Here is a 56,191-nt window from a genome sequence, read left to right on the forward strand (position 1 = left end):
GCGCTCGGGCCGTCAAGTCCAGACCGTTCCGCTACACCGTTCGATACTTGACTCGGAACCTTAACTGAACGGCATTACGGCCAGGCCGGGGTTTTTTTATGGATTTCGGCCGCCGATGCAATGGCGGCGATCGGTGCGGGCCATGCCCGCCAGCCACTCGCTCAGCGTGCGCCGAACCCGAACCAGCCGTTGCTCGCCGCGAGGCGGCGCGGGCGGTTGACGCGGCGCTGCGGGCCGAGCGTGCGGCGCAGCGCGAGCGCGCGCAGCGACGACGGCTTCTGCAGCAGCGAGCGCAGGCCGGCGCGGCGCGCGAACGTCTGCGCGCTCATCATCGAGAAAAACGCGTGGAACCACGCACGGATGCCGTCCAACCGGCTGTGCGTGGGCGTACGCTCGGCCAGCGCCTGCGTGCGTGCGCGGTGATGGCGCAGCGAGCGGGCGGGAGCGGACGGCACGACACGCTTCGCAGCGCGGTTGAAACGGGAAGTCAGACGGAATGGCATGTGAACGATGCTTCGCTTGTATGGATGGCGCCCTGAAGAGCGCACTGGTATGAACGGCCTCGGATGGCACAACGGATCTTATCGGATCCCGCTGCGCGCCGCCCCCGCCAGAATTGACAGGCCGCGTCAGGCTACAGGGGTTTCGTGACGGGCAAAAGTCGCGATAAACCCTTGTGCCGCAACGCGTGTGCCGCATACCGCCTGTCGCTGAGGCAGGTGCCGCGTCGCACAGTTCCCTTGACCCGGATCAAAGCCGCGATTGGCATGCCCCTGCGCACGACAATGGTGCTGTTCGCGGTATCCGGCGCCGATTTACAATCGTCACATTCACACAATAAACGTCTGGCATCCCATGTCGTCTCCATTGCAGTCGGAATCGATCCGCGCGCAAGTCGCGGAATTGCGCGAGCGCGGCTTCGTCGTCGCGCGCGGCCTCGTCGGCGAGGCGCAGTGCGCGGCGCTCAGGCAGATCGCGCAGCGCCAGTTGCGGGAGGCCGCCGAGCCGATCGAGTTCGAGGCCGACCTGCGCTACCCGGGCGCGCCCGAATCGAAGCATGCGCCGGGCGGGCATACGGTGCGGCGGCTGCTCGACGCGTATTCGCGCGATCCGGCGTTTGCCGAGCGCGCGGTCGCCCCTGAAATCGGCGCGTGGATGCGCGAGTATTTCGGTGAAGAGCCCGTGCTGTCGCGCGCGCATCACAACTGCATGATGACGAAGCACCCGGCGTACGGCAGCCTGACCGGCTGGCATCGCGATTTCCGCTACTGGGCGTTCGAGCGTCCCGACATGGTGTCGGTGTGGCTCGCCCTCGGGCCTGAAACCAACGAGAACGGCGCGTTGTGGCTCGTGCCCGGTTCGCATACGGCCGAATTCGGGCCGGAAGCGTTCGACGACGCGAAGTTCTTCCGCGGCGATCTGCCGGAAAACCGCAGGATGATCGACGCGGCCACGTGTCCGTCGCTGGGGACGGGCGACGTCGTGTTCTTTCACTGCAACACGCTGCATTCGGCCGGGCAGAACCGTTCCGACCAGGTGAAGTTCTCGCTCGTGTACACGTATCACGGCGCAAGCAACCGGCCGGTGCCCGGCACACGCTCGGCGTCGAAGCCGGAAGTGCAGTTCTAGGTCGGGATCTGCGCGGCAGGGTGTTGCCGCCTCCGGTCACGCGATGCGCCGCATCGCGGGCGAATGAAGCAACGGGCGGCGTGGCCGCCCGTTTCGTTTGGTGCCCGCGCGCGCGAGGCGGGGCGTGCGGGCGTCGCGATGCGCAGCGATCAGCGCTTGCTGCCCGGCATCGCGAGGCCGATCAGGCCGGCGAACGATGCGACGGCGCCGCCGACGATCAGCAGAATCGTCTTCGTCGCGGGCGAGCCGGTGAAGAAGCGCGACACGTTGTCGTTGATCGAATGGAACGACTGGCCGCCGAAATACAGCAGCACGATGCCGCCGACGAGCAGTGCAACCGAGATGACCCGGGACATACCAACCTCGCTGAAACGGTGATTCGAGACGCCGCAGTGTAGGCGACGGCCGCGGTCGCGTCCATCGCCGTGCCGCCGTGCGCGATCCGGCCGCTTTCGCTACCATAGTCGTCGTATGACTCCTTCGCCGCCGGCGCGCCACGTGCGCGGCCGGCGCGCGTCCCTTCCCCCGATGTCCTGACGGAACAGACTCATGGCCTACGAAGCAGCTTCCGAACGTTATGCCGACATGCAATACCGCACCTGCGGCAAATCCGGGCTCAAACTGCCCGCCCTGTCGCTGGGTCTGTGGCACAACTTCGGCGACTCGACGCCGATCTCGACGCAGCGCGAGATCCTGCGCACCGCGTTCGACCTCGGCATCAACCACTTCGACCTCGCGAACAACTACGGGCCGCCGTACGGCAGCGCCGAAATCAATTTCGGCCGGCTGCTGAAAGAGGATTTCCGGCCGTATCGCGACGAGCTGCTGATCTCGACGAAGGCCGGCTGGGACATGTGGCCGGGGCCGTACGGCAGCGGCGGCGGATCGCGCAAGTACGTGCTCGCGAGTCTCGACCAGAGCCTGCAGCGGATGGGGCTCGACTACGTCGACATCTTCTATTCGCACCGATTCGACGCGCACACGCCGCTCGAGGAAACGGCGGGCGCACTCGCGTCGGCCGTGCAGCAGGGCAAGGCGCTCTACATCGGCATCTCGTCGTATTCGGCCGCGAAGACGCGCGAGATGGCCGAGCTGCTCGCGCAATACAAGGTGCCGCTGCTGATTCACCAGCCTTCGTACAACATGCTGAACCGCTGGATCGAGCGCGACCTGCTCGGCACGCTCGACGACGTCGGCGCGGGCAGCATCGCGTTCACGCCGCTCGCGCAGGGCTTGCTGACGTCGAAGTACCTGAATGGCGTGCCGGCCGACGCGCGCGTGAACAAGCCGGGCGGCGGCTCGCTGAAGCAGGAACACCTGAGCGCGGACAACCTCGAGCATGTGCGCAAGCTCAACACGATCGCCGAACGGCGCGGGCAGAGCCTTGCGCAGATGGCCCTGGCATGGGTGCTGCGTCACGGTCGCGTGACGTCCGCGCTGATCGGCGCGAGCCGCGCGGAGCAGGTGCGCGAGAACGTCGGTGCGTTGAAGAACCTCGAATTCTCGGCGGAGGAGCTCGCGGAGATCGATCGTTACGCGACGGAAGGCGGCATCAATCTGTGGGAAAAGCCGTCCACCGATCAGGCGATCTGATCGGGAGTCGATACGGCATGCGAAACATCGCGTGCCGTGCCGCCGGCTCGCGGACCGTACGTCGCGTCGCTGCGATGCAGCGACGCACGTCGCGCACTGGCGGCGCGCTAGATCAGCGCAGGCAGGCCTTCAACGAGCAGCACCGCGACACCGACGCCGAGAATGACGCCGAGTACGCGCAGCAGGTTGTGACGGAATTGGGTCGCGCACGGCACCGCGCCGAGAAATAGCGCTCCGGCCAGCGCCATCGGAATCAACAGGATGAAGTCGCCGATCGTGAAATAGGTCGTCATGCGTGTCTCCAGTGTCGACCGAAGTGGGCGTTTCGGTGCTTGCCTGGGCTCCATCCTCGCGGGATGTCGGCCGAAGTCGGCATGCGTACGCTCACCCCGGTCCCATGCCGGGCGTTTCTAGTATGGGTCCGGCCCGTTACGTGCAGGCCGTCCATTCGAGTATAGGCAACCGGCGGCGTTTTTCGCTATCCGAACCATTAAAAATCAGCGGAAAACCCCGAGAAGCACGCGTTTTTCGTGCAAGCAAGACGAACGCCTTGCACGCATCTTTCCCGTTCCTTTCGATTTTCGCGGAATCGTCGTATGTGTCCGATGCGGGCCGCCGCCCCCGCAGGCGCGGCGGCCCGCCCCGCTCACGCGCGCTCGGGGTGCGGGCGGCCGGCCGGCGCGCGGAACACGAGCGCGAGCCCGGCGACGATCGCGCCCATGCCGGCGAGCGCGAGCGGCTCGGGCCGGTTGCCGAGCCACACGGCATCCATCAGCGTGGTGACGACGGGCACGAGATAGAACAGGCTCGTCACGTTCACGAGATCGCCGCGCTGCATCAATCGGTAGAACAGCAGTTGCGCGATCACCGAAATCACGATGCCGAGCCACAGCAGCGGCACGACGAACGCCCAGCTCGCGTCGAACGACACCGGCCGGAACGGCGCGATCGCGATGCACAGCGCGAGGCCGATCGCATTCTGCAGCGGCAGCACGTCGGCGGGCGCCGCGCGGACGCGCTTTTGCAGCAGCGAGCCGACGGTCAGCGCGACGAGCGCCGTGAGCGCGCACGCGATGCCGGCAGCCGACAGGCCGCCCTTCCCGCCGCTCATGTCGCTCACGCCACGCCCGACGACGAGCGCGAGGCCGGCGAGCGACAGTGCGAGCCCCGCGATGCGCACCGGCTGCCAGCGACGCTCGACGATCGCGAGCGTGAGGATCGGCTGCACGCCGAGGATCGTCGCGAGCACGCCGGGCGCGATGCCGCGCTCGAGCGCGAGCAGGTAGAAGATCGAATAGCCGCCCATCATCAGCAAGCCGGTCAGCACAGCCATGCGCCGCTCGCCGCGCGGCGGCAGCCAGTGCTTGCGCACGAAGGCCAGCGCGAGCAGCACGAGCGATGCGAGCGCGAAACGGGCAGTGAGAAAGACGAACGCGGATGCGTGACGCAGACCGAGTTCAGCGAAGATCGCCCCGCTGCTCCACAGCAGCACGAAGAGCGACGTCGCGCCATGCGCGGCGAGCGCGCGTTTGAACGAAACCATGTGAATCCACCTGTCGAACGGATCGAAACGTTCCATCCGCGCGCGCAGCAACATGCCGTGCGTCGCGACGCACGCACCTGCAGCCAACGAGGCGAATGGAAGACGAAAACGGAAGCCGGCCGGTCAGCCGACGCGTGCCGCCGGCGGGGGCGGCGCAGCGCTGACGGGCGGCGGTGCGACAGGAGGGGGAAGGACCGACGGATGCGCGCACGCCTGCGGCCGCGAGTCGAACTGCGGCCGGGATTGGGCAAGGGCGGACGTGAGCGGAGGCATCGTGTCGGAATGCGAGTGAACGCGAACGAAAGCCTAAGGTACCGCAAGACAACCGCCGAACGCAACGCCTTGTCGGCAGCTGCATATCGCGAGCGACATGTTGCGTCGATACGGGCCGACACCGGTGCGCCGGCCGCTGCGCACGCCAGCATGCGCAAACGGGTGAAAAGCGGTCGGCATGCGGTGCGCGCGACGCGAAGTCGGCGCCGATCGCGGCGCGTGTGCCGATGATCCCGCGCGGCAGAAGCGAAGCGGTACGCATGTGGCGTCAATCCGTGCGCGCGGCGCTGCCGGGCGGTTTCGGCGGGCGGTCACATTCGACAGGGTATGATGGGGGTAACCGGGCGGATCAGTACGCGCCCGGCGCAGTGGTGGATTGGAGACATTCGACGAATTCGCGGCACTTCGCGTGCTTCTTCTTCTTTTCGTGCTTCGATAAACCGTGAACAATGGGATCACGCGCAACGCTCCGCCGAGAGCGGCGCGGATCGTGCATTTGCCGGCTCGCCAGCGGGCCGGGTTTCAAGATTCAAGAGTGGGGAACCATCATGCATATCGGGTCGATCGTCTGCACTACCCATATCGCGGTGCCGAAAGGCGCGCGCGGCATCGTCCAGCGCATCCTGGGCGACATGGCCATGGTGACCTGGTACGCGGGCGTGCCGGGTGAGTCGAAAGAACTCAACACCGAGCCGTTCTTTCTCGAGGATCTGATCGACACCGGCGAATCCGTCCTGCCGGCCGGCGCGGCGCTTCACTAGGGCCTGTTCGCGCTTGTAACGGGCTGGCGAACGCACCTTTGCGCCCGTCCCCCAAGGGGACTTCCTTCGGGCGCGTGCAAGAAGAGAGGAGGCGCAATAGCCGTCGCTATTGCAACGACGAACGACGCCGCCATGCGGGCGGAAGGGCGCGTTCTCCCGTTTGGAGAAATTCATCCATGGGGCCGGCGCAAGTCCGTTATCAGCGTGAACATGCCCTGGCGCATCGCACCGGACGCTCGTCTTTCGGTCCGGCTGACGGCACAATGCGGGGCATGACAGACGCCACTTCCGCTCCCGCTTCTCCCGCCAGCCCGCCGTTCGCCGGCCTCACGCCCGAATGCGTGCTCGACGCGCTCGACAGCGTGCTGATGCCGGCCGGCCTGCGCACCGACGGGCGCCTGCTCGCCCTCAACAGCTACGAAAACCGCGTCTACCAGGTCGGTATCGAAGACGGCCCGCCGGTCGTCGCGAAGTTCTATCGCCCGGCGCGCTGGTCGGACGACGCGATTCTCGAAGAACATGCGTTCGTCGCCGAACTCGCCGCGCGCGAGATTCCGGCGGTGCCCGCGCGATCGTTCGACGGCCGCACGCTGCACGCGTTCGACGGTTTCCGCTTCTCGATCTTCGAGCGGCGCGGCGGCCGCGCACCCGATCTCGACCGCAGCGACACGCTCGAATGGCTCGGCCGCTTCATCGGCCGCATTCATGCGGTCGGCGCGACGCAGCCGTACGTCGCGCGTCCCGTGCTCGACATCGATACGTTCGGCTACGAGCCGCGCGACTATCTGCTCGCGCACGATTTCATTCCGGACGACGTAAGACCGGCGTACGCGAGCGCGGTCGCGCTCGCGCTCGAAGGCGTCGAGGCCGCGTTCGAGCGCGCCGGAGCGGTTCGCCTGCTGCGCACGCACGGCGACTGTCATCCGAGCAACGTGCTGTGGACCGATGCCGGCCCGCATTTCGTCGACTTCGACGACAGCCGGATGGCGCCGGCCGTCCAGGATCTGTGGCTGCTGCTGCCGGGCGATCGCGAAGGCGCGTCGCGCGCGCTGGCGGACCTGCTCGCCGGCTACGAGGATTTCTGCGAATTCGAGCCGCGCGAGCTGCATCTGGTCGAAGCGCTGCGCACGCTGCGGCTGATCCACTATGCGGCGTGGCTCGCGCGGCGCTGGGACGATCCCGCGTTTCCGGCCGCCTTCCCGTGGTTCAACACGCATCGTTACTGGGAAGCGCGCGTGCTCGAATTGCGCGAGCAAATCGGTGCGATGCAGGAAGGGCCGCTCTGGCCGGTGTGACGGCTGCGTGCGCGGCGTGGCGTGGTGCCGCGCGTCAGGCTCGCAAGGGCCGCGACGCGACGCGTGCGGCCCGGCCGGCTCAGAATTTCAGCATCAGCTTGATCAGCGCGGCGAAGCGTTTGCCGTACGGCGGCGCGAGCAGGTTGCGTGCGTTCAGCCGCGCTTGCGTGAGCACCGGCTTCATCTTCGAGAACGTCACGAAGCCGTCGTAGCCGTGATACGCGCCCATGCCGCTCGCCCCGACGCCGCCGAACGGCAAGCTGCCGCACGCGATGTGCATCAGCGTTTCGTTGATCGATACGCCGCCCGAGACCGTTTCGCGCATCACGCGGTCGATCGTGCCGCGATCCTCGTCGAACAGGTACAGCGCGAGCGGACGCGGGCGCGCATTGACGTACGCGATCGCCTCGTCGAGCCGCTCGTATGGCACGAGCGGCAGCAGCGGCCCGAAGATCTCCTCCTGCATCAGCGACGACGCGGCCGGCGCCTGCGTGACCGCGCACGGCACGAAGCGGCGCGACACGGGATCGGACTGCGCGTCGGACAGCGGATGCAATTGCGCGCCGGCTGCCTGCGCGTCGCTCGCGAGTTGCTGCAGGCGTGCGTAGTGACGCGGCGACACGATCGTCGTGTAGTCGCCGTTGGCCGCGAGGTCCGGATACAGCTTCGCGAAGCGGGTCCGCGCGCGTTCGATGAACGCGCCTTCCATCCCGCGCGGCAGCAGCACGTAGTCGGGCGCGATGCAGGTCTGGCCGGCGTTCAGCGTCTTGCCGGCGACGATCGCGTCGACGGCCGCGTCGAAGCGCGCATTCGGACCGACGATCGCCGGCGACTTGCCGCCGAGCTCGAGCGTGACGGGCGTGAGGTTGTCGGCGGCCGCGCGCATCACGTGGCGGCCGACGTGCGTCGAGCCGGTGAACAGCAGGTGATCGAACGGCAGCGCGCTGAACGCGGCGCCGACCTCCGCGTCGCCGTTCACGACCGCGACGTGGTCGCGCGCGAAGGTCTTGCCGACGAGCTGCTCGAACAGCGCCGACGTGCGCGGCGTCAGTTCGGACATCTTGACGATCGCGCGGTTGCCGGCGGCGAGCGCGCAGATCAGCGGGCCCGCCGCGAGCAGCACCGGGTAGTTCCACGGCACGACGATGCCGACCACGCCGAGCGGTTGCGGGATCACCTTCGCGCGCGCCGGGCGCAGCCACTTGTTCATCGGCTTGCGGATCGGCTTCATCCAGCGCTTGCCGTGCTTCAGCGCGTCGTCGATCTCTTCCTTCGCCATCCAGATTTCCGACAGGAGCACTTCCTGTTTCGCGCGATGGCCGAAATCGGCGCTGATCGCGTCGGCGAGCGCGTCCGCGTGGTCGATCAGCATCGTGCGCAGCGCGCGCAGGTGCTGTGCACGCGTGTCCCATGCCGGGTACGGTGCGCGCAGGTACGCCGCGCGCTGGTCGTGCAGCAGCGACGTCAGCGCATCGACCGACGGCAGTGCTTGCGGGGCCAGTTCGGGCAGGTCGTTCTTCATGTCGTCTCCTCCAGTTGGGCCAGGCCGATCGGCCGGCCGTCACGCCGCACGCGCACGCTCGGCGAGCGCGGCGACGCGGATCGGGTGATGCGTGTCGCGCGGCACGGGGCCGGATGCGACGGGTGCTCGAAAACCGGTGGCGGCACGCGGTGGGCGTCGTATCCGCGCGACGGTGCGCGCGCCCGAAAATCGTGCCGCACGGCCTGCGCGCGCGACTCGATACGGTGACGAGCGGGCACGCGATACCTTCTCGCGATCGTCTGCCCGCGCACCGCAACCGGGTAGCGCGACGCGTATGCGACCGCGCGCCGCCGTGCATCGTGCAGCGGCGCCGACTCACCGTCCAAACGGTCGACGACGACACGCGCCGTTCGATTTCGACCGACCGCACGCATGATGCCGAGCATCGTCGCGCGGGCCGTCGTTTGAAATGAAATGCGGGCCGCGCGCGCGACCTCGCGATCACCCGGTCGACACGCGGCCTGCAGAATCCGGCGCTGCATCGTCGTTCCTCCCGTTTCGCGACGAATCGGCTTCTCGTGGCCGGTGCATCGCGCGAAGCGTATCGGTACATCTTAAATTTAGTTCACGCGGGCGTTTAGAGGAATCGCTCTTGAATCCGCGCGCCGCGCACGCGACGGCCATTCCTACAATGCCCGAACACAAGAGGAGACGCGGTCGCGCGGCGGTGCCGGGCGCCTTCCATGACACGACGGAGACGTGACATGCAATACGACTACATCATCGTCGGCGGCGGTTCGGGCGGCTCGAGCCTCGCCGGCCGTCTCGCCGATGCCTGCCCCGATGCGACGATCGCGCTGATCGAGGCCGGCTCGCATACGGAGCGCAACCCGCTCGTCAACATGCCGGTCGGCATCGCGGCGCTGGTGCCGTTCAAGCTCGGCACCAACTACGGCTACGAGACGGTGCCGCAGCCGGGCCTCGGCGGGCGGCGCGGGTATCAGCCGCGCGGGCGCGGGATGGGCGGCTCGAGCGCGATCAACGCGATGATCTACACGCGCGGCCACCCGGGCGACTACGACGAGTGGGCGCAGCTCGGCGCGACCGGCTGGGGCTGGCAGGACGTGCTGCCGTATTTCCGCCGCGCGGAAGGCAACGAGCGCGGCGCCGACGCGTGGCACGGCGCGGACGGCCCGCTGTCGGTGTCGGATCTGCGCTTTCGCAATCCGTTCTCCGAACGATTCATCCAGGCCGCGCACGCGGCCGGCTATCCGCTGAACGACGACTTCAACGGCGCGACGCAGGAAGGCGTCGGCTTCTATCAGGTCACGCATCGCGACGGCTCGCGCTGCAGCGTGGCGCGCGCGTACATCTACGGCCGCAACCGGCCGAACCTGCACGTGATCACCGATGCGACGGCGCTGCGCGTCGGGTTCGACGGCAAGCGCGCGGTCGGCGTCGTCGTGTCGCGCAACGGGCGGATCGAGACGCTCGGCGCGCGCGCGGAAGTGATCCTGTCGGCCGGCGCGTTCAATTCGCCGCAACTGCTGATGTGTTCGGGGATCGGCCCGGCGGAGCAATTGCGCCGGCACGGGATCGCGGTCGTGCAGGATGCGCCGGACGTCGGCACGAACCTGATCGACCACATCGACTTCATCATCAACACGCGCGTGAATTCGTCGGAGCTGGTCGGCGTGTGCCTGCGCGGCATCGCGAAGATGACGCCGGCGCTCGCGCGCTATTTCTCGAGCCGCACGGGGATGATGACGAGCAACGTCGCGGAGGCCGGCGGCTTCATCAAGAGCGATCCGTCGCTCGAGCGTCCCGACCTGCAACTGCATTTCTGCACGGCGCTCGTCGACGATCACAACCGCAAGATGCACTGGGGTTTCGGCTATTCGCTGCACGTGTGCGCATTGCGGCCGTTCAGCCGCGGCACGGTCGCGCTCGCGAGCGGCGATGCGCGCGACGCGCCGCTGATCGATCCGCGCTTCTTCAGCGATTCGCGCGATCTCGACCTGCTGGTGCGCGGCGCGCAGGCGATGCGGCGCATCCTGTCGCAGGCGCCGCTCGCGTCGCAGGGCGGGCGCGAGCTGTACACGCGGCCGGACCAGAGCGAAGCGGAACTGCGCGCGACGATCGTCGCGCATGCGGACACGATCTATCACCCGGTCGGCACCTGCCGGATGGGCGCCGATGCGCGCGCGGTCGTCGATCCGCAACTGCGCGTGCGCGGCGTGGACGCGCTGCGCGTGGTCGATGCGTCGGTGATGCCGACGCTGATCGGCGGGAACACGAATGCGCCGTCGGTGATGATCGGCGAACGCGCAGCCGACTTCATCGTCGCGGCACGTCGGGGCGGCGTGCCGCGCGGCGAGGCGGCTGCCGCGGTGCACGGCCGCTAGACGCGGCGCGCACGGCGGCGGTCATGCTCAGGCAAACGTATCCACGAGGCCGGCGCGGCTCGCGCGTGCGGCGACCGGTGCGGATGGCGCGGCGTCGGCGGGTGCATCGACGGTTGACGGTCCGCCGGCCCCGCGTCGCGACGACTGGCCGCCGGCGAAGGTCTGCTGCGGGTTGGGCTGCTGTTGCTGCGAAGCGAGGCCGCCGTCGCTGACGGTCGCGCTGCCGAGCCCGAGCCCGCCCGCTTCCATCGCCTCGCGCAGCTTCGGCAGCGCGGCTTCGACCGCGTCGCGCACCTGCGCGTGCTGCGACACGAACAGCGCGTGCGCGTGATTGTCCGCGACGCGCAGCACGACCTGCAGCGGCCCGAGATCGGGCGGGTTGAGCGTCAGCTCGGCGCTCTGCTGGTGCGCATTCGACAGGAACACCACTTTCTGGCTCAGCGCATCCGTCCAGTCGGCCGTGCCGACGTGCGGCGCGAGCGCGTGCGCGTTGGCGGCGGCGATCGCGCCGGCGGCCGGCGACAGTTGCAGGTTCGCCTGCGCGGCGGCGGCCGCCGTTGCGCCGGCCGCGAGCGTCGCGCTGGCGGCCGGGTCCGTCGCGTTGCTGGCCGCCGCGAGCGCGTGCTGTGAGCCGGACTGCGCGTTCGCGTCGGCCTGCAGCGCTTGCTGCGTGAGCGGAGTCGGCGTCTGCTGGGAGGCGAGCGCGCCTTTCGCGTCGGCGAGCGTGCGGTCGAAGGTCGGCACTTTCGGCGTCGGCGGCGCGGCGGCGATCGACGCGGTCGCTGCCGGCGCCGTCGGCGTGGCGGAGGCGGCCGCGCCGGTCGCCGGCATCGCGATCGCGCCCGCGCCGCCCGTCAGCCTGGCGAGCGCCGCTTGCAGCGCGTCGCGGCTCGATGCCGGATCGCTCGGCTCGGCGGCCGCGTCCTGGCCCGCGTGGTGGGCGAGCATCGCCGTGGCGTCCGGCTGGCCGGACGCGGCCGTCTTTTGCGTCGTGGCAGCGGCGCTCGCCGCGTCGGCCGGCGTCGCAGGGTCCGGGCGTGCCTGCAGTTGCGCCTGTACGGCGGCGGCGGCCGCGAGTGCTGCGGCATCGGGGTTGGCGGCGGCGTTCGCGGTCGTATCGTCGGTCGCGTCGTCGTCGTTCGTGCCGGACGGCTTCGCGCCGGCGGCCGGCTTCGACGAAACCTGTTGGGTCGACACGTCCGGTGTACCGGCGTTGGCCGTATCGCCGCGCGTGGCGACGCTTTGCTTCAGCGTCTGCGCGAACGGCACGGCGCTCGCGGCGGCCGACGCATCGTTGGCGGCGGACGCGCCCGAGCCGCGAGCGGCCTTGAGTGCGGCGCCGGCGGTGTCGAGCAGCGCACCGAGCAGGGGCAGGGGAGGCATGGCGGTTCTCTCGTTCGAATGCGGTGGTCGGTTACGACGAACGGGCCGCGTCGGCCCGCATGCGCAGGATCTTCGCGGCGTGTTCGTCGGCGTCGCGCTGTTCGCGCCGGGCGTCGCGCCGCGCTTCCTGCGCGATGCCGCGCGCCTGCAGGATTTCATACGAGCCGACGGTACGTTTCTTCTGCTGCCAGTTCGGGCGCGCCTCGTCGATGCGGACTTCGGCCGCGGCGAGCACGGTGCGCTGCTGCGCGATCGCCGCATCGAGCGTGTCGATGAACGCCTGGAAATTGCGCCAGTTGCCGGCCGGCATCCCGCTCTGCGCCGATTGCGCGAAGCGAGCGTGATATTCGTCGCGATAGCGCAGCAGCGCGTCGAGCTGTTCGGCCGCCGCGGTGCGCTCGCGCTGCGCGTTGCCGAGCTGCTTCGCGGCCGAATCGAGGTCTTCCTGCGCGCGGTCGAGCAGCAACTGAAGGGGAAAGCCGTGGGCCATCGGGATCAGCCTCCGTAAGCGTCGAACAGCGCATCGAGCGCGGCGAGGCTCGATGCGAACGGCGCGCATTCGCGAAAGCCCTGCTGCAGGAACGCCTCGATGCGCGGGTAGAGCGCGATCGCGCGGTCGAGCTGGGCGTCGCGGCCGGGTGCGTAGGCGCCGACCGCGATCAGGTCGCGATTGCGCTGGTAGCGCGACAGCATCTGCTTGAACTGCCGCACGTGGTCGAGATGCGCTTCGTCGATCAGCGCGGTCATCGCGCGGCTGATCGACGCCTCGATGTCGATCGCGGGATAGTGGCCGGCCTCGGCGAGCGCGCGCGACAGCACGATGTGACCGTCGAGGATCGCGCGCGCCGAATCGGCGATCGGGTCCTGCTGGTCGTCGCCTTCGGTCAGCACCGTGTAGAACGCGGTGATCGAGCCGCCGCCTTCGGGGCCGTTGCCGGTGCGCTCGACGAGCGCGGGCAGCTTCGCGAACACCGACGGCGGATAGCCTTTCGTCGCGGGCGGCTCGCCGATCGCCAGCGCGATCTCGCGCTGCGCCATCGCGTAGCGCGTGAGCGAATCCATCAGCAGCAGCACGTGCTTGCCCTGGTCGCGGAAATACTCGGCGAGCGACGTCGCGTACGCGGCGCCCTGCATCCGCAAGAGCGGCGACACGTCGGCCGGCGCCGCGACGACGACCGAGCGCGCGAGCCCGTCCTCGCCGAGGATCTGTTCGATGAATTCCTTCACTTCGCGGCCGCGTTCGCCGATCAGGCCGATCACGATCACTTCCGCGCTCGTGTAGCGCGCCATCGTGCCGAGCAGCACCGACTTGCCGACGCCGGAGCCCGCGAACAGGCCCATCCGCTGGCCGCGGCCGACGGTGAGCAGCGCGTTGATCGCGCGCACGCCGACGTCGAGCACGTGATGGATCGGCTCGCGATCGAGCGGGTTGATCGACGGCGCCGACAGCGGCGCGTCGACCTTCGACGCGAGCGGGCCGAGGCCGTCGAGCGGGCGGCCCGACGCGTCGACGACGCGCCCGAGCATCTCCCAGCCGACCGGCAGCCGCTTCGCGCCCGCGAGCGGATCGGCGACGGGCGCGCTTTCGCGCGGCCACACGCGTGCGCCGGGCAGGACGCCGGCGACGTCGGTGGTCGGCATCAGGAACAGGCGGTCGCCGGCGAACCCGACGACTTCGGCTTCCGCGTGCGGCAGCGTGCTGCCGGGCGGCAGTTCGATCGTGCATTCGGCGCCGACCGACAGGCGCAGCCCGATCGCCTCGAGCACGAGGCCGGCCGCGCGCGTGAGGCGTCCGCACGGCCGCAGCGGCAGCGCGTGGCGGCTGCGCGCGGCAAGCCCGTTCAGGTGCGTGCGCCAGTGCGCGAGATGCGGATTGTGCGGCGCGCGCGGGGCGGCGCCGGCGGCATCGGCCGCATGCGCGTGCACGTGCGTGCCGTGTGTGTTCTCTATGTCATGCGCGGCGCTATGCGCCGCTTCGGGACCGAACGACGCGAGCGCGAGTTCGCGCTCGAGCGGCGTCATCCCGTCGTGCAGCACCGACTCGGGCACGCGCGTCACCACGCGCTCACCTTGCCGATCGCGGCGGCGACGCGCTGCCAGCGGGTGGGCAGCGTCGCGTCGACCTCGCCGGTCGCGGCGTGCGCGCGGCAGCCGCCGCGCTCGATCGACGCGTCGGTGCGCACGTTCCAGCCGAGCGTGTCGAGCTCGTCCTGCAGGTACGCTTCGACGACCGGCAGGTCGGCCGGATTCACCGCGAGATGCGGCGCGCCGGACAGTGCGGGCTCGGCCGCGAGCACGTCGCGCACGGCGGCGACCAGCGCGGCCGGGTCGTGCTTCACGTGCTGGCGCACGACCTGCTGTGCGATGTCGAGCGCGAGTTGCGCGAGGTCGGACGCGAGATCGTGTTCGACCGCCGATACGGCTTCGCGGAACGAAGCGGCGAGCGCCGCGAGCTGCGCGGCCTGTTCGCGGGCGTCGGCCCGGCCGGCCTCGAAGCCCTGTTCGCGGCCCTGCTCGAAACCGGCCTGGTAACCGAGCGCCTGGCCTTCGACGTGGCCGGCCGCATGGCCTTCGGCGTGCGCGGCGTCGCGCACGCGCTGCAGTTCCTCGGCGAGCGCGGCGGCGGCCGCCGCCGCGTCGTCGGGCGGCGGCGGGGGCGGCGGCGGGTCGAACGACGCCATCTCCCACCGCTGGTACGCGGTGAGGGTGCCCACGCGATCGCTCGCCGAATCAGACATACGCGTCTTCCGCCTTGCCGCCGATCGCGATCTGGCCGCTCTCGGCGAGGTTGCGCACGATCTGCAGGATGCGGCGCTGCTGCGTCTCGACTTCGGACACGCGCACCGGGCCGCGCGCGTCGAGATCCTCGGCGAGCAGCTCGGCCGCGCGCTGCGACATGTTCGCCAGGAACTTCTGGCGCAGCGCCGGCGGCGCACCCTTGAGCGCGACGATCAGCGTTTCCGACTCGACTTCCTTCAACACCATCTGGATCGCACGGTCCTCGAGGTCGAGCAGGTTCTCGAACACGAACATCTGGTCGATGATCTTCTGCGCGAGATCGGCGTCGTACTGGCGCACGCTTTCGAGCACGCCTTCCTCGTGCACGCTCGTCATGAAGTTCAGGATCTCGGCCGCGGTGCGGATGCCGCCCATCGGGCTGCGCTTCAGGTTGTCGCTGCCGGACAGCAGGCCCGTGAGCACGTCGTCGAGCTCGCGCAGCGCGGCCGGCTGGATGCCGTCGAGCGTCGCGATCCGCAGCAGCACGTCGTTACGCAGCCGTTCGGTGAAGCACGACGCGATTTCCGAGGCCTGATCGCGGTCGAGGTGCACGAGAATCGTCGCGATGATCTGCGGATGCTCGTTCTTGATCAGTTCGGCCACCGCGCCCGAATCCATCCATTTGAGGCCTTCGATGCCGCTCGTGTCGCTGCCCTGCAGGATGCGGTCGATCAGCACGCCGGCCTTGTCCTCGCCGAGCGCCTTCGTCAGCACCGAGCGGATGTACTCGCTCGAATCGAGCGACAGCGCGGTGTGCTGTTCGGCTTCCTTCACGAACTCCTGCAGCACGTCCTCGACCTGCTCGCGCGTGACGTTCTTCAGCGCGGCCATCGCGGCGCCGATCTTCTGGACCTCGCGCGGCGCGAGGAACTTGAATACCTGCGCGGCCTCTTCCTCGCCGATCGACATCAGCAGCAGCGCGCTCTTGGTCAAGCCTTCAGCGTTCATCGGACACCCAGTTCTTCACGACGGTGGCGACGATCTTCGGATCCTGGCGGGCGATCGTGCGCGCGTAGTCGAGGTTGCGTTCGTAGCGGTTCTTCTCGTTTTCGAAGCCGAGCAGCAGCGGATCGGCTTCCTCCGCCGTCTTTTCCGGCGCGGGCAGGCCGTCGAGCGCGACCGCTTCGTCCGGCGCCGCGAGCGCCGGCGCGGGCGGCTCGGGCGGCGGGAACGCGCGGCGCATCGCCGGGCGCACGAACATGAAGTAGAGCGCCGCCGCGGCCGCCGCGATGCCGAGCCACTTCGCGGCTTCCTTCGCCATCGCGATCATGTCGGGCTGGCGCCACCACGGCAGGTCGGCATACGGGTCGCTCGCGGTCGAGAACGCGCTGTTCACGACGTTGACCGAGTCGCCGCGCTTCGCGTCGTAGCCCATCGCGTCCTTCACGAGCTGTTCGACCTGCGCGAGCTTCGCGGGCGGCAGCGGCTGCATCGTCACGTGGCCCTTCGCGTCGGCGACCGGCTGGTAGTTGACGACGACCGCGACCGACAGCCGCTTCACGCTGCCCATCGGCTGTTCGGTATGGCGGATCGTCTTGTCGAGCTCGTAGTTGGTCGTCTGGTCCTTGCGGTCGCTGACGGGCGTCGTCTGCGGCGCGTTCTGGCCGTTGCCGGCGACGATCGGCGCGGAAGCCGGCTGCGGCGGCGTGTTCGACAGCGCGCCCGGCACGCCCGACGCGCCGCCTTGCGCGAGTTCGGTCGCGCTGCTGGTCTGCTGGCTGCGGATCGCGGCTTGCTGCGGCGTGCCGTTCGGGCCGTAGCTTTCCGACGTCTGCTCGATCTTCGAGAAATCGAGATCCGCGCTGACCTGCGAGCGGGCGTTGCCGGCGCCGAAGATCGGCGCGAGGATCGCGTCGATGCGCTTCTGCGTGTTGTGTTCGACCTGCTGCACGTACTTGAGCTGGCTCGCGTCGAGGCCGGAAGCGGACGCAGTCTGCGTCAGCAGGTTGCCGTCCTGGTCGACGATCGTCACGTTCTTCGCGGGCATGTCGGGCACGCCGGACGACACCATCCGCGTGATCGCCTGCACCTGGCCCTCGTCGAGCACGCGGCCCGGGTAGAGGTCGACGAACACCGACGCGCTCGGCGCTTCCTTGTCGCGCACGAACACCGACGGCTTCGGGATCGCGAGATGCACGCGCGCGCCGCGCACGGCGTTGATCGATTCGATGGTGCGCTGCAGCTCGCCTTCCAGCGCGCGCTGGTAATTGATCTGCTCGGCGAACTGGCTGATGCCGAATTTCTGGTTGTCCATCAGCTCGAAGCCGACCGAGCCGCCCTTCGGCAGCCCCATCGCGGCGAGCTTCAGCCGCGTTTCGTGCACCTGGTTCGACGGCACGAGGATCGCGCCGCCGGCATCGGCGAACTTGTACGGCACGTTTGCCTGCTGGAGCGCGGCGATGATCGCGCCGCCGTCGCGGTCCGACAGGTTGCTGTACAGCACGCGGTAGTCGGGCGCGCGGCTCCACAGCACGAGCGCGGTGATCGCGGCGATCGCGAACGCGACGGCGATCACGAACGGCAGCTTCGGGTTGCCCTTCATCCGCGAGATGCCGGGAATGCGTTCGGCGAAGCCGCCCAGCCCGAAGTCCGCGCCTGCGCCGCCCGCGCCCGGCAACGCGGCGGCCGCGGCGGCGCCGGGCGCCGGGCTGAGGCCCGCGCGGGCGTCTGGGTTGATCAGCGAGTTGGCCTGCGAATCCATGCGTCGAGTTTCTCCGGAGCGGGGCGACTGAGCTCGCTCGGGCGAGCGGGCGGACAATGACACGATGCGATTATGGTGACCCGCGGCGCACTCCGATCGACCGAAAAGAGCGGGGTTTCCCCCGTACTTTCTCGGCTTTGACGCGCGCCGCGCTGCTATCCTTTTTCGCGATCCGGCATGGTGCGCGTGGTGCGGCGCCGGCGGAAACGCCCGGTGCGTCCGGGTCTCTTCTCTAGGTCTGGGGACAGCATGACTGCGAACGTCAGCGGAATCGGTTCGGTGTTGCAACAGATGCAGTCGATGGCCGCGCAGGCGTCCGGCGGCGTCGCGAGCCCGACGGCGGCGCTGGCCGGCTCGGGCGCGGCGACGGCCGGCACGTTCGCGAGCGCGATGAAGGCGTCGCTCGACAAGATCAGCGGCGACCAGCAGCGCGCGCTCGGCGAGGCGAAGGCGTTCGAGGTCGGCGCGCCGAACATCTCGCTGAACGACGTGATGGTCGACATGCAGAAAGCCAATATCGGCTTCCAGTTCGGGCTCCAGGTCCGCAACAAGCTAGTGAGCGCTTACAACGACATCATGCAGATGTCGGTGTGAGGCGACGGGCATCCGGGGGCGGCTATCCGACGACGGGCATCCGGGAACGGGCATCCGGGATGCGGCCGTCCGACGACGGGCATCCGGCGACGATCCGGCGCTTGCGGAACGGGGCCGACGGGCCGGCGACGCTTGCCCGCCGGCAGCCCCGGCGCACCTAAAGCTTTTCAAATCCCTTCCGATAACTCCGGTGAAGGCCGCGCCGTGCGACGCACGGCGACGGCTCCCGCATAGCCAAGGCAAATAAAGGAGAAGCGCATGTTTTCCCCAGGACACGCTGGAGCCAGTGCGTACGCGCGTGTCGGCGTCGAGACCGGGGTGATGGGCGCCTCCCCGCATCGGCTGATCGCGATGCTGTACCAGGGGGCGCGGCAGGCGATCGCGCTGGCGCGCATGCATTTGCAACAGGACAACGTAGCCGGGCGCGGCGAAGCGATCGGCAAGGCGATCCGGATCGTCGAGAGCGGCCTGCAGGCGTCGCTGAACCGCGATGCGGGCGGCGAGATCGCCGACCGGCTCCATGCGCTGTATGTGTATATCGGCCGGCGCCTGCTGGAAGCGAACGCGCAGGCGAGCGACGCGATGCTGGTCGAGGTCGACGGCTTGCTCGCGACGCTCGAGGAAGCATGGACGGGCATCGCCCCGGAAGTCGCGCGGATGGCCGCGCAACAGGCAGCGGAAGCATCACGATGAATCACAAGGCCGAATACTTCGCGCGTTACGAGGCGCTCGCCGCCGTGTCGAACCGGATGCTGTGCGCCGCGCGCGGCGCCGACTGGAACGCGTTGCCGGGGTTGCAGGCCGAATTCATGCAGCTCGTGGACGGATTGAAGGAGGCCGATCCGGGCGTCGCGCTCGACGAATCGGATCTCGGCCGCAAGCTCGACCTGATCCGCCGCATCCTGGCCGACGACGCCGCGATCCGCGATCTCGTGAGCCCGGACGTCGCGCGGCTGTCCGCGCTGTTCGAGGCGCGGCGCTCGACCCAGGTATTGACCGATCTCTATCGCGCGCGCGGGTAGGGCCGTCGTCCGGCAGACGGGCGCGAGGCGCCCGGGCCCGGTGCCGCACGCGGCGCGCGCCGTTTCCGCGGCCGGCGCAGGCGTGCCGCGCCGGATTCGCAACGATGTGCAGGTCCGTTTGCCCATGCAAACGAACCCCAAGGTGAGCAGGCTCCGATCATGACCGGTATCGACTCCGTTGCGGCCGCGCTGCTGGCGAGCCGCCTCGACAGCTTGCTGACCGGCACCGTATCGGCGCCCGTCGGCGGCGGCGCGACCTCGCAGGTCGGCACGCCCGGCGCCGGCGCGTCGTCCTCGCCGCCGGCCGGCAGCCCGAGCGCCGCGCCGCCGGCTTCCACGCAGACCGCGCTGTCCGAGGTCGGGCGCGCGCTCGACGCGATTTCGCGCTCGGGCGGCGATGCGACGCCGGCGATCGTCGGTCGGCTGCCGCTGCTGGCCGATCCCGCCGTGCTGCTCGCCGATACGCCCGCGCCGGCGCGCGCGCCGGCCGCGTCCGGTCCCGCGACGTCCTCCCCGCCCGCTTCCGCTGAAGCGTCGTCCGCGTCGGCGGCGCGCGAAGCGGCCGCGCCGCCGCCGGTCGCGGCGTTGCGCGCGGCGCTCGCGCAGGCCGTGAGCGAAAGCGGCCTCTTCTACGAATCCCATCTCGCGCAGTGGCTGGCCGGCCAGCGTCCGCTCGCGGCGCTGCTGCGCGAACCGCAGGCACGCCTCGCGACCGCGCTCGCGCCGGCCGACCCGCAAGCCGTTCCGCACGCGTCGACCGACGTGCTCGACGAACTGCTCGCGCCGCGCCCGTCGCTGCCGGCTGCCGCACGGGCCAGCGCGCCACCGCCGTCCCAGGGCGGCGCCGCGTCGGCGCGCGACCCGGCGCAGGCCGCGCCGGCGGCCGCCCGGCAGAGCGCATCGTTGCCGCTCGACCCCGCCGATCCGCTGGCTGCGCACACCGATACGCGCTGGACGCCCGCGCGGGCCGAGCTGGCCGCCGCATCGTCCGAGCCGCAGGCGCAGCCGCTCGCAGCCGTGCATCCGGCCGCCGTGCCGCTCGTGCGGCAGCAGCTCGACGCGCTCGCGACCGACCAGTTTCGCTGGACCGGCGAGGCGTGGCCGGGCGCGCGGCTCGACTGGACGATCGAACCCGACGAGCCGGGCCATCGCGCCCCGCGCGGCGGCGACGACACGGGCGACGGCATCGCGTGGCGCACGCGCCTGACGCTGACGCTGCCGTCGCTCGGCACGGTCGATGCCGAACTGGTGCTGAACGGCGCGCAGCTCGTCGCGCGGCTGCGCGCGAACCAGACGGGCGCGGACCGTCTCACGCGCCACGAAGCCGCGCTGCGGCAGCGGCTCGAAGGATCGGGGCTCAGGGTGGGCGGGCTGTCGATCCGCGCGGTCGACGACGGGCCGGACGGCTTCGACCTGTTCGCCGCGCAGGCCGCCGCCGCGTACGCGCGCGGCGCGGCCGGCGGCCCCGACGCGCGGGTGCCGGGCGACGATGACGAGGCGCTGCCATGAGCATGACGTCGCGCAAGCGCGCGGCCGCGCTCGTCTACGATCCGAAAGGCGGCGACGCGGCGCCGCGCGTGGTTGCGAAGGGCTACGGCGTGCTCGCCGAGATGATCGTCGCGCGCGCGCACGATGCGGGGTTGTACGTGCATACGGCGCCGGAGATGGTGTCGCTGCTGATGCAGGTCGATCTCGACGACCGGATTCCGCCGCAGCTTTATCAGGCGGTCGCGGACCTGCTCGCGTGGCTGTACGCGCTCGATCGCGCCGACCCCGAGCCGGACGACGCCGCGCCGCGCTTTCCGCTGCCGCCGCTGCGCTGAGCGGTCTGCCGACGGGCGGGTTCTTACGAAAGGCTGTCCGTGGCTTGCGGGATCGTTCTGCCGGTATTTTCCATCCATCGTTCGCCTTCGGATTGCAACGTGTGCCTTTCGTCCGAATTTGCGCGTGCGCCGTGCCTCCCGCTCCGTATGCGCACGGATTGAGCCGGCTTTCGATTTATGTAATGATATCCATTCTCATTTTCATGTTGCCCGGGCGGCGCGCATACCTTGCGCGCCGCCCGTCGTTTTGAACGAATGGATACTTTCGCGTGAACGCGCCCGAAACGATCGACCCGCCCGAGACGGGCCTGCCGCGCGCCGGCGTCACCGTGCTGCACCCGGCGGGCCGCCCGCTGACCGACGACGAACTGGCCGCGCGCCGCCAGCGCTCGCGCCGCGCGACCTTCATCAAGTGGCTGCGCAAGGTGCACGGCTGGGTCGGGCTGTGGGGCGCGGTGCTCGGGCTGCTGTTCGGCGTGACGGGCGTGCTGCTGAATCACCGCGCGCCGCCGCTGAAGATTTCGACCGGCGAGCCGCAGGTCGAGGAAATGCAGATCGCGCTGCCGGATCCGGTGCCGAAGACGCCTGCCGCGATGACGAAGTGGCTGCAACAAGAGCTGCATTTCGACGGCAAGCCGGGCCGCATGCGCAAGGAGCCCGCGCAGGCCGTCGCGTGGGGCGACAAGCGCGTGATGCAGCCCGAACACTGGCAATTCGGCGTGTTCGGGCCGCACCAGAACCTGCAGGGCGAGTACTGGGTCGGCAACGGCTACGTGTCCGTGAAACGCACGGGCAACACGTTCCTGACGACGCTGAACAACCTGCATCGCGGCGTCGGGATGAAGCTCGGCTGGGTGCTGCTGATGGACACGATCGCAGGCTCGCTGATCCTGCTGTCGCTGACGGGCGTGCTGCTGTGGACCGAGCTGAACAAGCGCCGTACGGTCGGCGTCGTGCTGGTGGTCGGTTCGGTTGCCGCCGCGCTGGCGGCCGGCCTGGCCTGATCGACGTTCGCGCCGGCCGGCGCCGGCGCCCCGCGCGAGCGCGGCCGCCCGCCGGCGCGGGTCAGAGGCCGCAGGCCGCGCCGCCGTGCGCCGCGATTTCGCGTGCGGCCTTCGCGCCTTCGACCTGCAGGATCGTCGGTAGCGACACGTTGTTCTTCGCGGCGGTGATCTCCGCGAGGATCGAGATCGCAATTTCCGGCGGCGTCCGGCTGCCGATGTAGATGCCGGCCGGCCCGTGCAGCCGGGCCAGCTCCGCTTCGCTCAGATCGAATTCACGCAGCCGCTCGCGCCGCGCCGCGTTGTTGCGCCGCGAGCCGAGCGCGCCCACGTAGAACGCGGGCGTCTTCAGCGCTTCCATCAGCGCGAGATCGTCGAGCTTCGGGTCGTGCGTGAGCGCGATCACGGCCGAACGCGCATCGAGCTTCATGTCGAGCACCGTATCGTCGGGCATCGTGCGCACGACGCGCGTGCCCGGCACGTCCCACGCATCCGTGTATTCCTCGCGCGGATCGCAGACCGTCACCTGATAGTCGAGCCCGACCGCGATCTGGCACAGATAGCGCGACAACTGACCGGCGCCGATCACGAGCATCCGGTAGCGCGGCCCGTGGATCGTCACGAGCCGTTCGCCGTCGAAGGCGAGCCCGTCGGTCGCCTGCGCGGGCGACAGCGACGCGCGCCCGGTCGCGAGCGTCATCGTGCGCGTGACGAGGCGGCCGGCCTCGACTTCCGCGCACAGCGCGGCGATCCCGCTGTCGCGCGTGAGCGGTTCGAGCACGAGCTGGATCGTGCCGCCGCAAGGCAGCCCGAAGCGGTGCGCTTCCTCGGCCGTCACGCCGTACTTGAGCGCTTCCGGGCGTGCATCGGCCGCGATCCCGCTCGCATGCACGCGGGCGATCAGGTCGTCCTCGATGCACCCGCCGGACACGGAGCCGACCACCAGGCCGTCCTCGCGCACCGCGAGCATCGCGCCTTCAGGGCGCGGCGACGAGCCCCACGTCTTCACGACCGTCACGAGCAGCACGCGACGTCCTTCTTCGAGCCAGCGCGCGCTGGATTTCAGTACATCGAGATCGACGCTTTCCATCGTTTTTCCTGTTGCCGGACGGCCCGTCGTGCGGCGCCGTCGTTCGATGGCGGGATTATGAACCGCCCGGCGCGCGCGTGCAGGCGGCGCGCCGGCCGCGCACGCAAATCCGGAGAATCGGGCAAGAGATTGCGACGATCGGACAGCGATCGCGCGGTGGCCGAGGGGGGTGGGAGAGAGGGCGTGCGGAGCCGGTGCCGGTCCCGCGTGGGGGGCTCGCGATGGCGCACCGCGCAAGGCGCGCCATCGCGGAGGCTCAGTGCGCGTCGGGGTGGCCGTGCGCGAGCTTCGAATGGCGTCGCGAGTACAGCGCGTAGATCGCGAGGCCGATCACGAGCCAGATGCCGAACGCGGCCCACGTGACGGGCTGCAGGTTCAGCATCAGGAACAGGCACGACGCGACCGCGAGGATCGGCACCACGGGCACGCCCGGGCAGCGGAACGCGCGCGGCAGTTCGGGGTGCGTGCGGCGCAGCACGAGCACGGCGATCGACACCATCGAGAACGCCGCGAGCGTGCCGATGTTGATCAGCTCGGCGAGCACGTTGAGCGGCACCAGCGCGGCGATCAGCCCGAAGAACAGGCCGACCAGCCAGGTCGTCAGGAACGGCGTCGCGAAGCGCGGATGCACGCGCGACAGCGCCGCCGGCAGCAGGCCGTCGCGCGACATCGCGAAGATGATGCGGGTCTGGCCGTAGCTCATCACGAGGATCACGGTCAGCATGCCGAGCACGGCGCCGAGGTCGATGAAGCCCGCGACCCACTTCTCGCCGGCGATCTGCAGCGCGTACGAGATCGGGTGCGAGATGCTCGCGTACTGCGCGGACGGCACGATGCCGGTCGCGACCGCGGCGACCGTCACGTACAGCACCGCGCACACCGCGAGCGACGCGATGATGCCGATCGGCAGGTCGCGCTTCGGGTTCTTCACTTCCTCGGCCGCCGACGACACCGCGTCGAAGCCGATGAACGCGAAGAACATCACGGCGGCCGCGCCGAACACGCCGTTCCAGCCGTGCGGCATGAACGGCTGCCAGTTCGCGGGCGTCACGTGGAACAGACCGACCGCGATCACGAGCAGCACGACCGACACCTTGATGAACACCATGATGTTGTTGATGCGGGTCGATTCGCGGATGCCGATCGACAGCAGCGTCGTGATCACGATCATCACGAGGAACGCGGGCAGGTTGAACCACGTGACGACGCCCGGCACCGCGCCGGGCGCGGCGGTGAGCACGGTCGGCAGCGTGAGGCCGAAGCCCTGCAGCAGCGACTGCAGGTAGCCCGACCAGCCGACCGACACGGCCGACGACGCGAGGCCGTACTCGAGCATCAGGTCCCAGCCGATGATCCACGCGACGAGCTCGCCGAGCGTCGCGTACGAATACGTGTAGATCGAGCCGGCGACGGGGATCGTCGACGCGAACTCCGCGTACGACAGCGCGGCGAGGCCGCACGCGATCGCGGCGATCACGAACGACAGCATCAGCGCCGGCCCGGCCTGGACGGCGCCGGTGCCGGTCAGCACGAAGATGCCGGTGCCGATGATCGCGCCGATGCCGAGGAAGGTGAGGTCGATCGCGCCGAGCGCTTTCTTGAGCCCGGCGGCTTGCGCGCCGGCGATCATGCGATCGACGTTTTTCTTGCGGAAGAGAGACATTGCGGATGAATCGCCGGCACGCGCAGGCACGGCGCACCAACTGAGTGAAAACCGATAATTTTAGCCGATTTGGCGTACAAGCCCCGCTGCGGCGCAGCGGGGCGCCGCGAAATCGTCCGATAAAACAAGCGTTTGTGCGCGCGAAACGGGCTGGGTCGGGCGCGGTCGAGCGCGGCGCGGCCTGCGCCGCGTCGCCGGATCGGACGAATTCGAGTGGGCCGGGGATCGGATCAGGCGCCGGCCGCGGGCGCCATGTCGACGAGCCGGTTGCTCATCACGTAGAACGTGAGTTCCGCGTTGTTCGACAGCCGCATCTTCTCGAGCAGCCGCGACCGGTACACGCTCACCGTTTTCACCGACAGCGACAGCGTGTTCGCGATATCGGTGAGCCGCTTGCCCGACGCGAGCATGCAGAGCGTCTGGTATTCGCGATCGGACAGCTTCTCGTGCGGCAGCGGTTCGTTCTCGAACGACACGTATTCGGCGAGCGCCTCGGCCATCGCGGGGCTCACGTATTTGCGGCCGGCCGCGACCTGCTGGATCGCGCCGATCATCTGCGCGGCGTTGACCGTCTTCGACAGGTAGCCGGCCGCGCCGGCCTTCAGCGCGCGCACCGCGTACTGGTCCTCGCGGTACATCGAGAACATCAGCACCGGCGTGCGCGTCAGCTTGCGCTTGAGGCGCTTGAGTACCTCGATGCCGTTGGTGTCGGGCAGCGAGATATCGAGCAGGATCACGTCGAATTCCTGCTTGTCGACGGCGGCCATCGCGTCGCCGCCGCTCTCGGCCTCGGTCACGTCGCGCGCGACGCCGCGATCGATCAGCAACTGGCGGATCCCTTGCCGGACGATCGCGTGATCGTCCACGAGCAGGATGTTCAGGCTCATCGCGACCTCACGAAAGCGACGTGCGGCGTGCCGCGCCGGGCACCCCGAGCAGCGAAGCCCACGCGAAGCGCGCGGTGACGCGCGTGCCGCGCCCGGTCGCCGGCGTGGCCGTCTCGAAGCTGCCGCCGAACGCCTCGCAGCGGGCACGCATGCCGGCCAGGCCGTAGCCGTTGCGGCGGGGCCGGGCGAAACCGGTCCCATCGTCGGCGACACTCAGCGACAGATGCGTGCCGTCGGTGGCGATCCGGACGTCGACCGACGTCGCGCGCGCGTGTTTCGCGACGTTCGACAGCGCCTCCTGCGCGACGCGGAACACCGCGAGCGCGCCGGCGCCGGCGAGCTGCGTCAGGCGTGCGTCGGCCGCGCACACGAAGCTCGTGCGCAGGCCGGTGCGCGCCGCATGGGTGTCGATCCACGACGACAGCGCACCGACCATGCCGGCGTCGAGCGCCGGCGCGCCACGCTCGTCGATGAGCCGGCGATTCGCGTCGGTCGCGGCGTCGAGCGCCTGCTGCGCCAGCGCCAGCGCGCGCAGGCAGGCTTCCGGCGCGTCGGCCGGCAGCCACGTTTGAACGTTTGCGAGTGCGAAGCGGGCGGCGGTCAATTCGGCGCCGAGCCCGTCGTGCAGCTCGCCGGCCAAATGGCGGCGGGCCGCTTCGTCGGCGGCGAGAAGCTGGGCGGAAAGTGCCGCGATCCGCGCGGCGGACGCGTCGCGTCTCGACCCTTCGTCGGCGATGGGCGGAGTGGTAGCGCAGCCGGGCATGCGCTGCCGCGACGGGAACGGGGCGTGGGCGCCCGAGGGCGCGTTAAGCGACGTATCCATGACTCTCCCTGCTGTCAGAAAGCGGTTCAGACACCGGCTGGCTGCGTGGGCTGGCTGCCGTTTCGATGACGGTCGCCGCCACGGAATCGCTCCATGCCGAAGTAACAAAAGTTACATCTTGTAACACTTGCATCCGACCCTTCCACGCTCATCCGTACGACAACCACGCGCGCCGAATAATATCTCAAAATTTCCGAAAAGGTCATGTCAGGCGGTCATTTAAGGGTAAATGTGAATAATCGGAATGAAGGTGTTGTAGGAAAAACACTGACGCCCGAGCACCGGGCGATGACGTATCAAAATGTAACTATTTGAGATGGAATGGTCCCAGTTTGTTACGAATTCGCCAAGTAGGGACGAAAAAAAACCGGAGCTTTCGCTCCGGTTCTTGATGACGCGCAAATTGGGGGATCGATCAGTCCACGAACGCGCGCTCGATCACGTAATGGCCCGGCGCGCTGTTCTTGCCTTCGACGAGGCCGGCCTGCTTCAGCAGGTCGGTCGTGTCCTTCAGCATCGCGGTGCTGCCGCACAGCATCACGCGGTCGTTTTCCGGCGAGAACGCCGGCACGCCGAGATCCGTGAACAGCTTGCCCGTCGCGATCAGGTCGGTGATCCGGCCTTCGTTGTCGAATGCTTCGCGCGTGACCGTCGGGTAGTAGACGAGCTTTTCCTTGATGATGTCGCCCAGGTACTCGTGGCCCGGCAGGTCGTGCTTGATGTAGTCCATGTACGCGAGCTCGCCCTTCAGGCGGCACGTGTGGGTCAGGATCACCTTGTCGAAGCGGTCGTAGATGTCCGGATCGCGGATGATCGACATGAACGGCGCGAGGCCCGTGCCCGTCGACAGCATCCACAGCGTCTTGCCCGGCAGCAGGTTGTCGGCCACCAGCGTGCCCGTCGGCTTCTTGCCGATCAGCACCTTGTCGCCCACCTTCAGGTGTTGCAGGCGCGACGTCAGCGGGCCGTTCTGCACCTTGATGCTGAAGAATTCGAGATGCTCTTCGTAGTTCGGGCTGACGATCGAGTAGGCGCGCGCGAGCGGCTTGCCGTCGACTTCGAGGCCGACCATCGTGAATTCGCCGTTGTTGAAGCGCAGGCTCGCCTCACGGGTGCAGGTGAAGCTGAAAAGCGTGTCGGTCCAGTGATGGACGGATTGGACGGTGGCGGTGTCGTATTTGCTCATGGCTTTGAAAACGGACGCGCGTGGCGAACGCGTGTAACGGGCCCAAAAACGGGCAAAAACCGAGTGCGACGGCCCGATCGCGGATCGGCCGGCCGGCGCGTCGGACACGCGCCTTCTCGATGACAGACGTTTGAGGAACTCGTTATTTTACCCTGTTGACGCGGATCGCGGGCTTGACCCCCGCGGCCGCGCGGATTTGGCGCAACATATCCTTTCAACCGACTTTCATCGGTCGATCGGCCGTTTCGCGCCGAGGCCGACGCGTTCCGGCGGCGCCGCGGCCGGCGGCGCGCCCGACCGGGCGGCTTACTGCGGATCGAGGCGCAGACGCGCGATGTACGGCAGATGATCCGACAACCACGCGGCCTCGCCGGACGGCGCGCGCCATTCGAGCGGCGTCAGGCCGCGCACGAACATCTTGTCGAGCGCGAGCGCCGGCGAGAACGCCGGGAACGTACGGCCCGATTCGCCGAGCAGCGTCGCGACCTCGGACAGCCCGATCTCGCCGAACAGCGCGACCGAATCGTTGCGCCAGTCGTTGAAGTCGCCGGCGAGCATCAGCGGGCCGTCGCCCGCGTTGCGCACGATCCAGTGCGCGATCCAGTGCATCTGGCGCAGCCGCGCGGCGCGCGTGAGCGCGAGATGCGCGCACAGCAGCGTGACCGGGCGCGCGCCCGCGAGCGTCGCGCGCGCGACCAGCAGCCCGCGCCGCTCGAAGCGGTGCGCGGAGATGTCCCAGCGGCCGCCGAGGTCGAGCGGATGCGGCGACAGGATCGCGTTGCCGTGCCGCCACGACGGCTTGAACACGTTGGGCCCGAGCGCGATCTGCCAGTCGAGCGCCTGCGCGATCTCGGTGGCCTGGCAATGCCACACGTCGTCGACCGCGTCGTCCATCGGCGCGCCGAAGCCCGGGGCGAGCATCGGGCGCGGCATGCGGCGCGCCATCGCTTCCTGCAGGAAATACACGTCGGCGTGCGTCGACTGCATCCAGTCGCGCATCGCGTTCCACGCGGTGAAGCCGAGCGGCGAGCGGCCCTTGTGCAGGTTCCAGCTGACGGCGGTGATTTCGTCGGGCGCGGCGTGCGGTTCGGCGAACGGCAGCGAGAGGGCGTCGGCGGACATGACGCTCAGTCCTTCGCGACGTGCGCGCGCACGCGGTAGACGAGATGCGGATGCTGCTCGACGAGCGTCCAGTCGGTCCAGGCGTCGCCGCCGACCGACAGGCCGGGGTGGCTCGCGACGATTTGCCGCGGCGACGCGGGCAGGCACGGATCGCCGCGCGCGTTTTCGTCGTCGAGCGTTTCCTGCACGTCGAGCCCGAGCGACACGGTGTTCGCGCTGGCGTCGACGGCGAGCGGGGCGACCGTCACCGAGCGCGAGCGCTCGGTCGGCACGACGCGCGCGGCATTGCCGCAGCCCACCGGCACGGCGGCCGGATAGCGATGAGTATCGGTGCGGGACTGGCCCACGGTGGTGTTTTGCTGGAACGTGTCGATCGTCTGACCGTCGCGCACCACCTGGATTTCCCATGCGACGACGGCGGGCGCGGGGCTCTGCGCATGGGCGGCGAGCACGACGCTCGCAAGCAGGACGGCCAGGCCGTGTTTCAGCATGAAACGTCTCCGGAAACGCGGGATAGCGGGGAACGGACGCACATCTTACGCCCGATCGATTTCGGTCGCGATGTGACGGGACGTGCCGCGGCAGGTTCGCAGCACGATGCGGTCCTGCTCGACAGGTAAGGCCGCGTCATGCGTTTTCAAGCGAAAAAGCGCGTGAATTCGGCGACGCTCGCGCGCTCGGTGACGAGACGGTTCTCGATCGCGTCGGGGTCCGCATGGCCGAGCGCCATCCCGCAGACGAACTGTTCGTTCGGCGGAATGCCGAGGTGGTCGGCGACGATCCGGTGAAACGGCACGAACGCGGCCTGCGGGCAGGTATCGAGGCCGCGGGCGCGCGCGGCCGTCATCACGCCTTGCAGGAACATCCCGCAATCGAGCCATGCGCCATGTGTCATGACCCAGTCCAGCGTGAAGAACAGCGCGACCGGCGCATCGAAGAAGCGGAAATTGCGCGCGTGCTGCGCGTGCATGCGCGCCTTCTCGTCGCGGCGGATGTTCAAAAGGCCGTACAGATCCCAGCCGACCTTGCGGCGCCGGTCGATATACGGCGACACCCATTCGCGCGGGTAGTAGTCGTATTCGGCGACGTATTTCTCGTCGCGCGCCGGATCGTCGTAGGCCGCGGTGAGCGCGGCGGCGAGTGCGTCGCGCGTGGCGCCCGTCGCGACGTACACGCGCCATGGCTGGATGTTGGTGCCCGACGGCGCGCGGCTCGCGGCTTCGAGGATCGCCTCGATCGTCTCGCGCGGCACGGGCGTCGGCAGGAACGCACGGACCGAACGACGCGACTTGAGCGCGGCGTCGACGGAACGGATCGCGTCGGCGTCGACGCGCGGAGAAGCAGCGGGGATGGACATCGGCAACCCTTCGGGCGAGGCGTCGGGCGAGGTGCGCGGCAGCGTGTGCGCGGCGCGCGGGCGCCGTCGGCGAGCCCGGCGCGAGCCTCGTGAACGTTCGATCATACGCCGCGGCGCGCGGCCATGCAGCGTGCGCGCGCTGTTAGCAGCAGACGCACCCGGCTGCTTGCTTGCATGGCGATGCGGGATCGCTACACTGAAATCGTAAGGGTCTGATGAGTATGTGACGGCAAGTGCAGCGAGGTAGGTATGACGACGGCGATGGTGAAACAGGAACTGGCGGTGGCGTCCTTCAGCACGGTGTACGACCTCGAGCAGGTCGAGACGGCGCTGGGCGACCTGAACGAGAGCGCAAGCGACGCACTGCGCTCGACCTACGAGAAGATGCTCAAGACGGGGAATCTGCGCTTCTGCGTGAAGCCGAACCGGATGCCGTCGTTCGACGCGCTCGGCGAAGCGTTGCCGAATTTCGGCGAGCCGCTCGACGACGTACGCAAGCAGATCGCGCTGTGTCTCGAAACGGACGACCGGCTCGAACTGATGCCGATCTTGCTGCTCGGGCCGCCCGGGATCGGCAAGACGCATTTCGCGAAGGCACTCGCGCAACTGCTCGGCACCGCGTACCACTACGTGCCGATGAGTTCGCTGACGGCGGGCTGGATCTTGTCGGGCGCATCGTCGCAATGGAAGAACGCGAAGCCCGGCAAGGTGTTCGACGCGCTCGTGAACGGCAGCTACGCGAACCCGGTGATCGCGGTCGACGAGATCGACAAGGCCGGCAGCGATGCGCAATACGATCCGCTCGGCGCGCTGTATGCGTTGCTCGAGCACGACACCGCGCGCGCGTTCGTCGACGAATTCGCGGAAGTGCCGATCAACGCGGGCAACGTGATCTGGATCGCGACCGCGAACGACGCGCACGCGATTCCCGAGCCGCTGCTCAACCGGATGAACGTGTACGAGATCGCGCCGCCCGATGCGGCCGGCGCGCGCCGCATCGCGCAGACGATCTACGACGAGATCCGCACGTCGCATGCATGGGGGCGGCGCTTTCCCGATACGCTCGGCGACGACGCGCTCGACGTGCTGGCCGCGACGCCGCCGCGCACGATGCGCCGCGCGCTGCTGCACGCGTTCGGCGCCGCGCGGCTCGACGGCCGCGACGCGATCGCGCCGGCCGACATCCGCGCCGACGAAGGCGCGGCGAAGCGCCGGCCGATCGGCTTCTGACGCGGCCACGCGCGCACGGCTGCGGCGTGCGCGCGTGGCGCGGGTTGCGCGGTGGGCCGCATCGTCGCGACACGATGCGCGCGCGTTCGGCAAGCGGGCGAACCGGGACGTACAATTCTTCCCTCTCCCTTCGATGCGCGAGCAGCGCAAAAAGCCATGGAGCAGACGGATTGTGTCGTGATCGGCGCGGGTGTCGTCGGTCTGGCGATCGCGCGCGAACTCGCCGCGCGCGGGCGTGAAACGATCGTGCTCGAGGCGGCCGACGCGATCGGCACGAGCACGAGTTCGCGCAACAGCGAGGTGATTCACGCGGGGCTCTACTATCCGCGCGGGTCGCTGAAGGCGGTGACGTGCGTGCACGGGCGCGACCTGCTGTACGAATTCTGCGACACCCATCACGTGCCGCACCGGCGCACGGGCAAGCTGCTCGTCGCGACGAGCGCCGCGCAGGTGAAGCAGTTGAAGGCGATCGCCGCGCGCGCGGCCGAAAACGGCGTGCTCGACCTGCTGCCGCTCACGCGCGCCGAGGCGCAGACGCTCGAGCCCGCGCTCGAATGCGTGGAGGCGCTGTTCTCGCCGTCGACGGGCATCGTCGACAGCCACCAGCTGATGCTCGCGCTGCTCGGCGATGCGGAGCGCCACGGCGCCGTGTGCGCGCTGCAAGCGCCGGTCGACGCGATCGACGTGCTGCGCGGCGGGCGCTTCATCGTGCGCACCGGCGGCGCCGCGCCGACCGAGATCGACGCCGCCTGCGTGATCAACAGCGCGGGCCTCGGCGCGCAGGCGCTCGCGCGCCGCACGCGTGGCCTCGATCCGCGCTGGGTGCCGCCGCTCTATCTCGCGCGCGGCAATTATTTCAGCCTGTCGCGCCGTGCGCCGTTCTCGCACCTGATCTATCCGATGCCCGATCGCGCGGGGCTCGGCGTGCACCTGACGCTCGATCTCGGCGGGCAGGCGCGCTTCGGCCCGGACGTCGAGTGGTGCGATGCGTTGCGCTACGACGTCGATCCGGCGCGCGCGGGCGCGTTCTACGCGTCGATTCGCGCATTCTGGCCGGGCCTGCCCGACGGTGCGCTGCAGCCGGCGTACGCGGGCATCCGGCCGAAGGTCGCGGGGCCCGGCGAGCCGCCGGCCGACTTCATCGTGCAGGGCGCCGCGCAGCACGGCGTGCGCGGGCTCGTGAACCTGTTCGGCATCGAGTCGCCGGGGCTCACCGCCGCGCTCGCGCTCGCGCAGCGCGTCGGCGACATGGTGTCGCGCGCGTGACGCACGGCCCGCCGCCGCGCGGGCCGGCCGGACGAGCCCGTGTGAAATCCCTTATCTCCGGCATTTCGGCGCGCACATTTATCCGCTTGGGCGTTATTCTGTCGTACGCCGTCGCCAGAACGGCTTTCAAACCGATAACGTTGGAGCGAGTCCCCCATGAAAACATCCCGTCGGAGTTTCCTGATCACGAGCATTGGCGCCGTGTCCGCGCTGGCGCTGTCGCGCGAAGCGCTGGCCGACGCGCCGATGCTGTCGGAAACCGATCCGACCGCGACGGCGCTCGGCTACAAGGCCGATGCCACGAAGGTCGACAAGACGAAGTACCCGAAATACGCAGCGGGCCAGGATTGCGCGGCCTGCATGCTGTACCAGGGCAAGAAGGGCTCGGCTTCGGGCCCGTGCGGCGCGTTCCCCGGCAAGCAGGTGTCGGCGAAGGGCTGGTGCAGCGCTTTCTCGAAGATGGGTTGAGGCCCGTGCGGCATCGTGCGATGCCGCATTGTGGCGAAAACCGCAACACGCTCGCCGTCGTTCGATGGCGGGCGTTTTTTATTGCTTGAAAACGGTTCCGTCGCTTTCTACACTCGCTGCACACCAGCGCGCCGCGGCACGCCGCGCGCCGAACCGCCCGATACGACGTATTCACGAGGACGAGGCACGCATGGCGACGATTGCGAATTCAACGAAAGCGACCCGGCCCGAGCGTGCGCTGAACCGGCGCGCGGTGGTGGCCGCCGTGATCGGCAATGCGCTCGAGTGGTACGACTTCACGGTGTTCGGCTTCATGACGGTCGTGATCGCCGAGCTGTTCTTCCCGACCACCAGCGAATACTCGTCGCTGCTGCTCACCACCGCGACGTTCGGCGTCGCGTTCTTCATGCGTCCGATCGGCGGCATCGTGTTCGGGCTGTACGCGGACCGCGCGGGCCGCAAGGCCGCGCTGTCGCTCGTGATCCTGCTGATGACGGCCGGCATCTTCCTGCTCGCGATCGCGCCGCCCTATGCGGCGATCGGCATCGGCGGCCCGCTCCTGATCGTGCTCGGCCGCCTGCTGCAGGGCTTTTCCGCGGGCGGCGAATTCGGCAGCGCGACGGCGCTGCTGATCGAAGCCGCGCCGTTCTCGAAACGCGGTTTCTACGGCAGCTGGCAGATGGCGAGCCAGGCGGCCGCGCTATTGATCGGCGCGCTCGTCGGCGCGGCCGTCACGCGCGGGCTGTCGCACGACGCGCTGCGCAGCTGGGGCTGGCGCGTGCCGTTCATCCTCGGGCTCGTGATCGGCCCGATCGGCTTCTACATCCGCCGCCATCTCGCGGATTCCGAAGCATTCCTGCATGCGCAGCAAAGCGCGCGCCGCGCGACGCTCGGCGAAGTGTTCACGCGCCACCCGCGCGAGGTGCTGTGCGGCCTCGGCTCGGTGATCGCGCTCACGGTGACGATCTACGTGCTGATCAGCTATCTGCCGACCTTCGCGGTGAAGCAACTGAAACTGCCTTATGCGGAATCGTTCTACGCGGTGATCGTCGGCAACCTGCTGCTGATGGTGCTGTCGCCGGTCGCTGGCGCGTGGTCGGACCGCATCGGCCGCAAGGGGCTGTCGCTGTGGTCGCTGGTGCTGACGCTCGCGCTGATGTATCCGCTGTTCGCGTGGCTCGACGCGGCGCCGAGCATCGGGCGGCTGATCGCGGTACAGGCCGTGCTGTCGGTGACGCTCGCGGGCTACTACGGGCCGTTCGGCGCGATGATCGCCGAGCTGTTCCCGGCCAACGTGCGCTCGACCGGGCTGTCGATCGCGTACAACGTCGCGGTGATGCTGTTCGGCGGCTTCGGCCAGTTCATCGTCACGTGGCTGATCAAGGTCACGGGCACGCCGCTCGCGCCGACCTACTACGTGATGGCGGGGCTCGCGCTGTCGATCGTCGCGGTCGCGTTCGTGCCCGCACGCAGCGCCGATCTCGATGCGCCGGCGTGACGACATGACGATTCGAAGACGGTCATCGAATCGTTTCGCAAAACGCAATGATGTGCTGCGGAATGCGGAGGAAACGGGGCGTCGCCCCCTTCGTGTTCGCACCCGAATTGTTTAGTCGTCGAACGAAACATGCCGCGAAATGAACGGAATCGTCGCTCGCGCGCGTTGTCGCATTTTTTACCCACACTAAAAATCGGCAAAAACCCGGCGGGCATCCAGAAGAGTTTTTTCTCCAGCTTGTTGCCGCATCGTTAGCTCAAGTAATATCCGCGTACGCCGGCCCCTGGCGGGGCCGGTTCCGATCTGGAGACCTGGAGGAAACATGGAATACAACCGTCTGTTGCACACCCTGCGTGTTACCGCCATGGCAGGCGTGGCAGCGGCATCGCTCGGCGTCGCGGGCTCTGCATTCGCACAGATCCCGAACAAAACGCTCGTCTACTGCTCAGAAGGCAGCCCGGCGGGTTTCGATTCCGCGCAATTCACGACCGGCGTCGATTTCACCGCCGCCACGTTCACCGTCTACAACCGCCTCGTCGAATTCGAGCGCGGCGGCACGAAGGTCGAGCCCGGCCTCGCCGAGAAGTGGGACGTGTCGTCCGACGGCAAGGTGTACACGTTCCACCTGCGCCATGGCGTGAAGTTCCACACGACCGACTTCTTCAAGCCGACGCGCGAGTTCAACGCGGACGACGTCGTGTTCTCGTTCGAGCGCATGCTCGATCCGAACAACGCGTTCCGCAAGGCGTACCCGGTGTCGTTCCCGTACTTCACCGACATGGGCCTCGACAAGCTGATCACGAAGATCGAGAAGGTCGACCCGTACACCGTGAAGTTCACGCTGGCCGAGCCGAACGCGCCGTTCATCCAGAACATGGCGATGGAATTCGCGTCGATCCTGTCGGCCGAATATGCGGATCAGCTGATGAAGGCCGGCAAGGCCGCCGACATCAACCAGAAGCCGATCGGCACGGGCCCGTTCATCTTCCGCAGCTACACGAAGGACGCGACGATCCGCTTCGATGGCAATCCTGATTACTGGAAGAAGGGTGCGGTGAAGCTGTCGAAGCTGATCTTCTCGATCACGCCGGATCCGGGCGTGCGCGTGCAGAAGATCAAGCGCAACGAATGCCAGGTGATGAGCTATCCGCGCCCGGCCGACATCGCGACGCTGAAGGCCGATTCGAACGTCGACATGCCGTCGCAGGCCGGCTTCAACCTCGGCTACCTCGCGTACAACGTCGAGCACAAGCCGGTCGACAAGCTCGAAGTGCGTCAGGCGCTCGACATGGCGATCAACAAGAAGGCGATCCTCGAGTCCGTCTACCAGGGCGCCGGCCAGGCCGCGACCGCGCCGATGCCGCCGACCCAATGGTCGTACGACAAGAACCTGAAGATGGCCGCGTACGACACCGCGAAGGCGAAGGCGCTGCTCGCGAAGGCGGGCTATCCGAACGGCTTCGAGATCACGCTGTGGGCGATGCCGGTGCAGCGCGCGTACAACCCGAACGCCCGCCTGATGGCCGAAATGATCCAGGCCGACTGGGCGAAGATCGGCGTGAAGGCGAAGATCGTCACGTACGAGTGGGGCGAGTACATCAAGCGCGCGCACGGCGGCGAGCAGGACACGATGCTGATCGGCTGGACGGGCGACAACGGCGATCCGGACAACTGGCTCGGCACGCTGCTCGGCTGCGAGGCGATCAAGGGCAACAACTTCTCGCACTGGTGCTACAAGCCGTTCGACGAGCTGGTCCAGAAGGGCCGCACGACGACGGGCCAGGACGCGCGCACGAAGCTCTATACGCAGGCGCAGCAGATCTTCGCGCAACAACTGCCGTTCTCGCCGATCGCGAACTCGACGGTCTATCAGCCGGTGCGCAAGAACGTGGTCGACATGCGTATCGAACCGCTCGGCTATGCCCGCTTCGACGGGGTGAGCGTGAAGTAACACGCCTGTCGTAAGCTGTCGCGAAGACCGGCTAACTCATCCGGCGGCGGGAGGCCAAAAGCTTCCCGTCGCCGGTCGCACATTTCCCACAAGAAAATACGAGACGCATCATGTTCAGATTCGTGTTGCGCCGCGTGGGGATGGTGATCCCGACCTTCATCGGTATCACCATCCTGGCGTTTGCGCTGATTCACCTGATACCGGGCGACCCCATCGAAGTGATGATGGGCGAGCGCGGCGTCGATCCCGCGATGCACGCAGAGGCGATGAAGCGCCTCGGGCTCGACGAGCCGCTGCCGCTGCAGTACCTCCACTACGTCGGCCGGGCGCTGCACGGCGACCTCGGCACGTCGATCATCACCAACACGAGCGTCGCGGGCGAATTCTTCGCGCGCTTTCCGGCGACCGTCGAACTGTCGCTGTGCGCGCTCGTGTTCGCGCTCGCCGTCGGCCTGCCGGCCGGCGTGATCGCCGCGCTGCGGCGCGGCTCGGTCATCGATCACGGCGTGATGGGCACCGCGCTCACCGGCTACTCGATGCCGATCTTCTGGTGGGGGCTGATCCTCATCATGGTGTTTTCGTCGTACCTCGGCTGGACGCCCGTGTCGGGGCGCATCGCGGTCGAATACGATTTCCCGCATCCGACCGGCTTCATGCTGATCGACGCGCTGCTCGCGCCCGACGAAGGCTCGTTCAAGTCGGCGGTGAGCCATCTGATCCTGCCCGCGATCGTGCTCGGCACGATCCCGCTCGCGGTGATCGCGCGGATGACGCGCTCGTCGATGCTCGAAGTGCTGCGCGAGGACTACATCCGCACCGCCCGCGCGAAAGGGCTGTCGCCCGTGCGCGTGGTCGTCGTGCATGCGCTGCGCAATGCGCTGATCCCGGTCGTCACCGTGATCGGCCTGCAGATCGGCACGCTGCTTGCGGGCGCCGTGCTGACCGAGACGCTCTTTTCGTGGCCCGGCGTCGGCAAGTGGCTGATCGATGCGATCGGCCGCCGCGATTATCCGGTCGTCCAGGGCGGCATCCTGCTGATCGCGACGCTCGTGATCGTCGTGAACCTGGTCGTCGACCTGCTGTACGGCGTGCTGAATCCGCGCATCCGCCACACGAGGTAATTCCATGAGCAATCTGCAAAATACCCTGCCGAGCGAATCCGCGCCGGCCGGCGGCCGTGCGCTCGCGCTGCGCGAGTTCTGGGCCAATTTCTCGCGCAACCGCGGCGCCGTCGGCGCGGGCATCGTCGTGATCGTGCTGATCGTCGTCGCACTGCTCGCGCCGCTGATCGCGCCGCACAGCCCGGTCGAGCAATACCGCGACTACGTGAAGATCCCGCCCGCGTGGCTCGCCGGCGGCAACTGGCAATTCATCCTCGGCACCGACGAAGCGGGCCGCGACATCCTTTCGCGGCTGATGTTCGGCGCGCGGATGTCGTTCTGGATCGGCTTCGTGTCGGTCGTGCTCGCGCTGATCCCCGGCATCGTGCTCGGCCTGATCGCCGCGTTCTTCCAGAAGTGGGCCGACACGCCGGTGATGCGGATCATGGACGTGCTGCTCGCGCTGCCGTCGCTGCTGCTCGCGGTCGCGGTCGTCGCGATCATCGGCCCGGGCCTCACCAACACGATGTTCGCGATCGCGATCGTCGCGCTGCCGGCCTATGTGCGCCTCACGCGCGCGTCGGCGCTCGGCGAGCTGCAGAAGGAATACGTGACCGCGTCGCGCGTGGCCGGCGCCGGCACGCTGCGCCTGATGTTCTCGCAGGTGCTGCCGAACTGCACGGCGCCGCTGATCGTGCAGGCGACGCTCGGCTTCTCGTCGGCGATCCTCGATGCGGCCGCGCTCGGCTTCCTCGGCCTCGGCGTGCAACCGCCGACCGCCGAGTGGGGCGCGATGCTCGCGTCCGCGCGCGACTACATCGACAACGCGTGGTGGATCGTGACGATGCCCGGGCTGTCGATCCTGATTTCGGTGCTCGCGATCAACCTGCTCGGCGACGGGCTGCGCGACGCGCTCGATCCCAAACTGAAGCGGATGGCGTGATATGAAACGACCCCCACACTCTCTTCGTTCGTTGCCCCCCAAGGGGGCGGTCATCCTCCTTGGGGCGGCCCGGCGGAGGATGGCATGACCCAAAATCTACTGACTATCCGCAATCTCGCGGTGAACTTCAACGGCCTGCCAGCGGTCGACCGGATCAACCTGTCGGTCGCGCCGGGCGAGGTGGTGGGCGTCGTCGGCGAATCGGGCTCGGGCAAGAGCGTGACGATGATGGCGCTGATGGGCCTGATCGACGCGCCCGGCAAGGTGACGGCCGACGAGGTCACGTTCGACGGCGTCGACCTGCTGAAGGCGTCGCCGAAGGCGCGCCGCAAGATCGTCGGCAAGGACATCGCGATGGTGTTCCAGGACGCGCTGACGAGCCTGAATCCGAGCTACACGGTCGGCTACCAGATCAAGGAGGTGCTGAAGCTGCACGAAGGCTTGCGCGGCGACGCGCTGCACCGGCGCGCGCTCGAACTGCTCGACCAGGTCGGCATTCCCGATGCGAAGAACCGCATCGCGTCGTTCCCGCACCAGATGTCGGGCGGGATGAACCAGCGCGTGATGATCGCGATGGCCGTCGCATGCAACCCGAAGCTCCTGATCGCCGACGAGCCGACCACCGCGCTCGACGTGACGATCCAGGCGCAGATCATGGATCTGCTCGTGAAGCTGCAGAAGGAGCGCGGGATGGCGCTCGTGCTGATCTCGCACGATCTGGCGGTGGTATCCGAGGTCGCGCATCGCGTCGCGGTGATGTACGCGGGCGAGATCATCGAGACCAACCGCGTGCCCGACATCTTCCGCGCGCCGCATCATCCGTACACCGAAGCGCTGCTCGCGGCGATTCCCGAGCACAATCAGGGGGCGCGTCGCCTTGCCGCATTGCCGGGCATGGTGCCGGGCCGCGATGATCGCCCGTCCGGGTGCCTGTTCGCGCCGCGCTGCAAGTACGTCGTCGACGATTGCCGCAAGGCGCGGCCGGCGCTCGACACGCTGGTGGCCGGCAACGATGCGATGCGCGCACGCTGCATCAAGCCGCTCAATGTTTCCAACCTCGACCTGACGGGAGGCGCACGATGAATGCAGTCCACGATACGCGCCACGTGTCGCACGACGAGGACGTCCTGGTGGCCGACGGGCTCGCGAAACACTATTCGGTGAAGCGCGGGATGTTCGGGCAGGGCACGGTGAAGGCGCTGAACGGCGTGTCGTTCTCGCTGAAGCGCGGCAAGACGCTCGCCGTCGTCGGCGAGTCGGGCTGCGGGAAGTCGACGCTCGCGCGCCAGCTCACGATGATCGAGACGCCCACGTCGGGCAGCCTGACGATCGACGGCAAGAACGTGGCCGGCGCGAGCCGCGACACGATCGCCGACCTGCGCCGCCGCGTGCAGATGGTGTTCCAGAACCCGTTCGCGTCGCTCAACCCGCGCAAGACCGTCGAGCAGACGCTCGCCGAGCCGCTCGAGATCAACGCGAACCTGACGGCCGCCGAGCGCGCCGCCCGCATCGCGCAGATCATGCGCACGGTCGGCCTGCGGCCCGAGCACGCGAAGCGCTATCCGCACATGTTCTCGGGCGGCCAGCGCCAGCGGGTCGCGATCGCGCGCGCGATGATCCTCGATCCGCGCATCGTCGTCGCCGACGAGCCGGTGTCGGCGCTCGACGTGTCGATCCAGGCGCAGATCCTGAACCTGTTCATGGATCTGCAGGAGCAGTTCAAGACGAGCTACGTGTTCATCTCGCACAACCTGTCGGTGGTCGAGCACGTCGCCGACGACGTGATGGTGATGTATTTCGGCAGCGTCGCCGAGCTCGGCGACAAGGCGACGATCTACGCACGGCCGCGCCATCCGTACACGCGAGCGCTGATGTCGGCGACGCCGGCGATCTTCGAGGAAGACCGCCGCGTGCAGATCAAGCTGCAGGGCGAGCTGCCGTCGCCGCTCAATCCGCCGTCGGGCTGCGCGTTTCACCAGCGCTGCCCGTACGCGATCGAGCGGTGCCGTGTAGAGGAGCCGCAATTGCGCGAAGTGGACGGCCGGCGCGTGGCCTGCCATCGCGCCGAGGAGGTCGGGGAGGAGAATGCCTGAAGCGTTGGCGGCGCGCGTGTCCGGCGTGCGCCGTGCGGGGGCCGGCAGCGCGCGCGCGCTGCGCGCGTACCGCTACGCGCGGCGCTGGAGCGTGCGCACCGTCACGGGCGCGGCGCTGGCCGGTGCGTGCGTGGCGGCCAGCGTCGTGGTGCCCGTCGAGCCGGCGCGCGCCGAAGGGCGTGCGCCGGCGACTTCGCCGATTCATCCGTCGCAGGTACCGCCGCCCGGCATGAGCCTGCCGGGCTTTCACGCGCCGGCCGGATCGGACGGCACGGTGTCGCGCGGCACCGTGCGCGTGCAGCCGGCGCGCATGCCGTTCTACGTCGCGACCAAGGGCAAGGTCACGCTCTACGTGCTCGGTACGCTGCATACGGGCGATCCGTCCGATTACCCGAGCGCGCAGCCGTTCCGGCCGCGCATCCTCGCGGCGCTCGCCGCGTCGCCGACGCTCGCGCTCGAACTGTCGCCCGACGACCTGCTCGAATCGCAGGACGACGTGTCGAAGTACGGCGTGTGCCGCTACCCGTGCCTGCAGCGCCTGCTGCCCGAGCCGCTGTGGGAGCGGCTCGCGGCGCGCCTGCGCGGCAATCCGGCCGCGCTCGCCGAGATCCGCAAGATGCGGCCGTGGCTCGCGGCGCTCGTCGTCGAGACCTACGATTCGCTGTCGGCGGGCCTGCAGACCGAATACGGCACCGAGGCGCAACTGCAGAACGTGTTCCTGAAGAAGAAGGGCGGCCGCGTGATCGGGCTCGAGACGCTCGCCGAGCAGATGCGCGCGTTCACCGGGCTGACGCTGGCCGAGCAGCGCGAGATGCTCGCGCAGGACATGGTGCAGACGCCCGCGCAGAACGCCGACGACATCAAGGCGCTGCACCGGCTGTGGCGAATTGGCGACGCCGATGCGATCTCCGCATGGGCCGTCGCGAAGAGCGAGCGGCTCGCGCGTTCGAAGGCGCTGTCGGCGTCGCTCGACAACAAGATCGTGTACGAGCGCAACCGGCGCTTCGTTGCACGGATGACGGCAATCGCCGCGCCGAACCGGCCGCTGTTCGTCGCGATCGGCGCGCTGCATCTGGGCGGCCCGCGCGGCGTGCTCGAATTGTTGCGCCAGCAAGGATACCGGGTCGACGCGAACTGATCGCGCCCGCCTGCCCGCATCGATCGTCCCCTGTTTGATCGACGTCGCGCGCACGGCCCACGGCGCCTGCGCGGCGGCGTCGCTCGATAAGGAAAACCCTTGAATCGTCGGAAAATAGCGTTTAAAACGATTGACATCCCGTTCGGCCGATATCTATTCTTCACCCCACAAGTTGAAAAAATGAAAAGAATAGATAAGTTCTACGGGGTAGCAGAAATAAAGCGCGGGGTGAGCGTCGCCGGCACGTGAAGCACGTGCCGGCCGCGGAGAGTCTGCATGCACGGCGGGGCCAATCGTCGTCGAACAACACATGCATGCGGGCCGACTTGCACATAAGCGACGTTCCGTCGTCTGACCGGGGAAGGCAGTGATCGGGCGGCGGCGGACGTTTTTTAATCCGGAATGGTTTTCCGGTCACCGTCGAAAGACGGTTTCGGGGGGCGAATCGACAGACGGCGAAGCCGCAGCGATTGCGCCAACGGAAAAGCGCCACGAGGGCGCTTTTTTCTTTTGTGCGGTGGATCACGCCGGCTGCGCTTCGTGCGTGTCCCGATGTCCGTCGCACCGACGGGCCGCTTCCCGTCGGTATGGTCCATCCAATGTTCGCCGGCGGCTTTGTCCGACATCGACCCGGCGCAGCGGCTCAATCCGGGCCGCCCATCGGGGGCGGCGCAATGGACGGTATACGATTGTTTGACGGCGTGCTCGGTGGCACCGTCTACGTTCTGCCTCGCGGTACGAACAGGAACGGACGGATGAACGGCGGAAAACGCAAGCGCTTGCCGGTGCTGGTCGTCGATGCGCACCCGATCGTCGCAGAGGCGATTGGCCGTGTGCTCACCGGCGTCGACAACCGGCTCGAGGTGACGGTCTGTCACAGTGCGCGCGCCGCGATCGACGCTTTCCGACACGAGCGCGACTGGTTCCGGATTCTGTTGGATCCCGAGATGCCGTGTGGCGGGTTGCCTTTTGTACGACAGTTTCACGCGTCGGGTATGGCCGGTCGATGCGCAATCGTTACGGCGGCCGCACGCCCGCCGTGGATCGTCGAGGCGAAACGCCTCGGCATGGTCGCGTACGTTGTCAAGAGCACGCCGCTCGGCGTCTTTTGCCGCGCATTGCAGTCGATACTTGACGGTCGCACGGCATTTCCTGAAATCGCGGCGCAATCCGAAGCAGGCGGGCGGTTGACGGAGCGTCAGCGGGATGTCCTGCAGTTGCTTTGTAACGGCTATTCGACGAAGGAAATCGCGACGACGCTGAGTCTGGCGGTCGGCACGGTCGACAATCACATTGCGAGCGCGATGCGGACGCTGGAGGTCAGGAATCGAACGCATGCCATTACGCGGGCGATAGCGCTCGGGGTGATCGATGGGTATGAGGGCGGGGATGCAGGATTTGCGCTGGGCGAGCGCTCTGTCGGATAGTGTGTGACGTCAGCGTCGGTTTTTACGATTCAAGCACGCGTCGATTGGTTGGCGAACGTCACCGTTGTTTTTGCCGGCTCAAGTCTATTTCGAGCAAGAGCGAATACACGAGGAAACCTACGGCACTCGCGCTCCATTTGAACAGTTCCCAATTGCCCGGCAAGTACAGCGCCAGTGCGGATAGTACGGAAAATACGAGGCCCCTTATGGCACCGCCTGCCAGGATGCCGATCCATCCGCCGCCCAGGCGGGATGCAAGCGGGCCCATGAAGATGCCGTACTTGGCAAATTTTTTTGCTACGTTAGTTATGGCTTTGATGTTCATTGACTGATGCGAACCGTCTGGGGTTCGTCGATGCGCATGCATATGCGGCGGCGCTATTCGTCTGCGAAAGGGCGCAGACGGAATGGAGGGGGCAGGTGGGTGTCGTCGGGCGAGGACGCAGGGCAGCGACATCACGTGACGATGGACGGCGTCAGCGTCGGTGTTTACGATTCAAGCGGAATTCAAGCCACAGTGAATAGAGAAAAACGGCCGAGGTGGCGAGCGGCCATCCGAACAGTGTTTTTGGTGAGAATGTATGAAGCACGATTGCATAAGGAATCGAAAATACCAATGTTCTGACGATCGTGGCCGCTACGATTCCTTTCCAGGCGCCTCCAAAACGGGGAGCAAGCGGCGCGAGAAAAATACCGTATACCCAGTATTTTTTAAGGATGTCCCTGACAGTGCTGAATTTCATTGGTTTAAGTTCTCTTTTGGCGGCTCGCCGGGTCGGGGCGGCAAATTGCCCCAACCCGGAACGTTCGGTTATCGATCAGGTCAGAACCGGCAAATCCAGCTTTGGGAAACGTAATTGGCCCCGGCGAGAATAAGCGCCATGTGCGGACTAACCATTGCACCGGATGCCGCTGCCATTGCCAGTTCAGAAAGATTGATCGGATTCGGATTGAGCGTGCACGTAATCCCGCCGCTGGCCTGATCGAGTTCGTTCTTCGTCAAAACGCGCATGAATTAGGTGTCCTATAAAATTGAGACAAGTGACCGGCCAATCCGGCCAACCGCTCAGGCACCTAACTTATCACTGACCCCTTCTTCCCGAAATATGGAATTTCTCACGGTTTTTGGGTCGAATTGAAGCTTCAAAGGGAAAAGCGCAGCGCGCAGCCGCGTTGATGATTCGTGGGGTTGCCGTGGTATCGGCTCACGGCCACGGCCAGGATCGCGCTATGCGCCTTCGTCCGCCTGCAGCGCTCCCGGTGCGACAACATCGATCCCCGCCGCCTCCAGCGCCGCGCGGATCCGCTTCGCGAACGCGAGCGCATGCGGCCCGTCGCCATGCAGGCAGACGGTCTGCGCATTGAGTGGCACCCATTCGCCGCTCAATGCGCGCACCTGTCGGTTGCGCACCATGTCGAGCGTGCGCGCGAGCACCGCGTCTTCGTCGTCGATCAACGCGCCGGGCAGGCTGCGCGGCACGAGCGAGCCGTCCGCGCGGTAGCCGCGGTCGGCGAACACTTCCTCCACCGCCGCGAGCCCCGCATCTCGCGCGGCCGCGATGAACACGCTGTTGGCGAGCCCGAACACCGCGAGCGACGGATCGAAGTCGTGGATCGCGGACACCACCGCGTCGGCGATCAGCGGGTCGCGCGCGGCCTGGTTGTACAGCGCGCCGTGCGGTTTCACGTGCGCGATGCGCCCGCCCTCGGCCTGCGCGATCGCCGACAGCGCGCCGAGCTGGTACAGCACGCCCGCGTAGATGTCGCCGGCCGGCAACTGCATTTCCTTGCGGCCGAAATTCTCCGGATCGTGAAAGCTCGGATGCGCGCCGATCGACACGCCTTTCTGCACGGCCCAGCGCACGCAGTCGCGCATCGCGTTCGCGCCGCCTGCATGCCATCCGCATGCGATGTTCGCCGACGTGACGAGGTCGAGCAGCGCCTCGTCCGAGCCGCATCCTTCGCCGAGATCGGCGTTCAGATCGATTTCCATGATGTTCCTCATCCACTGATTGCGTGGAGCACCGCCTGGGCGCAGTGCCAGTCCTGCTCGAGTCATTGTCACGCCGCGCGCGATTGCGCGCGGCGGCGCGATTCCTCGCGCATCTCGATCGCGACGTCGATCTGCCGCAGATAGGCACGTTCTGCGGTCAGCGCGGCGCGTGCGGCGTCGAACGTCGTGCGCACGAAGCGGATCGGCAGGTTGAGCCGCGCCTGCGCGAGCTTCCACAGGTCGGCGCGGATCACCGTGCCGATCTTCGGGTAGCCGCCGGTGGTCTGGGCGTCGTGCATCAGCACGATCGGCTGGCCGTTCGGCGGCACCTGGATCGTGCCGGGCAGCACCGCGTGCGACAGCAGCTCGACCGGGCGCTCGCGCACGAGCTCGGCGCCGGCGAGCCGATAGCCCATCCGGTTGCTGTTCGCGGTGACGAGCCATTCCTCGTCCCAGAACGCCTGCTGCGAATCGGCCGCGAACGACGCGTAGTCGGGGCCCGGCAGCACGCGCACGGGCATCGCCCACGGCGCGTGCGCGGGGCGGTGGCGGCGCGGCGGCTCGTCGACGCGCACGAACGCGCACCACGCCGGCGCCTTCACGCCGAATTCGGGCGCATCGGCCGCGAGGCAGCCCGCGCCGGCCGGCGGCACGCCGATCGGGAGCCGGTCGCCGTCGCGCAGCGCGCGGCCGCCGAGGCCGCCGAAGCGCGACGCGAGATCGGTGCTGCGCGAGCCGAGCATCGGCAGCACGTCGATGCCGCCCGCGATGCACAGGTAGCCGCGCATGCCCCGTTTCGCGGCCGGCAGCACGAGCGTCTGCCCGGCGCTGACCGGCAGGCTCCACCATGAGTACACGGGCTTGCCGTCGAGCGTCGCGCCGAATTCGGTGCCGGTGATCGCGATGCGCGTCGCGCGTGTGAAGCGGAACGTGGCGGGGCCGATCGTGATTTCGACGGCCGCCGCGTCGGGGCGGTTGCCGACGAGCCGGTTGCCGACCTCGAGCGCGAGGCCGTCGAGCGCGCCGCCCTGCGCGACGCCGAGATGGCGCGTGCCGCGGCGCCCGAGATCCTGCACGGTCGACAGCGGGCCGGCCCGCACGACCTCGATGGTGCCCGGTGCGTGGCTCTGGGTCATCGTGGGTCGACTCCCGCAACGGTGAAGCGGACGCGGTCGCCGGGCAGCAGCAGCGTCGGCTGCGGCCGCGCCGGATCGAACAGCGACTGCGACGTGCGGCCGATCAGTTGCCAGCCGCCGGGCGACGTGGCCGGGTAGATGCCGGTTTGCGCGCCGCCGATGCCGACCGAGCCGGCCGGCACCTCCAGGCGCGGCGCCGCGCGGCGCGGCGTGTGCAGCGACGCGTCGAGGCCGCCGAGATACGCGAAGCCCGGCTGGAATCCGACGAAGAACACGACGTAGGTACCGGCCGCGTGGCGCGCGACGACCTCGTCGGCCGACAGGCCCGTGTGGGCGGCGACGGCGGCCAGGTCGGGGCCGGCGGCCCCGCCGTACTCGACCGGGATCTCGACCTCGCGGCCGTCCGCGTGCTCGACGTCGGCCGTCTCCCACGCGTCGCGCAGCGCGGGCGTGAGCGAGTCGGCCGTCGCGGCGAGCGCGTCGAACACGATGGTCAGGTTGTTCATGCCGGGGACGACGTCGATCACGTCGGGCCACGCGCGCGCGGCCTCGGCCACGGCCCAGACGCGGCGCTGGCAATCGAGCGTGGCGGGCGGCGGCACCTCGCAGACGAGGGCGGCATCGCCGAGCGGATAAATGCGGGGTTGCGTCATCGGACTGGCACGGTTCGGACGGCAATGTTAGCGCACATTGTCGACAAAATATCGACAACTTATCAATAAGCGTTTTTGCCTAGCCCGTCGGCCGGGGCTTCTGGCGTACACTCGGGCACATCCTGTCATCCGGCTTGCGCCGCCTTTCCATGAAGCGTCCTGCGACCAAGATCGTGTCATCCGAACACCTCGTTTCCGATTCGAGCGCGGAGCTGTCGGAGCTCGAATACGGGCTCATCATGGCCGGCAACGCGTTCAACCGCTGGATGGTCCGCTGCATGTCGGCGGCGGGGGCGAAGGACATGACGGCGGTCGAGGTCTCGCTGCTGCATCACGTCAGCCATCGCGAACGCAAGAAGAAGCTCGCCGACATCTGCTTCGTGCTCAATATCGAGGATACGCACGTCGCGACCTATGCGCTGAAAAAACTGATCGCCCGCGGCTACGTGAAGAGCGAGAAAAGCGGCAAGGAAGTGTTCTTCTTCGCGACCGACGCGGGCCGCGACCTGTGCCTGAAGTACCGCGAGGTCCGCGAGCACTGCCTGATCGAGACGCTGAAGGACAGCGGCCTCACCAACGAGCAGATCGGCGACGCGGCGCAGTTGCTGCGCCACGCATCGGGCCTCTACGACACGGCCGCGCGCGCGGCGGCATCGCTGTAAGCGCTTGCGGAAACGCTCGCGGAAACGCTCGGGCGTCGCGCCGCGCTCGCGGGCCGGCGGCGACGGTCGCTGCGGCCGCAGCGGCATTATCCGGCGGCCGGGTAAAGCGCGCCGTCGGTGACGATCCAGTGCAGCGCAAGATCGTGCGCTTCGGCCGGCAGCGCATCGACGCGGCACGCTTCGTACGCGATGCCGACCGTCACGGGCAGCGCGTCGCCCGGCCACGCGGCGAGCGTGCGGTCGTAGTAGCCGCCGCCGTAGCCGAGCCGGTAGCGCTGCGGATCGAATCCCACGCACGGAATCAGCAAAAGATCGGGCACGACGACGATTCCCGACGCCGGTTCGGGAATCCGGTGATGGCCTTCGCGCATCGGCGTATGCGTGTCCCACGCGTGGAACGCGAGCGGCGTGTGACGCTCGCCGATCACCGGCAACGCGGCGCACCGGCCGGCCCCCGCCGCGCACCATGCGAGCACCGCGTCGCGCGCATCGAATTCGCCCGGCAGCGGCCAGTAGAACCCGACCGTGCGCGGCGCCAGACGGTCGAGCAGCGTGCGCAGCCGCGCGTCGAGCGCGGCGTTCGCGGCGGGCTGCGACGCGGCGTCGCGACGGGCGCCGGACAGCGTTTTGCGCAGCGCAACCTTCGGGTTCGGCACAGGGTTGCGTGCTATGCTTTCGCTCACTTCGTGCTCCATTCATAACGATGTCGAACAGCCTTTTTCGAGTATATCGCGCGGTCGCGCTGATGCTTTCGGCCGGCGCGCTCGTCGCGGGCACGGCCGCGTGCGCCGCACCGAACGACGACACGCTCCCCGGGGATGACCAGATCTTCGTGCAGCTTCGCGAAGCCGCACGCCGCAACGACGCCGCGAAGGCCGCGCAGCTCGCGTCGATGATCCCGAACTATCCGGTTCCGTCCTACGTCGAGTATTTCCAGATCAAGCCGCAGCTGTTCGATTCGACGGGCCGCGCGCGCGTCGATGCGCCGGACGCGCCCGTGCAGTCGTTCCTGCAGCGCTACGACGGCCAGGCGATCGCCGATCGGCTGCGCAACGACTACCTGCTCGTGCTCGGCGCGCGCCACGACTGGCGCAATTTCGACGACCAGTACAAGCGCTTCGTGCTCGACGACGACACGCAGGTCAAGTGCTATGCGCTCGAATCGCGCGCGGCGCGCAACGAGAACGTCGCCGACGCGGCGCGCGCGCTGCTCGTCGAGCCGAAGAACTACGGCGATGCGTGCGTCGACCTGATCACCGCGCTCGCCGTCAACCAGCAGTTCACGAGCGACGACGTGTGGCAGCAGGCGCGCCTCGCGTACGAGCAGAACTACACGACGCTCGGCGGCAAGATCGTCGATGCGCTCGGCCCGCGCCCGGCCGGTTTCGACCAGGCGACGAGCGCGCCGCCGCTGTATCTCGCGCGCGGCGTCGGCCCCGATGCCGCGTCGCATCAGCTCGCGCTGATCGCGCTCGGCCGCATGGCGCGCAACGATCCGGACGCCGCCGCCGGGATGCTGACGACGGTCGCGCCTTCGCTGACCAAGCAGGAACAGGCGATCGCGTGGGGCGCGATCGGCTACCAGGGCGCGATCAAGCGCTCGCCGATGGCATCGGTCTGGTATGCGAAATCGGCGAACGCGCCGCTGTCGAACCCGGGCTACGAATGGCGCACGCGCGCCGCGCTGCTCGCCGGCAACTGGCCGATGGTGCGCTGGTCGATCGAGCAGATGCCGCCGTCGCTGCGCAACGATCCGGCGTGGATCTACTGGCATGCGCGCGCGCTCAAGCAAAGCGGCGACACGCTGCAGGCGAACCAGGAATTCGAGCAGGTCGCCGGCCAGTTCAACTTCTACGGGCAGTTGGCCGGCGAAGAGCTCGGCCAGCGCACGACGATCCCGCCGCGCACGAAGGTGAGCGACGCCGAGATCGATGCGATGGGCAAGATCCCCGGCTTCGCGCTCGCGCAGCGTTTCTACGCGCTGAACCTGCGTCTCGAAGGCAATCGCGAGTGGAACTGGCCGCTGCGCGGGATGACCGATCGCCAGCTGCTCGCGGCGGCCGAATACGGCAAGCGCGTCGAGCTGCTCGACCGCACGGTCAACACGGCCGACCGCACGAAGGCCGAGCACGACTTCACGCTGCGCTATCCGTCGCCGTACCGCACGACCGTCGAGCGCTACGCGCAATCGACGGGCCTCGACGTCGAGTGGGCGTACGGGCTGATCCGCCAGGAATCGCGCTTCATCATCAGCGCGCGTTCGTCGGTGGGCGCGGGCGGCCTGATGCAGCTGATGCCGGCGACGGCCCAGATGGTCGCGAAGAAGCTCGGCATGGGCACGATCTCGCGTGCGCAGATGCACGACATCGACACCAACATCCAGCTCGGCACCTGGTATCTGGCGGACATCTACAACAACTTCGACAGCTCGCCGGTGCTCGCCACCGCCGGCTACAACGCGGGCCCGGGCCGGCCGCGCCAGTGGCGCCAGGTGTTGACGCAGCCGGTCGAAGGCGCGATCTTCGCGGAGACGATTCCGTTCAACGAGACGCGCGACTACGTGAAGAACGTGCTGTCGAACACCGTCTACTACGCGGCGCTCTTCGAGGGCAAACCGCAGTCGTTGAAGAAACGTCTAGGCATGATCTCGCCCTGATATACGAACTGCCGCGCGAGACGCGGCAGTGTTTAAGGGGCTGTTCACGCTAATAACGGGCTTGCGAACGAGGCTGGCCGGCTGCAGTGCAAGAAGCAAGGCGCGCCGTTTGGCCGAGCCAAACAAGCGACGCGCGACGCCGCAATGCGGCCGGCCAGCCTCGTTCCCCTGACCGGAGAAAATCATGAATGGGGCTGGCCGCCAGAAGGGCCGATCGCTGCGTCATGCTCCTTGCGAATACGTCGAGTATTCGCAGCGTCGCAATCCTTGCGCTCGGCCCTTCTGGCGGCCAGCGCAAGCCCGTTATTAGCGTGAACAGCCCCTTGGAGCTCCCGACCATGGATCGCCAGACCGTCGCGCTGCTGGGCGGTACCGGCTTCATCGGCAGCCGGCTCGTCAATGCGCTGATCGAGGCCGGCAAGCACGTGCGGATCGGCACGCGGCGGCGCGACCACGCGCGCCATCTGCAGATGCTGCCGGTCGACATCGTCGAACTCGATGCGCTCGATACGCGCACGCTCGCGCGCTTCGTCGCCGGCGCGCACGCGGCGATCAACCTGATCGGCGTGCTGCACGGCGGCCGCGGCACGCCGTACGGGCCGGGCTTCGAGCGCGCGCACGTCGCGCTGCCGGCCGCGCTGGCCGCGGCATGCGTCGAGGTCGGCGTGCGGCGCGTGCTGCACATGAGCGCGCTCGGCGCCGATTCGCACGGCGCGAGCATGTACCAGCGCTCGAAGGGCGACGGCGAAGCCGCGCTGCATGCGGTCGCGGCCACCGATTCGCTCGCGCTGACGATCTTCCGTCCGTCGGTCGTGTTCGGCCCGGGCGACGCATTCCTCAACACGTTCGCGAACCTGCAGCGCACGGTGCCCGTGCTGCCGCTCGCGATGCCCGACGCGCGCTTCCAGCCGGTATTCGTCGGCGATGTCGTGCGCGCGTTCGTCAACACGCTCGATCTCGCGGCCGCGCACGGCAAGACTTACGAACTCGGCGGCCCGACCGTCTACACGCTCGAGCAACTGGTGCGCTATTGCGGCACGCTGGTCGGCCGGCAGGCACGCATCGTGCGGCTGCCCGACGCGCTTGCGCGGCTGCAGGCGAGCGTGTTCGAATGCCTGCCCGGCGAGCCGGTGCTCACGCGCGACAATCTCGCGACGATGTCGGTGCCGAACGTGCTGTCGGGGCCGCTCGCGCCGGAACTCGGGATCTCGCCCGCGAGTCTGGAAAGCATTGCGCCCGCGTATCTCGGCGAAGCGACCAGGCGCTCGCGGTTCGACTGGTTCCGCTCGCGTCGCTAGCGCACGCGCGGCGCCGCGAGTCGGACTTTTTCTTTTTTGCGTTTTTCGGAACCCCATCATGAAGCTCGTCATCGGAGACAAGAACTACTCGTCGTGGTCGATGCGGCCGTGGCTGCTGCTCGCGCATTTCGGCATCCCGTTCGACGAGATCGTGGTCGAGCTGCGCCGCGACGACTCGGCCGCGCGCATCCGCGAATACTCGCCGACCGGCAAGGTGCCGTGCCTGATCGACGATCACGGCATGGCGATCTGGGATTCGCTCGCGATCGCCGAGACGCTCGCCGAGCGCTATCCGCAATTCCCGATGTGGCCGGCCGACCCGCTCGCGCGTGCGCGTGCGCGCTGCGTGTCCGCCGAGATGCATTCGGGCTTCGCGGCGCTGCGCACGCAGATGGGCATGAGCATCCGCGCGTCGATGCCGGGGCGCGGCGCGACGCCCGAGGCGCTCGCCGACGTCGCGCGCATCGACGCGCTGTGGAGCGAATGCATCGCGGCATCGGGCGGGCCGTTCCTGTTCGGCGAATTCGGGATCGCCGATGCGATGTATGCGCCCGTCGTGATGCGCTTCAACACGTATGCGCCGGCGCTGTCGCCGGAGGCGGCCGGCTATGCGGCGCGCGTGACGGCGCTGCCGGCGGTACAGCGGTGGATCGATGCCGCGCGCCGCGAAACCAACGTGATCGCCGACTACGAACCCCAGCCATGAACATCTACGCAGTGGGCGGAGCGATCCGCGACGAATTGCTCGGCGTGCCGGTGCAGGACCGCGACTACGTGGTGGTCGGCGCGACGCCCGAGCAGATGACCGCGCAGGGCTTCCGGCCGGTCGGCAAGGATTTCCCGGTGTTCCTGCATCCGCAGACGCAGGAGGAATACGCGCTGGCGCGTACCGAGCGCAAGACGGCGGCCGGCTATCACGGCTTCCAGTTCCATTACGCGCCGGACGTGACGCTCGACGAGGATCTCGCGCGGCGCGACCTGACGATCAACGCGATGGCGCGCGAGGTGAGCCCGGAGGGCGCGCTGGTCGGCCCGGTGATCGATCCGTTCGACGGGCAGGCCGACCTGCGCGCGCGCGTGTTCCGGCACGTGAGCGACGCGTTCGTCGAGGATCCGGTGCGGATCCTGCGCATTGCGCGCTTCGCCGCGCGGTTCGCGGATTTCACGGTCGCAAACGAAACGCTCGCGCTGATGCGGCGGATGGTCGACGCGGGCGAGGTCGACGCGCTCGTGCCCGAACGCGTATGGCAGGAGATCGCGCGCGGGCTGATGGAGGCGAAGCCGTCGCGGATGTTCGCGGTGCTGCGCGACTGCGGCGCGCTCGCGCGCATCCTGCCCGAGGTGAACGCGCTGTGGGGCGTGCCGCAGCGCGCCGATTACCACCCGGAAGTCGACACCGGCGTGCACGTGATGATGGTCGTCGACTACGCGGCGAAGCAGGGCTATTCGCTGGCGGTGCGCTTCGCGGCGCTCACGCACGATCTCGGCAAGGGGACGACGCCCGCGGACGTGCTGCCGCGCCACGTCGGCCACGAAAGCCGCAGCGTCGAGCTGCTCAAGCCGTTGTGCGAGCGGCTGCGCGTGCCGAACGAATGTCGCGATCTCGCGCTGGTGGTCGCGCGCGAGCACGGCAACCTGCATCGCGTGATGGAAATGGGCGCGGCCGCGCTGGTGCGGCTCTTCGAGCGCAGCGACGCGCTGCGCAAGCCGGCGCGCTTCGCCGAGCTGCTGCAAGCCTGCGAAGCGGATGCGCGCGGCCGGCTCGGGCTCGATGCGCAGCCGTATCCGCAGGCCGAGCGGTTGCGCGTCGCGCTCGCGGCCGCGCGCAGCGTCGATGCCGGCGCGATCGCGCGCGGCATCGGCGCCGACACGGAGAAGATCAAGGAAGCCGTGCATCGCGCGCGGATCCAGGCCGTCGCGCAGGCGCTCGCGATCGGCGAATAGTCGGCGCGCGACCGCGCGCGCGGCATGTGCGCCCGTCGGCCGTTACGGTTTCTTGTTGCGCGCCGGCGTCGCGGCCGCCGGGCGTTTGCCGGCGGCCGCGCGCGGTTTCGCCGATACCTTCTTGTCGGCTGCGTCGACCTTGGACGGCCGTGCCGCGGCAGCGTCGCGATCATCCCGTTTGGGCGCCGGCGCGCGGCGGCCCGCGCGCGACTTGCCGGGCTTCGACTGCCTGATTTCCGCCGTCGCGGACACGGATTCCGCCGAACTGTCGTCGAACAGCGGCAGCGTGCTGACGGTGATCAGCTCGGCCGGCCCGTCGCCGACATTGGCCACGCGATGCCGCTTGCGCGCGTCGAAGTGCAGCGAATCGCCGGGCGCCAGCGGGTAATTCTTCTTGCCGACCGTGTAGCAGATGCGGCCGGCCAGCACGTACACGAATTCGTCGCCGCCATGCGCGACCCATTCCGACCGGTAGCCTTCCATCATCTGCACCTTCAGTGCATTGATCTGGCTGCCGTCGAACGTGGTGGACAGCCGCTCGTACCACTGCGACGCGGCGTCGAGCGCGTACGGCTTGCGGCTGCCCTCGTGCGAATCGGGCTGCGCCTGGCGCGGCTGCGCGATCAGCGTGCCGAGCGGCACGCCCAGCGCCTTCGCGACGTTGACGAGCGACGACAGCGAGATGCCCGTCAGATGGCGCTCGACTTGCGACAGGAACCCGACCGACAGGTTCGCCTCGGTCGCGACTTCCAGCAGCGTCTTCTTCGCTTCCCGGCGCAGGCGGCGAATGCGCTGGCCGATACGCATGAGGTCTGAATCCATGAATCTCTTTCGTGGCAACGAGTCGGGGCGCGGGCGCAGCGGCGGGGCGGTCGCCGGGGCGGAGGCCGGCGCATTGTACCGCGCGGCATCGCCGCGCGAATCGGCGTTGTGCCGGGATCCGCAGGCCACGCGCCGATTTTAGTCCTACGAAAATTTTGGCTTGACCTCGATTTCGGCCTGCTCTAGATTCTGTCGCGCATCAAACAAAGTTAAGTGAGACGAAAATTTCCCGAGGGCGGCCGCCGGAATCGCGGCGCGGCGCGGCCCGGCCGCGCGTCGCGCCATGCGCGACCCGGGCCGCGGCGACGTGCGCGGGCGGGCAGGCGCGATGCCGCGACGCGCCGCCGGCCGCCGACAACAATGAATAACGGGCATCCGATGATCGATCGACTGAAATACAGCTTTTCCGGCCTTCCCCCGTACGACGCGTCCGTCGCCGAGACCCAGGCCGGCCTGTCGCGCCTGCTCGATGCCGCGCGACTCGACGCGGTGCTGATCACGTCGCAGGACGAATACGTGACCGAGTACCTGCCGCGCAGCAACAACCCGCGCTACGCGGTGTCCGGCTTCGACGGCTCGGCCGGCTGCGGGATCTTCCTGAGCGCGGCGACCGCGCAGGCGCTCGGCGTGCCGCCGTTCGTGCTGTTCGTCGACGGCCGCTATCACTTCCAGGCCGACGAGCAGTGCGATCCGGCGCGCGTGCGGGTGGAGAAGCTCGGCATCGACGTGACGATCTGGCAGGCGATGGCCGACTGGCTGGTCGTGCACGCGAGCCGGCTCGCGCGGGTCGGCTACGACGCGCGGCGGATCAGCGTCGCGCAGCGCGACCGGCTGTTCGATGAGACGCAGGCCGCGTCGCTCGACTGGGCGAGCCTCGCCGATCGCGAGATCGATCGCGCGATCGCGCTGCCGGGCTGGAACGTCGAGCGGCCGATCTTCGAGATCCCGGCAACGGTGACCGGCGTGAGCGTCGCGCAGAACCTCGACGCGCTGAACCGGCAGCTCGCCGCGCATACCGGCGCGGCGGACGGCGCGACCGCGTTCTTCACCTGCGCATCGGACGATCTCGCGTATCTGCTGAACAGCCGCGGCTATCACATCCCGAATGCGTCGTCGCACCTCGGCTTCCTGTTCGCGATCGGCGATCAGGTGGCGCTGTTCTTGCCGGAAGGCTGCGACCGCTGCGAGGTCGCGCTCGCTTCGTATCCGGCGCTGCACGTGATCCGCCGCGACGTCGCCGCGCTCGAGCGCTTCCTCGCGCAGTTCGCGGTCGAGCACGTGTGCTATGGCTTCGAATCGGTGAACTGCGCGCTCGTCGACGCGGTGAAGCGGGTGTGGCCGCACGCGCGGCATGCCGATTTCAACCCGGTCGAAGCGATGCGGGCGAGCAAGACGCCGGCGGTGCTCGAGCGCGTTCGCGACGCGTTCGCGCGCAGCTGCGCGGCGATCGCCGAGACGATGCGCTGGGCGAAGACCGGCGAGCCGGGCGTGCGCCACACCG

Annotated in this window: 55 protein-coding genes (1 of these 55 cut by a window edge); 28 read left to right on the forward strand and 27 right to left on the reverse strand. The window is 68.5% G+C overall.

Annotated elements, in window-relative coordinates:
- Positions 1-161: 161 nt before the first annotated feature.
- Positions 162-503, reverse strand: a complete 342-nt coding sequence (locus tag WS96_RS13930) for a hypothetical protein (RefSeq protein ID WP_059833213.1) — start codon at positions 501-503, stop codon at positions 162-164.
- Between the two features lie 352 nt (positions 504-855).
- Between WS96_RS13930 and WS96_RS13935 the strand changes: the two genes are divergently transcribed.
- Positions 856-1,629, forward strand: a complete 774-nt coding sequence (locus WS96_RS13935; RefSeq protein WP_059833215.1) for a phytanoyl-CoA dioxygenase family protein — start codon at positions 856-858, stop codon at positions 1,627-1,629.
- Positions 1,630-1,778: 149 nt separating this feature from the next.
- Here the strand turns inward: WS96_RS13935 and WS96_RS13940 are convergent, their stop codons facing one another.
- Positions 1,779-1,985, reverse strand: coding sequence for a DUF3185 family protein (locus tag WS96_RS13940; protein ID WP_034208658.1), 207 nt, complete (start codon positions 1,983-1,985; stop codon positions 1,779-1,781).
- A 193-nt stretch (positions 1,986-2,178) separates the two neighbouring features.
- On the opposite strand from WS96_RS13940, the gene mgrA reads away from it, so the two are divergent.
- Positions 2,179-3,222, forward strand: coding sequence for an L-glyceraldehyde 3-phosphate reductase (gene mgrA, locus WS96_RS13945; protein WP_034208657.1), 1,044 nt, complete (start codon positions 2,179-2,181; stop codon positions 3,220-3,222).
- A gap of 107 nt (positions 3,223-3,329) precedes the next feature.
- On the opposite strand, the gene WS96_RS13950 is transcribed toward mgrA, so the two are convergent.
- Both WS96_RS13950 and WS96_RS13955 read right to left on the reverse strand, forming a co-directional pair.
- Entirely contained in the window at positions 3,330-3,515 is a 186-nt protein-coding gene (locus WS96_RS13950; protein WP_006482800.1) for a hypothetical protein, read from the reverse strand.
- A gap of 353 nt (positions 3,516-3,868) precedes the next feature.
- Positions 3,869-4,765, reverse strand: a complete 897-nt coding sequence (locus WS96_RS13955; protein ID WP_059833310.1) for a DMT family transporter — start codon at positions 4,763-4,765, stop codon at positions 3,869-3,871.
- 821 nt (positions 4,766-5,586) lie between these two features.
- Here WS96_RS13955 and WS96_RS13960 point away from each other — a divergent pair.
- Positions 5,587-5,799, forward strand: coding sequence for a hypothetical protein (locus tag WS96_RS13960; RefSeq protein ID WP_006477514.1), 213 nt, complete (start codon positions 5,587-5,589; stop codon positions 5,797-5,799).
- Between the two features lie 272 nt (positions 5,800-6,071).
- On the forward strand, positions 6,072-7,094 hold the full coding sequence (locus tag WS96_RS13965; protein WP_080747826.1) for a serine/threonine protein kinase: 1,023 nt from the start codon (positions 6,072-6,074) through the stop codon (positions 7,092-7,094).
- 79 nt (positions 7,095-7,173) lie between these two features.
- Here WS96_RS13965 and WS96_RS13970 read toward each other — a convergent pair whose 3' ends face one another.
- Positions 7,174-8,616: a coniferyl aldehyde dehydrogenase gene (locus WS96_RS13970; RefSeq protein ID WP_034208655.1), complete on the reverse strand. Its 1,443-nt coding sequence runs from the start codon at positions 8,614-8,616 to the stop codon at positions 7,174-7,176.
- 725 nt (positions 8,617-9,341) lie between these two features.
- Here WS96_RS13970 and WS96_RS13980 point away from each other — a divergent pair.
- Positions 9,342-10,982 carry a GMC family oxidoreductase gene (locus WS96_RS13980; RefSeq protein WP_059833219.1) on the forward strand — a complete coding sequence of 547 codons (1,641 nt, stop codon included), beginning with the start codon at positions 9,342-9,344 and terminating at the stop codon, positions 10,980-10,982.
- Positions 10,983-11,009: 27 nt separating this feature from the next.
- Here WS96_RS13980 and WS96_RS13985 read toward each other — a convergent pair whose 3' ends face one another.
- Genes WS96_RS13985 through fliF form a run of 6 tightly spaced genes read right to left on the reverse strand, consistent with a single transcriptional unit; the run spans position 11,010 to position 17,844 of the window.
- Complete coding sequence (locus WS96_RS13985) at positions 11,010-12,365, reverse strand: flagellar hook-length control protein FliK (RefSeq protein WP_059833221.1); 1,356 nt, start codon at positions 12,363-12,365, stop codon at positions 11,010-11,012.
- A 31-nt stretch (positions 12,366-12,396) separates the two neighbouring features.
- Positions 12,397-12,855, reverse strand: a complete 459-nt coding sequence (fliJ, locus tag WS96_RS13990; protein WP_059833223.1) for a flagellar export protein FliJ — start codon at positions 12,853-12,855, stop codon at positions 12,397-12,399.
- A 5-nt stretch (positions 12,856-12,860) separates the two neighbouring features.
- Complete coding sequence (fliI, locus tag WS96_RS13995) at positions 12,861-14,426, reverse strand: flagellar protein export ATPase FliI (RefSeq protein WP_059833225.1); 1,566 nt, start codon at positions 14,424-14,426, stop codon at positions 12,861-12,863.
- On the reverse strand, positions 14,420-15,103 hold the full coding sequence (gene fliH, locus WS96_RS14000) for a flagellar assembly protein FliH (protein ID WP_059833227.1): 684 nt from the start codon (positions 15,101-15,103) through the stop codon (positions 14,420-14,422). Before fliH ends, fliI begins: the two co-directional genes overlap by 7 nt.
- Positions 15,096-16,091, reverse strand: coding sequence for a flagellar motor switch protein FliG (gene fliG, locus WS96_RS14005; protein WP_034208648.1), 996 nt, complete (start codon positions 16,089-16,091; stop codon positions 15,096-15,098). Before fliG ends, fliH begins: the two co-directional genes overlap by 8 nt.
- Complete coding sequence (gene fliF, locus WS96_RS14010) at positions 16,081-17,844, reverse strand: flagellar basal-body MS-ring/collar protein FliF (RefSeq protein ID WP_059833229.1); 1,764 nt, start codon at positions 17,842-17,844, stop codon at positions 16,081-16,083. The genes fliG and fliF overlap by 11 nt, the downstream gene beginning before the upstream one ends.
- A 249-nt stretch (positions 17,845-18,093) precedes the next feature.
- On the opposite strand from fliF, the gene fliE reads away from it, so the two are divergent.
- From fliE to WS96_RS14040, 6 genes are all read left to right on the forward strand, one after another.
- Positions 18,094-18,438 (forward strand): flagellar hook-basal body complex protein FliE, encoded by a 345-nt coding sequence (fliE, locus tag WS96_RS14015; RefSeq protein WP_034208646.1) that lies wholly within the window; start codon positions 18,094-18,096, stop codon positions 18,436-18,438.
- 258 nt (positions 18,439-18,696) lie between these two features.
- Positions 18,697-19,131 (forward strand): flagellar export chaperone FliS, encoded by a 435-nt coding sequence (gene fliS, locus WS96_RS14020; protein ID WP_059833231.1) that lies wholly within the window; start codon positions 18,697-18,699, stop codon positions 19,129-19,131.
- Positions 19,128-19,460 (forward strand): flagellar protein FliT, encoded by a 333-nt coding sequence (locus WS96_RS14025; protein WP_059824716.1) that lies wholly within the window; start codon positions 19,128-19,130, stop codon positions 19,458-19,460. Before fliS ends, WS96_RS14025 begins: the two co-directional genes overlap by 4 nt.
- A gap of 159 nt (positions 19,461-19,619) precedes the next feature.
- On the forward strand, positions 19,620-20,969 hold the full coding sequence (gene fliK, locus WS96_RS14030; RefSeq protein ID WP_059833232.1) for a flagellar hook-length control protein FliK: 1,350 nt from the start codon (positions 19,620-19,622) through the stop codon (positions 20,967-20,969).
- Complete coding sequence (locus tag WS96_RS14035) at positions 20,966-21,283, forward strand: EscU/YscU/HrcU family type III secretion system export apparatus switch protein (RefSeq protein ID WP_059833234.1); 318 nt, start codon at positions 20,966-20,968, stop codon at positions 21,281-21,283. The genes fliK and WS96_RS14035 overlap by 4 nt, the downstream gene beginning before the upstream one ends.
- 269 nt (positions 21,284-21,552) lie before the next feature.
- Complete coding sequence (locus WS96_RS14040) at positions 21,553-22,287, forward strand: PepSY-associated TM helix domain-containing protein (protein WP_059833236.1); 735 nt, start codon at positions 21,553-21,555, stop codon at positions 22,285-22,287.
- 61 nt (positions 22,288-22,348) lie between these two features.
- On the opposite strand, the gene WS96_RS14045 is transcribed toward WS96_RS14040, so the two are convergent.
- From WS96_RS14045 to WS96_RS14080, 8 genes are all read right to left on the reverse strand, one after another.
- Entirely contained in the window at positions 22,349-23,374 is a 1,026-nt protein-coding gene (locus tag WS96_RS14045; protein WP_059824722.1) for an XdhC family protein, read from the reverse strand.
- Positions 23,375-23,630: 256 nt separating this feature from the next.
- Complete coding sequence (locus WS96_RS14050; protein ID WP_059833238.1) at positions 23,631-25,037, reverse strand: amino acid permease; 1,407 nt, start codon at positions 25,035-25,037, stop codon at positions 23,631-23,633.
- 230 nt (positions 25,038-25,267) lie between these two features.
- Positions 25,268-25,924, reverse strand: coding sequence for a response regulator transcription factor RqpR (gene rqpR / locus WS96_RS14055; protein WP_059500610.1), 657 nt, complete (start codon positions 25,922-25,924; stop codon positions 25,268-25,270).
- Positions 25,925-25,931: 7 nt separating this feature from the next.
- Positions 25,932-26,747 carry a quorum system sensor histidine kinase RqpS gene (gene rqpS, locus WS96_RS14060; protein ID WP_059833239.1) on the reverse strand — a complete coding sequence of 272 codons (816 nt, stop codon included), beginning with the start codon at positions 26,745-26,747 and terminating at the stop codon, positions 25,932-25,934.
- 415 nt (positions 26,748-27,162) lie between these two features.
- A complete protein-coding gene (locus WS96_RS14065; RefSeq protein ID WP_059500612.1) occupies positions 27,163-27,933 on the reverse strand; it encodes a ferredoxin--NADP reductase in 771 nt (256 codons plus the stop codon).
- A gap of 306 nt (positions 27,934-28,239) precedes the next feature.
- Positions 28,240-29,055 (reverse strand): endonuclease/exonuclease/phosphatase family protein, encoded by an 816-nt coding sequence (locus WS96_RS14070; RefSeq protein ID WP_034208635.1) that lies wholly within the window; start codon positions 29,053-29,055, stop codon positions 28,240-28,242.
- A 5-nt stretch (positions 29,056-29,060) separates the two neighbouring features.
- Complete coding sequence (locus tag WS96_RS14075; protein WP_059833241.1) at positions 29,061-29,546, reverse strand: hypothetical protein; 486 nt, start codon at positions 29,544-29,546, stop codon at positions 29,061-29,063.
- 146 nt (positions 29,547-29,692) lie between these two features.
- Positions 29,693-30,412 carry a nitroreductase gene (locus tag WS96_RS14080; RefSeq protein ID WP_059833243.1) on the reverse strand — a complete coding sequence of 240 codons (720 nt, stop codon included), beginning with the start codon at positions 30,410-30,412 and terminating at the stop codon, positions 29,693-29,695.
- 249 nt (positions 30,413-30,661) lie between these two features.
- Between WS96_RS14080 and WS96_RS14085 the strand changes: the two genes are divergently transcribed.
- The 11 genes from WS96_RS14085 to WS96_RS14135 all read left to right on the forward strand — a co-directional run bounded on the left by WS96_RS14085 (position 30,662) and on the right by WS96_RS14135 (position 43,526).
- Positions 30,662-31,642 carry an AAA family ATPase gene (locus WS96_RS14085; RefSeq protein ID WP_034208632.1) on the forward strand — a complete coding sequence of 327 codons (981 nt, stop codon included), beginning with the start codon at positions 30,662-30,664 and terminating at the stop codon, positions 31,640-31,642.
- Between the two features lie 156 nt (positions 31,643-31,798).
- On the forward strand, positions 31,799-32,908 hold the full coding sequence (locus WS96_RS14090) for an NAD(P)/FAD-dependent oxidoreductase (protein ID WP_059833244.1): 1,110 nt from the start codon (positions 31,799-31,801) through the stop codon (positions 32,906-32,908).
- Positions 32,909-33,064: 156 nt separating this feature from the next.
- Positions 33,065-33,376 (forward strand): high-potential iron-sulfur protein, encoded by a 312-nt coding sequence (locus WS96_RS14095; protein ID WP_059780786.1) that lies wholly within the window; start codon positions 33,065-33,067, stop codon positions 33,374-33,376.
- A 190-nt stretch (positions 33,377-33,566) separates the two neighbouring features.
- Complete coding sequence (locus tag WS96_RS14100; RefSeq protein WP_034208629.1) at positions 33,567-34,874, forward strand: MFS transporter; 1,308 nt, start codon at positions 33,567-33,569, stop codon at positions 34,872-34,874.
- A gap of 322 nt (positions 34,875-35,196) precedes the next feature.
- The gene (locus tag WS96_RS14105) at positions 35,197-36,825 is read left to right on the forward strand and encodes an ABC transporter substrate-binding protein (RefSeq protein ID WP_059833246.1); all 1,629 of its coding nucleotides are present in this window, start codon (positions 35,197-35,199) and stop codon (positions 36,823-36,825) included.
- A 110-nt stretch (positions 36,826-36,935) separates the two neighbouring features.
- A complete protein-coding gene (locus WS96_RS14110; RefSeq protein WP_059833248.1) occupies positions 36,936-37,946 on the forward strand; it encodes an ABC transporter permease subunit in 1,011 nt (336 codons plus the stop codon).
- Positions 37,947-37,950: 4 nt separating this feature from the next.
- A complete protein-coding gene (locus tag WS96_RS14115; RefSeq protein ID WP_059833250.1) occupies positions 37,951-38,868 on the forward strand; it encodes an ABC transporter permease subunit in 918 nt (305 codons plus the stop codon).
- 84 nt (positions 38,869-38,952) lie between these two features.
- Positions 38,953-39,951, forward strand: coding sequence for an ABC transporter ATP-binding protein (locus WS96_RS14120; protein WP_059833252.1), 999 nt, complete (start codon positions 38,953-38,955; stop codon positions 39,949-39,951).
- Positions 39,948-40,961, forward strand: a complete 1,014-nt coding sequence (locus WS96_RS14125) for a peptide ABC transporter ATP-binding protein (RefSeq protein ID WP_059833254.1) — start codon at positions 39,948-39,950, stop codon at positions 40,959-40,961. The genes WS96_RS14120 and WS96_RS14125 overlap by 4 nt, the downstream gene beginning before the upstream one ends.
- Positions 40,954-42,099: a TraB/GumN family protein gene (locus tag WS96_RS14130; RefSeq protein ID WP_059833255.1), complete on the forward strand. Its 1,146-nt coding sequence runs from the start codon at positions 40,954-40,956 to the stop codon at positions 42,097-42,099. Before WS96_RS14125 ends, WS96_RS14130 begins: the two co-directional genes overlap by 8 nt.
- Before the next feature lie 755 nt (positions 42,100-42,854).
- Positions 42,855-43,526 (forward strand): response regulator transcription factor, encoded by a 672-nt coding sequence (locus WS96_RS14135; RefSeq protein WP_059833312.1) that lies wholly within the window; start codon positions 42,855-42,857, stop codon positions 43,524-43,526.
- Between the two features lie 58 nt (positions 43,527-43,584).
- Here WS96_RS14135 and WS96_RS14140 read toward each other — a convergent pair whose 3' ends face one another.
- The 6 genes from WS96_RS14140 to pxpB all read right to left on the reverse strand — a co-directional run bounded on the left by WS96_RS14140 (position 43,585) and on the right by pxpB (position 47,308).
- Entirely contained in the window at positions 43,585-43,851 is a 267-nt protein-coding gene (locus WS96_RS14140) for a hypothetical protein (RefSeq protein ID WP_059833257.1), read from the reverse strand.
- Between the two features lie 151 nt (positions 43,852-44,002).
- Positions 44,003-44,269, reverse strand: coding sequence for a hypothetical protein (locus WS96_RS33665; RefSeq protein WP_156443631.1), 267 nt, complete (start codon positions 44,267-44,269; stop codon positions 44,003-44,005).
- An 80-nt stretch (positions 44,270-44,349) separates the two neighbouring features.
- On the reverse strand, positions 44,350-44,538 hold the full coding sequence (locus tag WS96_RS32380) for a hypothetical protein (protein WP_082720255.1): 189 nt from the start codon (positions 44,536-44,538) through the stop codon (positions 44,350-44,352).
- Positions 44,539-44,754: 216 nt separating this feature from the next.
- Positions 44,755-45,519: a 5-oxoprolinase subunit PxpA gene (pxpA, locus tag WS96_RS14145; protein WP_059833259.1), complete on the reverse strand. Its 765-nt coding sequence runs from the start codon at positions 45,517-45,519 to the stop codon at positions 44,755-44,757.
- Positions 45,520-45,587: 68 nt separating this feature from the next.
- Positions 45,588-46,655 carry a biotin-dependent carboxyltransferase family protein gene (locus WS96_RS14150; RefSeq protein WP_059833261.1) on the reverse strand — a complete coding sequence of 356 codons (1,068 nt, stop codon included), beginning with the start codon at positions 46,653-46,655 and terminating at the stop codon, positions 45,588-45,590.
- Positions 46,652-47,308, reverse strand: coding sequence for a 5-oxoprolinase subunit PxpB (gene pxpB, locus WS96_RS14155; RefSeq protein ID WP_059833263.1), 657 nt, complete (start codon positions 47,306-47,308; stop codon positions 46,652-46,654). The genes WS96_RS14150 and pxpB overlap by 4 nt, the downstream gene beginning before the upstream one ends.
- 149 nt (positions 47,309-47,457) lie before the next feature.
- Here pxpB and WS96_RS14160 point away from each other — a divergent pair, with 149 nt between their 5' ends.
- Complete coding sequence (locus tag WS96_RS14160) at positions 47,458-47,970, forward strand: winged helix DNA-binding protein (RefSeq protein WP_011546427.1); 513 nt, start codon at positions 47,458-47,460, stop codon at positions 47,968-47,970.
- Between the two features lie 86 nt (positions 47,971-48,056).
- Here WS96_RS14160 and WS96_RS14165 read toward each other — a convergent pair whose 3' ends face one another.
- Positions 48,057-48,665, reverse strand: a complete 609-nt coding sequence (locus tag WS96_RS14165; RefSeq protein ID WP_059780796.1) for a 5-formyltetrahydrofolate cyclo-ligase — start codon at positions 48,663-48,665, stop codon at positions 48,057-48,059.
- 8 nt (positions 48,666-48,673) lie between these two features.
- Between WS96_RS14165 and WS96_RS14170 the strand changes: the two genes are divergently transcribed.
- The 4 genes from WS96_RS14170 (at position 48,674) to WS96_RS14185 (ending at position 53,868) form a co-directional block, all read left to right on the forward strand.
- Positions 48,674-50,626 carry a lytic transglycosylase domain-containing protein gene (locus WS96_RS14170; protein ID WP_059500627.1) on the forward strand — a complete coding sequence of 651 codons (1,953 nt, stop codon included), beginning with the start codon at positions 48,674-48,676 and terminating at the stop codon, positions 50,624-50,626.
- Between the two features lie 338 nt (positions 50,627-50,964).
- Positions 50,965-51,924 carry a complex I NDUFA9 subunit family protein gene (locus tag WS96_RS14175; RefSeq protein ID WP_059833265.1) on the forward strand — a complete coding sequence of 320 codons (960 nt, stop codon included), beginning with the start codon at positions 50,965-50,967 and terminating at the stop codon, positions 51,922-51,924.
- A gap of 58 nt (positions 51,925-51,982) precedes the next feature.
- The gene (locus WS96_RS14180) at positions 51,983-52,630 is read left to right on the forward strand and encodes a glutathione S-transferase family protein (protein ID WP_059833267.1); all 648 of its coding nucleotides are present in this window, start codon (positions 51,983-51,985) and stop codon (positions 52,628-52,630) included.
- Positions 52,627-53,868, forward strand: a complete 1,242-nt coding sequence (locus WS96_RS14185; RefSeq protein WP_059833268.1) for a multifunctional CCA addition/repair protein — start codon at positions 52,627-52,629, stop codon at positions 53,866-53,868. Before WS96_RS14180 ends, WS96_RS14185 begins: the two co-directional genes overlap by 4 nt.
- A 42-nt stretch (positions 53,869-53,910) precedes the next feature.
- Here the strand turns inward: WS96_RS14185 and WS96_RS14190 are convergent, their stop codons facing one another.
- Positions 53,911-54,690, reverse strand: a complete 780-nt coding sequence (locus WS96_RS14190) for a helix-turn-helix domain-containing protein (RefSeq protein ID WP_059833270.1) — start codon at positions 54,688-54,690, stop codon at positions 53,911-53,913.
- 378 nt (positions 54,691-55,068) lie between these two features.
- On the opposite strand from WS96_RS14190, the gene WS96_RS14195 reads away from it, so the two are divergent.
- A protein-coding gene (locus WS96_RS14195; RefSeq protein WP_059833271.1) for a M24 family metallopeptidase crosses the window boundary here: on the forward strand, positions 55,069-56,191 show its 5' portion. The gene runs 728 nt beyond the window's last position; 1,123 of the gene's 1,851 nt are visible here — the first part of the coding sequence; the start codon lies at positions 55,069-55,071; its stop codon lies beyond the right edge, outside the window.

This window comes from Burkholderia sp. MSMB1835 (assembly GCF_001526365.1).
Lineage (GTDB): Bacteria > Pseudomonadota > Gammaproteobacteria > Burkholderiales > Burkholderiaceae > Burkholderia.

Coding starts and splice junctions, on each gene's coding strand:
- WS96_RS13930 (WP_059833213.1), bottom strand. CDS start 503: ATGCCATTCCGTCTGACTTCCCGTTTCAACCGCGCTGCGAAGCGTGTC.
- WS96_RS13935 (WP_059833215.1), top strand. CDS start 856: ATGTCGTCTCCATTGCAGTCGGAATCGATCCGCGCGCAAGTCGCGGAA.
- WS96_RS13940 (WP_034208658.1), bottom strand. CDS start 1,985: ATGTCCCGGGTCATCTCGGTTGCACTGCTCGTCGGCGGCATCGTGCTG.
- mgrA (WP_034208657.1), top strand. CDS start 2,179: ATGGCCTACGAAGCAGCTTCCGAACGTTATGCCGACATGCAATACCGC.
- WS96_RS13950 (WP_006482800.1), bottom strand. CDS start 3,515: ATGACGACCTATTTCACGATCGGCGACTTCATCCTGTTGATTCCGATG.
- WS96_RS13955 (WP_059833310.1), bottom strand. CDS start 4,765: ATGGTTTCGTTCAAACGCGCGCTCGCCGCGCATGGCGCGACGTCGCTC.
- WS96_RS13960 (WP_006477514.1), top strand. CDS start 5,587: ATGCATATCGGGTCGATCGTCTGCACTACCCATATCGCGGTGCCGAAA.
- WS96_RS13965 (WP_080747826.1), top strand. CDS start 6,072: ATGACAGACGCCACTTCCGCTCCCGCTTCTCCCGCCAGCCCGCCGTTC.
- WS96_RS13970 (WP_034208655.1), bottom strand. CDS start 8,616: ATGAAGAACGACCTGCCCGAACTGGCCCCGCAAGCACTGCCGTCGGTC.
- WS96_RS13980 (WP_059833219.1), top strand. CDS start 9,342: ATGCAATACGACTACATCATCGTCGGCGGCGGTTCGGGCGGCTCGAGC.
- WS96_RS13985 (WP_059833221.1), bottom strand. CDS start 12,365: ATGCCTCCCCTGCCCCTGCTCGGTGCGCTGCTCGACACCGCCGGCGCC.
- fliJ (WP_059833223.1), bottom strand. CDS start 12,855: ATGGCCCACGGCTTTCCCCTTCAGTTGCTGCTCGACCGCGCGCAGGAA.
- fliH (WP_059833227.1), bottom strand. CDS start 15,103: ATGTCTGATTCGGCGAGCGATCGCGTGGGCACCCTCACCGCGTACCAG.
- fliG (WP_034208648.1), bottom strand. CDS start 16,091: ATGAACGCTGAAGGCTTGACCAAGAGCGCGCTGCTGCTGATGTCGATC.
- fliF (WP_059833229.1), bottom strand. CDS start 17,844: ATGGATTCGCAGGCCAACTCGCTGATCAACCCAGACGCCCGCGCGGGC.
- fliE (WP_034208646.1), top strand. CDS start 18,094: ATGACTGCGAACGTCAGCGGAATCGGTTCGGTGTTGCAACAGATGCAG.
- fliS (WP_059833231.1), top strand. CDS start 18,697: ATGTTTTCCCCAGGACACGCTGGAGCCAGTGCGTACGCGCGTGTCGGC.
- WS96_RS14025 (WP_059824716.1), top strand. CDS start 19,128: ATGAATCACAAGGCCGAATACTTCGCGCGTTACGAGGCGCTCGCCGCC.
- fliK (WP_059833232.1), top strand. CDS start 19,620: ATGACCGGTATCGACTCCGTTGCGGCCGCGCTGCTGGCGAGCCGCCTC.
- WS96_RS14035 (WP_059833234.1), top strand. CDS start 20,966: ATGAGCATGACGTCGCGCAAGCGCGCGGCCGCGCTCGTCTACGATCCG.
- WS96_RS14045 (WP_059824722.1), bottom strand. CDS start 23,374: ATGGAAAGCGTCGATCTCGATGTACTGAAATCCAGCGCGCGCTGGCTC.
- WS96_RS14050 (WP_059833238.1), bottom strand. CDS start 25,037: ATGTCTCTCTTCCGCAAGAAAAACGTCGATCGCATGATCGCCGGCGCG.
- rqpR (WP_059500610.1), bottom strand. CDS start 25,924: ATGAGCCTGAACATCCTGCTCGTGGACGATCACGCGATCGTCCGGCAA.
- rqpS (WP_059833239.1), bottom strand. CDS start 26,747: ATGGATACGTCGCTTAACGCGCCCTCGGGCGCCCACGCCCCGTTCCCG.
- WS96_RS14065 (WP_059500612.1), bottom strand. CDS start 27,933: ATGAGCAAATACGACACCGCCACCGTCCAATCCGTCCATCACTGGACC.
- WS96_RS14070 (WP_034208635.1), bottom strand. CDS start 29,055: ATGTCCGCCGACGCCCTCTCGCTGCCGTTCGCCGAACCGCACGCCGCG.
- WS96_RS14075 (WP_059833241.1), bottom strand. CDS start 29,546: ATGCTGAAACACGGCCTGGCCGTCCTGCTTGCGAGCGTCGTGCTCGCC.
- WS96_RS14080 (WP_059833243.1), bottom strand. CDS start 30,412: ATGTCCATCCCCGCTGCTTCTCCGCGCGTCGACGCCGACGCGATCCGT.
- WS96_RS14085 (WP_034208632.1), top strand. CDS start 30,662: ATGACGACGGCGATGGTGAAACAGGAACTGGCGGTGGCGTCCTTCAGC.
- WS96_RS14090 (WP_059833244.1), top strand. CDS start 31,799: ATGGAGCAGACGGATTGTGTCGTGATCGGCGCGGGTGTCGTCGGTCTG.
- WS96_RS14095 (WP_059780786.1), top strand. CDS start 33,065: ATGAAAACATCCCGTCGGAGTTTCCTGATCACGAGCATTGGCGCCGTG.
- WS96_RS14100 (WP_034208629.1), top strand. CDS start 33,567: ATGGCGACGATTGCGAATTCAACGAAAGCGACCCGGCCCGAGCGTGCG.
- WS96_RS14105 (WP_059833246.1), top strand. CDS start 35,197: ATGGAATACAACCGTCTGTTGCACACCCTGCGTGTTACCGCCATGGCA.
- WS96_RS14110 (WP_059833248.1), top strand. CDS start 36,936: ATGTTCAGATTCGTGTTGCGCCGCGTGGGGATGGTGATCCCGACCTTC.
- WS96_RS14115 (WP_059833250.1), top strand. CDS start 37,951: ATGAGCAATCTGCAAAATACCCTGCCGAGCGAATCCGCGCCGGCCGGC.
- WS96_RS14120 (WP_059833252.1), top strand. CDS start 38,953: ATGACCCAAAATCTACTGACTATCCGCAATCTCGCGGTGAACTTCAAC.
- WS96_RS14125 (WP_059833254.1), top strand. CDS start 39,948: ATGAATGCAGTCCACGATACGCGCCACGTGTCGCACGACGAGGACGTC.
- WS96_RS14130 (WP_059833255.1), top strand. CDS start 40,954: ATGCCTGAAGCGTTGGCGGCGCGCGTGTCCGGCGTGCGCCGTGCGGGG.
- WS96_RS14135 (WP_059833312.1), top strand. CDS start 42,855: ATGAACGGCGGAAAACGCAAGCGCTTGCCGGTGCTGGTCGTCGATGCG.
- WS96_RS14140 (WP_059833257.1), bottom strand. CDS start 43,851: ATGAACATCAAAGCCATAACTAACGTAGCAAAAAAATTTGCCAAGTAC.
- WS96_RS33665 (WP_156443631.1), bottom strand. CDS start 44,269: ATGAAATTCAGCACTGTCAGGGACATCCTTAAAAAATACTGGGTATAC.
- WS96_RS32380 (WP_082720255.1), bottom strand. CDS start 44,538: ATGCGCGTTTTGACGAAGAACGAACTCGATCAGGCCAGCGGCGGGATT.
- pxpA (WP_059833259.1), bottom strand. CDS start 45,519: ATGGAAATCGATCTGAACGCCGATCTCGGCGAAGGATGCGGCTCGGAC.
- WS96_RS14150 (WP_059833261.1), bottom strand. CDS start 46,655: ATGACCCAGAGCCACGCACCGGGCACCATCGAGGTCGTGCGGGCCGGC.
- pxpB (WP_059833263.1), bottom strand. CDS start 47,308: ATGACGCAACCCCGCATTTATCCGCTCGGCGATGCCGCCCTCGTCTGC.
- WS96_RS14160 (WP_011546427.1), top strand. CDS start 47,458: ATGAAGCGTCCTGCGACCAAGATCGTGTCATCCGAACACCTCGTTTCC.
- WS96_RS14165 (WP_059780796.1), bottom strand. CDS start 48,665: ATGGAGCACGAAGTGAGCGAAAGCATAGCACGCAACCCTGTGCCGAAC.
- WS96_RS14170 (WP_059500627.1), top strand. CDS start 48,674: ATGTCGAACAGCCTTTTTCGAGTATATCGCGCGGTCGCGCTGATGCTT.
- WS96_RS14175 (WP_059833265.1), top strand. CDS start 50,965: ATGGATCGCCAGACCGTCGCGCTGCTGGGCGGTACCGGCTTCATCGGC.
- WS96_RS14180 (WP_059833267.1), top strand. CDS start 51,983: ATGAAGCTCGTCATCGGAGACAAGAACTACTCGTCGTGGTCGATGCGG.
- WS96_RS14185 (WP_059833268.1), top strand. CDS start 52,627: ATGAACATCTACGCAGTGGGCGGAGCGATCCGCGACGAATTGCTCGGC.
- WS96_RS14190 (WP_059833270.1), bottom strand. CDS start 54,690: ATGGATTCAGACCTCATGCGTATCGGCCAGCGCATTCGCCGCCTGCGC.